General features: G+C 63.5%; 38 protein-coding genes and 5 pseudogenes (1 of these 43 running past the window's edge). 28 read left to right on the plus strand and 15 right to left on the minus strand.

The window, feature by feature from the left end:
• From BMZ21_RS26205 to treZ, 7 genes are all read left to right on the plus strand, one after another.
• The coding region (locus BMZ21_RS26205) for an alpha/beta fold hydrolase (protein WP_143079731.1) at positions 1-420 on the plus strand (420 nt) is incomplete at its 5' end.
• 60 nt (positions 421-480) lie between these two features.
• The gene (locus tag BMZ21_RS26210; protein ID WP_091841806.1) at positions 481-2,097 is read left to right on the plus strand and encodes a GMC family oxidoreductase; all 1,617 of its coding nucleotides are present in this window, start codon (positions 481-483) and stop codon (positions 2,095-2,097) included.
• 604 nt (positions 2,098-2,701) lie between these two features.
• Positions 2,702-3,328, plus strand: a complete 627-nt coding sequence (locus BMZ21_RS30090) for a hypothetical protein (RefSeq protein ID WP_143079811.1) — start codon at positions 2,702-2,704, stop codon at positions 3,326-3,328.
• 930 nt (positions 3,329-4,258) lie between these two features.
• Positions 4,259-7,468: an alpha-1,4-glucan--maltose-1-phosphate maltosyltransferase gene (locus tag BMZ21_RS26220; protein ID WP_091841810.1), complete on the plus strand. Its 3,210-nt coding sequence runs from the start codon at positions 4,259-4,261 to the stop codon at positions 7,466-7,468.
• 14 nt (positions 7,469-7,482) lie between these two features.
• Entirely contained in the window at positions 7,483-10,746 is a 3,264-nt protein-coding gene (gene treS, locus BMZ21_RS26225; RefSeq protein WP_208862382.1) for a maltose alpha-D-glucosyltransferase, read from the plus strand.
• Complete coding sequence (gene glgB, locus BMZ21_RS26230; RefSeq protein WP_208862379.1) at positions 10,739-12,934, plus strand: 1,4-alpha-glucan branching protein GlgB; 2,196 nt, start codon at positions 10,739-10,741, stop codon at positions 12,932-12,934. The genes treS and glgB overlap by 8 nt, the downstream gene beginning before the upstream one ends.
• Positions 12,935-12,965: 31 nt before the next feature.
• Entirely contained in the window at positions 12,966-14,723 is a 1,758-nt protein-coding gene (gene treZ / locus BMZ21_RS26235; RefSeq protein WP_091841818.1) for a malto-oligosyltrehalose trehalohydrolase, read from the plus strand.
• 5 nt (positions 14,724-14,728) lie between these two features.
• Here the strand turns inward: treZ and treY are convergent, their stop codons facing one another.
• Positions 14,729-17,287 carry a malto-oligosyltrehalose synthase gene (gene treY / locus BMZ21_RS26240; RefSeq protein WP_244544036.1) on the minus strand — a complete coding sequence of 853 codons (2,559 nt, stop codon included), beginning with the start codon at positions 17,285-17,287 and terminating at the stop codon, positions 14,729-14,731.
• Between treY and BMZ21_RS30670 the strand changes: the two genes are divergently transcribed.
• Entirely contained in the window at positions 17,258-17,665 is a 408-nt protein-coding gene (locus BMZ21_RS30670; protein WP_208862380.1) for a hypothetical protein, read from the plus strand. The two genes, treY and BMZ21_RS30670, sit on opposite strands and share 30 nt — an antisense overlap.
• Positions 17,666-17,673: 8 nt before the next feature.
• Here BMZ21_RS30670 and malQ read toward each other — a convergent pair whose 3' ends face one another.
• Positions 17,674-19,722, minus strand: a complete 2,049-nt coding sequence (gene malQ / locus BMZ21_RS26250) for a 4-alpha-glucanotransferase (RefSeq protein ID WP_091841827.1) — start codon at positions 19,720-19,722, stop codon at positions 17,674-17,676.
• 201 nt (positions 19,723-19,923) lie between these two features.
• Here malQ and BMZ21_RS31170 point away from each other — a divergent pair, with 201 nt between their 5' ends.
• Entirely contained in the window at positions 19,924-20,151 is a 228-nt protein-coding gene (locus BMZ21_RS31170; RefSeq protein WP_091841828.1) for a DUF2934 domain-containing protein, read from the plus strand.
• A 74-nt stretch (positions 20,152-20,225) separates the two neighbouring features.
• Here the strand turns inward: BMZ21_RS31170 and glgA are convergent, their stop codons facing one another.
• Entirely contained in the window at positions 20,226-21,812 is a 1,587-nt protein-coding gene (gene glgA, locus BMZ21_RS26260; protein ID WP_244544021.1) for a glycogen synthase GlgA, read from the minus strand.
• Between the two features lie 141 nt (positions 21,813-21,953).
• On the opposite strand from glgA, the gene glgX (BMZ21_RS26265) reads away from it, so the two are divergent.
• On the plus strand, positions 21,954-24,032 hold the full coding sequence (gene glgX, locus BMZ21_RS26265) for a glycogen debranching protein GlgX (protein ID WP_091841833.1): 2,079 nt from the start codon (positions 21,954-21,956) through the stop codon (positions 24,030-24,032).
• Here the strand turns inward: glgX (BMZ21_RS26265) and glgX (BMZ21_RS26270) are convergent.
• The 3 genes from glgX (BMZ21_RS26270) to BMZ21_RS26280 all read right to left on the minus strand — a co-directional run bounded on the left by glgX (BMZ21_RS26270) (position 23,995) and on the right by BMZ21_RS26280 (position 29,777).
• Entirely contained in the window at positions 23,995-25,998 is a 2,004-nt protein-coding gene (gene glgX / locus BMZ21_RS26270; RefSeq protein ID WP_167561761.1) for a glycogen debranching protein GlgX, read from the minus strand. The genes glgX (BMZ21_RS26265) and glgX (BMZ21_RS26270) overlap by 38 nt on opposite strands.
• Positions 25,999-26,030: 32 nt before the next feature.
• Positions 26,031-28,499: a glycogen/starch/alpha-glucan phosphorylase gene (locus tag BMZ21_RS26275; protein ID WP_091841836.1), complete on the minus strand. Its 2,469-nt coding sequence runs from the start codon at positions 28,497-28,499 to the stop codon at positions 26,031-26,033.
• Between the two features lie 201 nt (positions 28,500-28,700).
• Complete coding sequence (locus BMZ21_RS26280; protein ID WP_091841838.1) at positions 28,701-29,777, minus strand: 5-(carboxyamino)imidazole ribonucleotide synthase; 1,077 nt, start codon at positions 29,775-29,777, stop codon at positions 28,701-28,703.
• A 134-nt stretch (positions 29,778-29,911) separates the two neighbouring features.
• On the opposite strand from BMZ21_RS26280, the gene BMZ21_RS30095 reads away from it, so the two are divergent.
• The 3 genes from BMZ21_RS30095 (at position 29,912) to BMZ21_RS26295 (ending at position 31,535) form a co-directional block, all read left to right on the plus strand.
• Positions 29,912-30,445 (plus strand): hypothetical protein, encoded by a 534-nt coding sequence (locus tag BMZ21_RS30095; protein ID WP_143079813.1) that lies wholly within the window; start codon positions 29,912-29,914, stop codon positions 30,443-30,445.
• Between the two features lie 20 nt (positions 30,446-30,465).
• Positions 30,466-31,032 (plus strand): Clp protease/crotonase-like domain-containing protein, encoded by a 567-nt coding sequence (locus BMZ21_RS26290; RefSeq protein ID WP_091841982.1) that lies wholly within the window; start codon positions 30,466-30,468, stop codon positions 31,030-31,032.
• Positions 31,033-31,247: 215 nt separating this feature from the next.
• Positions 31,248-31,535 (plus strand): DUF6894 family protein, encoded by a 288-nt coding sequence (locus tag BMZ21_RS26295; RefSeq protein ID WP_091841843.1) that lies wholly within the window; start codon positions 31,248-31,250, stop codon positions 31,533-31,535.
• Between the two features lie 838 nt (positions 31,536-32,373).
• Here BMZ21_RS26295 and BMZ21_RS26300 read toward each other — a convergent pair.
• The 5 genes from BMZ21_RS26300 to BMZ21_RS26325 form a co-directional block, all read right to left on the minus strand.
• Positions 32,374-33,543: a sugar ABC transporter substrate-binding protein gene (locus tag BMZ21_RS26300; protein ID WP_244544022.1), complete on the minus strand. Its 1,170-nt coding sequence runs from the start codon at positions 33,541-33,543 to the stop codon at positions 32,374-32,376.
• Positions 33,543-34,880 carry a sensor histidine kinase gene (locus BMZ21_RS26305; protein WP_091841846.1) on the minus strand — a complete coding sequence of 446 codons (1,338 nt, stop codon included), beginning with the start codon at positions 34,878-34,880 and terminating at the stop codon, positions 33,543-33,545. The genes BMZ21_RS26300 and BMZ21_RS26305 overlap by 1 nt, the downstream gene beginning before the upstream one ends.
• A gap of 311 nt (positions 34,881-35,191) precedes the next feature.
• Positions 35,192-35,773, minus strand: a complete 582-nt coding sequence (locus tag BMZ21_RS26310; RefSeq protein WP_091841848.1) for a hypothetical protein — start codon at positions 35,771-35,773, stop codon at positions 35,192-35,194.
• A 399-nt stretch (positions 35,774-36,172) separates the two neighbouring features.
• A complete protein-coding gene (locus BMZ21_RS26320; protein ID WP_244544023.1) occupies positions 36,173-37,333 on the minus strand; it encodes an alpha/beta hydrolase in 1,161 nt (386 codons plus the stop codon).
• A gap of 160 nt (positions 37,334-37,493) precedes the next feature.
• Complete coding sequence (locus BMZ21_RS26325) at positions 37,494-39,302, minus strand: tetratricopeptide repeat protein (RefSeq protein ID WP_091841853.1); 1,809 nt, start codon at positions 39,300-39,302, stop codon at positions 37,494-37,496.
• Between the two features lie 139 nt (positions 39,303-39,441).
• On the opposite strand from BMZ21_RS26325, the gene BMZ21_RS26330 reads away from it, so the two are divergent.
• From BMZ21_RS26330 to BMZ21_RS26355, 6 genes are all read left to right on the plus strand, one after another.
• Positions 39,442-39,684 (plus strand): hypothetical protein, encoded by a 243-nt coding sequence (locus tag BMZ21_RS26330; RefSeq protein ID WP_091841855.1) that lies wholly within the window; start codon positions 39,442-39,444, stop codon positions 39,682-39,684.
• Positions 39,685-39,849: 165 nt separating this feature from the next.
• Positions 39,850-40,293 (plus strand): hypothetical protein, encoded by a 444-nt coding sequence (locus BMZ21_RS26335; protein WP_091841857.1) that lies wholly within the window; start codon positions 39,850-39,852, stop codon positions 40,291-40,293.
• Between the two features lie 36 nt (positions 40,294-40,329).
• On the plus strand, positions 40,330-40,782 hold the full coding sequence (locus tag BMZ21_RS26340) for a hypothetical protein (protein ID WP_091841859.1): 453 nt from the start codon (positions 40,330-40,332) through the stop codon (positions 40,780-40,782).
• Entirely contained in the window at positions 40,775-42,007 is a 1,233-nt protein-coding gene (locus BMZ21_RS26345) for an HlyD family secretion protein (protein WP_091841861.1), read from the plus strand. The genes BMZ21_RS26340 and BMZ21_RS26345 overlap by 8 nt, the downstream gene beginning before the upstream one ends.
• Complete coding sequence (locus BMZ21_RS26350; protein WP_091841863.1) at positions 41,913-43,508, plus strand: FAD-dependent oxidoreductase; 1,596 nt, start codon at positions 41,913-41,915, stop codon at positions 43,506-43,508. The genes BMZ21_RS26345 and BMZ21_RS26350 overlap by 95 nt, the downstream gene beginning before the upstream one ends.
• A gap of 73 nt (positions 43,509-43,581) precedes the next feature.
• Entirely contained in the window at positions 43,582-44,073 is a 492-nt protein-coding gene (locus tag BMZ21_RS26355; protein ID WP_091841865.1) for a DUF427 domain-containing protein, read from the plus strand.
• A gap of 380 nt (positions 44,074-44,453) precedes the next feature.
• On the opposite strand, the gene copM is transcribed toward BMZ21_RS26355, so the two are convergent.
• The 4 genes from copM to BMZ21_RS26375 form a co-directional block, all read right to left on the minus strand.
• The gene (gene copM / locus BMZ21_RS26360; RefSeq protein ID WP_342029054.1) at positions 44,454-44,798 is read right to left on the minus strand and encodes a CopM family metallochaperone; all 345 of its coding nucleotides are present in this window, start codon (positions 44,796-44,798) and stop codon (positions 44,454-44,456) included.
• 132 nt (positions 44,799-44,930) lie between these two features.
• Positions 44,931-45,305: a hypothetical protein gene (locus BMZ21_RS26365; protein WP_091841869.1), complete on the minus strand. Its 375-nt coding sequence runs from the start codon at positions 45,303-45,305 to the stop codon at positions 44,931-44,933.
• 22 nt (positions 45,306-45,327) lie between these two features.
• On the minus strand, positions 45,328-48,453 hold the full coding sequence (locus tag BMZ21_RS26370) for an efflux RND transporter permease subunit (protein ID WP_091841872.1): 3,126 nt from the start codon (positions 48,451-48,453) through the stop codon (positions 45,328-45,330).
• A 12-nt stretch (positions 48,454-48,465) separates the two neighbouring features.
• Positions 48,466-50,172: an efflux RND transporter periplasmic adaptor subunit gene (locus BMZ21_RS26375; RefSeq protein WP_091841875.1), complete on the minus strand. Its 1,707-nt coding sequence runs from the start codon at positions 50,170-50,172 to the stop codon at positions 48,466-48,468.
• Positions 50,173-51,384: 1,212 nt separating this feature from the next.
• Here BMZ21_RS26375 and BMZ21_RS26380 point away from each other — a divergent pair.
• From BMZ21_RS26380 to BMZ21_RS26420, 9 genes and pseudogenes are all read left to right on the plus strand, one after another.
• Positions 51,385-52,191 (plus strand): GAF domain-containing protein, encoded by an 807-nt coding sequence (locus tag BMZ21_RS26380; RefSeq protein WP_244544024.1) that lies wholly within the window; start codon positions 51,385-51,387, stop codon positions 52,189-52,191.
• Positions 52,192-52,457: 266 nt separating this feature from the next.
• Positions 52,458-52,637: pseudogene (locus BMZ21_RS26385) on the plus strand (ArsR family transcriptional regulator); the annotation flags it as partial.
• A pseudogene (locus BMZ21_RS26390) lies at positions 52,603-53,036 on the plus strand (YeeE/YedE family protein). The pseudogenes BMZ21_RS26385 and BMZ21_RS26390, both read left to right, overlap by 35 nt.
• Positions 53,033-53,487 (plus strand): annotated as a pseudogene (locus BMZ21_RS26395) (DUF6691 family protein). The pseudogenes BMZ21_RS26390 and BMZ21_RS26395 overlap by 4 nt, the downstream one beginning before the upstream one ends.
• 156 nt (positions 53,488-53,643) lie before the next feature.
• Positions 53,644-53,979, plus strand: a complete 336-nt coding sequence (locus tag BMZ21_RS26400) for a helix-turn-helix domain-containing protein (RefSeq protein WP_091841881.1) — start codon at positions 53,644-53,646, stop codon at positions 53,977-53,979.
• Positions 53,972-55,219 (plus strand): type II toxin-antitoxin system HipA family toxin, encoded by a 1,248-nt coding sequence (locus BMZ21_RS26405; protein ID WP_091841884.1) that lies wholly within the window; start codon positions 53,972-53,974, stop codon positions 55,217-55,219. Before BMZ21_RS26400 ends, BMZ21_RS26405 begins: the two co-directional genes overlap by 8 nt.
• A gap of 79 nt (positions 55,220-55,298) precedes the next feature.
• Positions 55,299-55,429 (plus strand): annotated as a pseudogene (locus BMZ21_RS31175) (IS91 family transposase); the annotation flags it as partial.
• A gap of 1,041 nt (positions 55,430-56,470) precedes the next feature.
• Positions 56,471-57,105 (plus strand): annotated as a pseudogene (locus BMZ21_RS26415) (IS5 family transposase); the annotation flags it as partial.
• A 93-nt stretch (positions 57,106-57,198) separates the two neighbouring features.
• Positions 57,199-57,671: the 5' portion of a DUF1697 domain-containing protein gene (locus BMZ21_RS26420; RefSeq protein ID WP_091841890.1), read on the plus strand. Its footprint extends 46 nt past the window's final position; only the first 473 of its 519 coding nucleotides appear in the window; its start codon is at positions 57,199-57,201; its stop codon lies off the right edge, out of view.

Below are 57,671 nucleotides of genomic sequence, written 5' to 3' on the forward strand. Positions count from 1 at the left end.
CCGGATGCCGGCGAGACGACGGCCCAGCAATACGAAGGCTTCGCCCCGGCGACCGAGTTCGTGCTCGACAAGACGCAGGACGGCTTCGCCTTCGTCGACCGCGCCAAGTTCAAGGCCGGCTTCGCTCACGATGTCTCCGATGCGGATGTCGCCTTCATGCGGGACTCGCAGGTGCCCATCAACCTGTCCGCCTTCGGCACCAAGCTGAAGAACGCCGCCTGGCGGACCAAGCCGAGCTGGGCTGTGATCGCCAGCGAGGACAAGGCCTTCGACCAGGCGATGCTCGACCACATGGCCAAGCGCATCGGCGCCAAGGTCACGAAGGTCTCGGCCAGTCATGCACTCTTCATGACCCAGCCGAAGGTCGTGGCCGATGTGATCGACCAGGCCGCTCGGCAGGCGGCGTCTGCCGCAAAGTAACCGGCCAGCCGCCTTCAGCTGCTCTCAGGGCAGCCCCAAGAAATCAAAAAGGACCGAACGATGACTGACAATGACGCTCCCGGCGATGCTGCGGGCTCCGAACGACGCGCGCGCGAAAATCAGGCTGAACGCCGCGCCCGTCTCCAGTCGACCTACGACTTCGTCATCTGCGGAGCCGGCTCGGCAGGATCGGTAATCGCGCGTCGCCTGGCCGACAACCCAGCCTGCAGCGTTCTGCTAGTCGAGGCCGGACCGGATGACGAGGCAGATTCTGTCCTCAATCCCGCGCTGTGGCCCACCAATCTCGGCTCAAAGCGTGACTGGGGATTCCAGGCTGAGCCAAACCCGCATCTCGACGGCCGAGCTCTCTCGATTTCGATGGGCAAGGGCCTCGGCGGCGGCTCCAGCGTGAACGTCATGGTCTGGGCCCGCGGCCACCGCAGTGATTGGGAGCACTTTGCGGCAGAGACGGGTGACGCCGGCTGGAGCTACCGCTCGGTGCTCGACATCTATCGTCGGATTGAGAACTGGCAGGGCAAGCCGGATCCGAAATACCGGGGCACCACCGGGCCGGTCTGGGTTCAGCCCGCGAAGGATCCAAGCCCCATTGCCAGCGCCTTGCTCGATGCGGCGGAGGGCCTCGGTATTCCTCGCTTCGAGCACCCCAATGGCGCGATGATGGAGGGCGAGGGAGGCGTCGCCTACTCGGACATGCTGGTTCGCGAGGGCAAGCGGCACTCCCTCTACCGGGCATATGTCCGGCCGATTGCCGATCGCCCGAACCTGACAATCCTCACCGAAACCATCGTACGCCGCGTCCTGTTCGACGGGCGTCGTGCCTCCGGCGTGGAGATCGAGCGGGCCGGCACGATCTCGACTATCAAGGCGAACATAGAGGTCGTAATCTCGACTGGCGCGATCAACACGCCCAAGCTGCTGATGTTGTCCGGCGTGGGCGATCGTGACGAACTGCAACGGCTGGGCATACCGGTCGTCCAACATCTTCCCGGTGTCGGCCGCAATCTGCAGGACCACGTCTCGTTCGGATGCACTTGGGAATACCGTGAGCCGATTGCTCCGCGCAACAGTGGCAGTGAGGCGAAACTCTATTGGAAAAGCCGTCCCGACCTCGCCGAACCAGATCTCCTATTCTGCCAGGTGGAATTTCCCGTCCCAAGTGAGCGCACGGCAACGCTGGGGGTGCCGGCCCATGGCTGGACGATGTTCGCCGGACTTGCTCGGCCTTTCAGCCGAGGAAAGATACAACTGAAGTCTGCCGATCCCAGGGTCACGCCCATCGTCGATGCCAACATGCTGTCGGATCCGCGGGACCTGGAGGCGGCTCGTGCATGTGTGAAGCTCAGCCGGGAAATCGGTCGCAGCCATGCCTTCCAACCTTTCGTGATTGGCGAGCGCATCCCCGGAAACGACAAGGCAGTCGACGACCCGTTCATTCGGGACGCAGCGGTGACGTATTGGCATCAATGCGGCACTGCTAAGATGGGGTCAGATGACATGTCGGTGGTGGACGCCAAGCTGGCGGTTCACGGGTTAACAGGCCTTCGGATCGCCGATGGTTCAGTGCTGCCGCGCGTCACGACTGGTAACACCATGGCCCCTTGTGCCGTTATCGGCGAGCGGGCTTCCGACATCTTGCGGCGGCAGTACGAGCTGTAGGCCGGACTTCCTAACCAAACCATGCTGAAGCGCGCTGGCCGCGCTTCAGCCATCACCGCATGGCGCTTGGGAGGCACATCTCTGGGCAGTTCCGTTCGATGGACCGGCCGCGATGCGCCGATTGTGTCAAAAAGGATCCGTGGCAATACTTCGTGTGAAATCGTCCGGCCGAAGCGTAAAATTCGTGTCTGCGCTGACAGCCAGGTCCGTCGTAGAGGGCTTTTCCCGAAGAATTGAAGAACCACTTTCCCCGAGCGCTGGGTGTGCCTCATCCCTGGCCGCATGCGCCTGCGCCAGGACGACACGGCCTCGCTTAACATCCTCGCCCGTCGCGCGTGTATGCATTCGGAGACCCTGCCGTGCCCCAAGTTCCGGGTAATGCTAAGAGGCTTTTGCGTCGATCGACTTTTCAACTTGGCCGGGGAGCAACTGACTTGAAGAATATTGCCTTTGATAAGTTGGACTGCTGAGACCTGCCGGATTAATTCGAGAAGCGGGCTCTGTGGTTGCTAATGAGCTGTCGGATCGATCGCCACTCGGCATCCTCGGCGGATTGCTTCATCAACGTCCAATCATCTATCCTGCTGCCGAAGAGGGGAGGCAGATGAGCGAGTATGATTGGCGCGGCTATATCGACGTAACGGATATCCCGCTGGCGCGCCTGGTGGTCGAAGCGTTCCGGCTCTCGTTGCCCGTTGGCCGAGGCTATGAAGCCCCATTCATGCGAGCGCTTTCGGAGGAAGAAGCATTACAATCAGTCCAATATCACACTAATTGTGCCAGCGTCGACTATATTTACGGCCGCGCGGTTAAGCTGTTGGTTAGATTTGATCACAATACAGGCCGAGCGTACCTACCAGTGGAGTGGCCCTATCATAACTCTGAACAGCTTAGCCGACTGCTTGAACGTGCTGGGCTGCATGACGTTCAACCAGATCTCCTTTATGCCTCCAAGCACTCTCTGGAGAGGGTGAAAGATGAAGAGGATAGCGCACGCAAGCGCGATCTGATTGTTCTTGTTGAACTGGCCGAACGTATGGGTCGAAGCCGTTTTGATCGCGTCCTTGTAGATGCAACTTCGGCTTGGGGCATCGCTGCGATGCCTCATTTACTCTCAGCGGTGCGTCAGGGCTGGGCGCGTACAACCGATTACAAGCTGTTCTCGCTAACAGATGCCGGTCGAACTGTTTGCGCCCAGGCTATCAAGAAAGCGGGCGGCGCCGCCGATTGATCGATCTCAAGATAGGCGGCTGCGGCGCTGGACTCAGCACAAATCGCCGGTACGAGTGACCCCCGCGGTGATGTCTGAGATCGGGCCCACGGGCCGTCGTTGCATCGACTGCTCGCCGGTGGCCCGCAGTTTCAACGTTCGGAAGATGAACGCGAGCACGCGGCTTGAGCCGTTCGCCTACTGGCCGGAGCCCGCGACCGGTTTGGTTCCCGGCTCCCTGGTTGTATCGCCAATGGCAATCGGATCGGCGCACACGATCGCGCCAGCCCGAAGGACCCGATTCGAAACGTGTGTTTTGTATTCTTCCCATGTCCCGATCGGCGCTTGGCACGCTCCGCAACACACGGTCGCCGAAGCGTACAACGAGCTGGGCAGCGAGACGGCAGGCGAGCCACAGAACTGACATTCAAAATCTCGGTGCACGCTCATGCAGACCTCCCTCGCGACGCTTTATACGCGCGATCATGGGATGGGTTCCCACTCGGACTACAGAGCGCAGAACGCGCCACAGATGCTGGCGCTAAAGCGGTGCCGATCCAAATTCCCAAGCACGCGCAGCCATCACGCTCTGGAGGCTTCGCCGGAAGTCAGCTTCTGCAATCCTACTTCGTCGGAGTGGGAGCGGCGTTACCGCCTTCGTTCGCCTCTATGGGCTGATTGCCTTGCCCGCAGGAGTTGTCGAGCACATCTCGGCCTTGGCGACGATGATGCCGGCCGACGCCTACGACCTCATCCGCGAGCAGGCCTTGAAACTGACGGCCAAAGGCAATGGCAAGCTGCTGCTCGCGATTAGAGCGGCTGCCAGCTGCCCGACCGGGGATAAGGAACACGGCCAGCGTAGTTCCGCGCCCCAAGCTGACGATGCGAGGCCAGAAACAAGACGTCTTCGTTTGGAACTCCCTTCGGACCTGCCGGTTCTTCTGAGGTGGCATGATCGAGGATGATGTGCAAAGCGGCTCAGCTGGAACTCCGCGGATATATTATCTGCATCCGACGCTCGGTGGCGGACCTGAGACCTGGGATGGCCATCTCCTACGCGCTCAGCGATTGGGGTTTTCTCATATCCTTTTGGCGTGGCCCTTCTCTGCATCGGACGATCTTTTTCTGACCCATGACATTGATTCAATCGCCGGGCAGCCGGCGTCCGGCGTGCTTGACAGGCTGAACAGCCAATGTCGGGCACACGGCCTGCAGCTCTGGATCGATGTTGCCATTGATCGGGCTGACGGTACGGGCCCCTTCGTCGCACAGCACGAGGACTGGTGGCACGAGGCCGCCGCGGCCAATCTCGATCCTCGCACGATCCATCGCCAGCATGAGCAAACCGTCCGATTTGTCGATGAAGCTGTGCGCCGGGAACTGACTTTGTTTTGGCAGGATCGCTTGCTGCGATGGCAGCGGGCAGGGATCAGCGGTATCCGCTGCCATAACGCGGCCGAGCTCGATCTCGAGTTCTGGCAGGACATCCTCCAGCCGGCGCAGGACGCGCAGGGGTCCTTTGCTGCCTTTGGGTGGATGCCAGGGCGGCCGCGGCCAGACCTGGTCGAGGCTAGCAAGGCTTTCCAATACCTGCCCTCGTCTGTGGCGTGGTGGACGGGCGGTGAACACTGGCTGATGCAAGAGTACAACGATCTTGCGGGAAGCGCGCCATTGATCGGCTTTCCGGAGGACCCGTTCGGCGGACGCATCACCGAGCCGGCCGCCATCAATCTCGATCGTCGGCACAGCCTTGCGGTGAGTGCGGCTGCACTGCTGGCCGACGGGTGGCTCATGCCGATGGGGTTCGAATTCGAAATGGAAGCGCCCTTCATCGAAGCCCGTCGAGAGGATTTTGAGGAAGCCTCCTCGCACAGGACGGACGAACTGCAAGAGCAGATCAGGGCGCTCAACCGGGCTGTCGCGACAAATTCGGCCGCTGCCATCCGGTCTATGCGAGGGCTGGAACTCCGCAGCGATTTCGCTGCGATTGTGCGTGTCGAGGATGAGCGCCCGGCTCGGCTCGTTTTACTCAATCGAGATCCGATCAACGCGTGCGAGCCCGATATGGATCGGCTGGCGGCAAAGGTCGAGGCGAGGCCACAGGGGACGAATGTCGACCGTCGTTTGCCTTCGGCTACGGGCAGTCAAATCGCGCTCTCAAAGACCCGGCCGGTACAGAACGAGACCGTCCTGCCACCGCAGGAGTGGATGGGTCTCCATGCCGACAGGTTGGCTATCGAGGCCGTGACACCAGCGGTCGACAATGGCCGCTTTGCGGCCAAGCGTACGGTTGGTGACGTCGTCGCGGTCGAGGCCGACATCTTCAGCGATGGTCATGACGTGCTTGCGGCCGAGCTGCGCTGGCGCGCCGTCGATGAGAGCGAATGGTCGCGCGCGCCGATGCGCTTGCTGGTCAACGATCGCTGGCGCGGCGAATTTCCGCTGCTGCGGACGGGCCGCCATGTCTTTGCGATCATGGCCTGGTGGAGCGAATTTGGCACATTCCGGCGCGATCTTGGCAAGAAGCACGCGGCCGGCGTGCCGATCGCGCTGGAGCTCCGGGAAGGGCGGCTGATCCTCGAAAAATTTGCCGCAACCGCACCAGCTGCCGACAGGCCGGTCATCGAGCGGCACCTGCAGCAGCTCGTCGGAGCAGACAGCGATCAGGTCGCCAACCTGCTCTCGGACGAGCTCGGGCTCGCAATGGAGCGCGCCGATCCACGGCAACATACCATCAGCTCCGAGATATACCCGGTCGATGCCGATCGCGAGGCCGCCTCGTTTTCAAGCTGGTACGAACTCTTTCCGCGCTCGATCACCGACGATCCCGCGCACCATGGCACGTTTCGAAATGTCATCGGCCGCCTCCCGGCGATCAAGGCGATGGGCTTCGACGTGCTCTATTTCCCGCCGATCCACCCGATAGGCACGACCAATCGCAAGGGCCGAAACAATACGCTGACACCAGCGCCTGATGATCCCGGCAGCCCCTATGCCATCGGCTCGCCGGAAGGCGGCCACGACGCCATCCATCCGGAACTCGGCACGCCAGAGGATTTCCGCGCTCTGGTCGAGGCGGCGGCAAAGCACGGGCTCGAGCTAGCGCTTGACTTCGCGATCCAATGTTCGCCCGACCACCCCTGGCTCCGCGAGCATCCTGACTGGTTCCAATGGCGGCCGGATGGCTCGATGCGTTATGCCGAGAACCCGCCGAAGAAGTATCAGGATATCGTCAATGTCGACTTCTATGGGCCTGGCGCGATTCCCGGCCTCTGGCTGGCCCTGCGCGACGTTGTCCAGCATTGGGTCGATCAGGGCGTTCGCATCTTCCGGGTCGATAATCCGCACACCAAGCCATTCCCGTTCTGGGAATGGCTGATCTCCGATATCCGTTCACGCGATCCGGGCGTCATTTTCCTGTCGGAAGCGTTTACACGACCCAAGGTGATGTATCGCCTCGGCAAAGTCGGCTTCACCCAGTCTTATACTTACTTCACCTGGCGCAACAGCAAAGCTGAGCTGACGGAATATCTGACGCAGCTCAACGAAGCGCCGGTGCGGGACCTGTTTCGGCCGCACTTCTTCGTCAACACCCCCGACATCAATCCGGCTTTTTTGCAGAGCTCAGGGCGGCCGGGCTTTCTGATCCGCGCGGCGCTGGCTGCGACATTGTCCGGCCTGTGGGGGGTCTATTCCGGCTTCGAGCTTTGCGAGGCCGCGGCGATCCCTGGCAAGGAGGAATATCTCGACAGTGAAAAATACGAGATCAAGCCGCGGGATTGGCAGGCGCCGGGCAACATCATCGCGGAGATTACCCGGCTCAACCAGTTGCGGCGCAGCCATCCGGCGCTGCAAAGCCATCTCGGCCTGACCTTCTACAATGCGGCGGACGACAACATTCTGTACTTCGGCAAGCGCGTGGGCAGCGCATCCGAGATCATCCTAGTCGCGATCAATCTCGACCCGTTCGGCGTGCATGGCGCCTCGATCGAGGTTCCGCTCTGGGAATTCGGACTGCCGGATCACGGCACCGTCGCCGTTGACAACCTGATGCGCGGCGCCCGCTTCGACTGGCATGGCAAATGGCAGACGATCCGGCTCGATCCGCAGGACACGCCCTTTGCGATCTGGCGCATCACGCCCGGGAGCAGGTTTCAATGATGGATGCGAGCCTTATTCAGACCGTCGCGGCGGACGCGGCCGATCCGCAATGGTACAAGGATGCGGTGGTCTACCAGCTCCATGTGAAGTCGTTCTTCGACGCGAACGGCGACGGTATCGGCGATTTTCCGGGGCTGATGGCCAAGCTGGACTACATCGTCGAGCTCGGCGCAACCGCCATCTGGCTGCTACCGTTCTACCCTTCGCCCCGCCTCGACGACGGTTACGACATCTCCGAGTACAAGGCCGTCCACCCCGACTATGGCACGGCCGCAGATGTCAGGCGTTTCATTCGCGCGGCCCATGAGCGGGGGCTGCGCGTCATCACCGAACTCGTCATCAACCACACCTCGGACCAGCACCCCTGGTTTCAGCGGGCGCGGCGGGCCAGGCCGGGCTCGGCGCACCGGAACTTTTATGTCTGGTCCGACGACGACAAGCTCTACTCCGGCACGCGCATCATCTTCCTCGACACCGAGCGCTCGAACTGGACCTGGGATCCGGTGGCGAAGGCCTATTTCTGGCACCGCTTCTATTCGCATCAGCCAGACCTCAACTTCGACAACCCTGCCGTTCTCAAAGCGGTCCTGGGGGTGATGAAGTTCTGGCTCGAACTCGGCGTCGACGGCCTTCGTCTCGATGCAGTCCCCTACCTGATCGAGCGCGACGGGACTTCGAACGAGAATCTGCCGGAGACGCACGACATCTTGCGGAAGATCAGGGCCGAGCTCGACGCCACCTTTCCCAACCGCATGCTGCTGGCCGAGGCCAATATGTGGCCGGAAGACACCCAGGCCTATTTTGGCGCCGGCGACGAATGCCACATGGCGTTCCATTTCCCGCTGATGCCGCGGATGTACATGGCGATCGCGCAGGATGATCGCTTTCCGATAACCGACATCATGCGGCAGACACCGGATATTCCGGAGAATTGCCAATGGGCGATCTTCCTGCGCAACCATGACGAGTTGACGCTCGAAATGGTCACGGACAAGGAGCGCGACTATCTCTGGAACTTCTACGCGTCGGACAGGCGCGCACGCATCAATCTCGGAATCCGGCGAAGGCTGGCGCCGCTGCTCGAACGCGACAGGCGCCGGGTCGAGCTGATGACCAATCTACTGTTGTCGATGCCGGGTACGCCAGTGATCTATTACGGCGACGAGCTCGGCATGGGCGACAACATCTTCCTTGGCGATCGCGACGGCGTGCGCACGCCGATGCAGTGGTCGCCGGACCGCAATGGCGGCTTTTCGGTGGCCGATCCCGCCAGCCTCGTGCTGCCGCCGATCATGGACCCGCTCTATGGCTTCAGCGCCGTGAATGTCGAGGCGCAGACCCGCGATCGCCATTCCCTGCTGAACTGGACCAGGCGCATCCTGGCCGTCCGCAAGGAACACAAGGCTTTCGGCCGCGGGACGCTGCGCTTCCTCTATCCGAAGAATCGCAAGGCTTTCGCGTATCTGCGAGAGCATGACGGCGAAACGATACTTTGCGTCTCGAACCTCTCGCGCTCGGCGCAGGCTTTCGAGCTCGACCTGTCGGAGTTTGCCGGCCGCCATCCCGTCGAGATGCTCGGCAATTCGGTCTTTCCTGCCATCGGTCAGCTCACCTATCTGCTGACACTGCCGCCCTACAGCTTCTACTGGTTTCTCCTGGTGGAAGGTGCGCAGGCTCCGTCTTGGCATGCGCAGGCGCCGGAGCCGATGCCCGACTACACGACCTTCGTGCTGCGCGGCGGCCCTGACGAGATGATCACGCCGCAGCACCGGCGCGAATTCGAGACCAATATCCTGCCGCCCTACCTCGCCAAGCGACGCTGGTTCGCGGCCAAGGACCAGAAGCTCGACAGCGCGCGCGTGGCGCTGACGGCGCGCATTGGCCCCAATCGGGAGATGGCGCTCGTTGCGGTCGAGGCGACGCATGGCGGCGGCGGCGAGCGCTATCTTCTGCCGCTCGGCATCAGCTGGGATGAGGAGGTCACCACAGCGCTGCAGCAGCAACTCGCTCTTGCGCGCGTGCGCCGCGGTCGGCGTACCGGATTTCTCACTGATGCCTTCGCATTGCCGGGCTTCATCCACGAACTGCTTCGCCTCCTCAAGGCGGGCGCGGAAGTCAGGAGTGCGTCGGGAGTGGTGTCATTCAAGCCGACAGCGGCGTTTGGCGCCATCGAGATCGTGCCGGAGGATCCAGTGCGGTGGCTTTCGGCCGAACAGTCGAACTCCTCCGTCGTCGTCGATCACAAGGTGATGCTGAAACTGTTCCGGAGGCTCGCGCCTGGCCGCCATCCAGAGGCGGAGATGATGCGCGCGCTGACCGAGCGCGGCTTTGCCAACGCGCCGGCTCAGCTGGGCGAGATTGTCCACGTGCCGGAGGAGGGCGAGGAGGAGGTGCTAGGCGTCGTCCAGGCGTTCATCCCGGGCGAGGGTGATGCCTGGGATTGGGCGGCGTCCTATTTGGGCCGGGTTCTCGACGAACTCTCGCGCGAGGGGGCCGATCTCGCCGACCTGCTTTCGACCTTTGAGAGCTTTGCCGCTATCCTCGGGCGCCGCCTCGGCGAGATGCATGTCGCTCTGTCGCAGCCGACCGACGACGACGCTTTCGCACCGGTTTCGGCCGACGACGCACAGGTCGAGCGCTGGGTGAAGCGGATCGAGGGTCGCGTCCTGACGGCTTGCGAAAATCTCGGCCGGCAGCGTCATCAGTTCGGCGAGGACGAACGGGTCCTGGCCGACAGCGTCCTGTCGCGCCAGAATGCCTTGGTCGCTCTGGTGAAGCGGCTGTGCAAGGCCGGGCGAGGAAGCCTGCTTCATCGTATCCACGGCGACTTTCATCTCGGCCAGACCCTGGTTTCGAGCGGCGACGTCATGATCATCGATTTCGAGGGCGAGCCTTCGCAGCCGCTGGCGGAGCGCCGGGCCAAGGACAGCGGCTGGCGCGATGTCGCCGGCATTCTGCGCTCGTTCGATTATGCGCTCGAGGCAGCACGCCGCAGCCCTGCCGCGGCAAGCCACGACGGCGCATATGCCACCCTTGCGGCCGCGTTCAGGGAGAGAATGCCTCAGGCGCTGTTGCAAGCCTATTCAGAGGCGACCGCCGAACGGCGCGGCGATGGGTCCAAGGATGATAGAGCATTGCTCGATCTGTTCATGGTCGAGAAGGCCGCCTACGAGATCAATTACGAGGTTAGCAACCGGCCCGACTGGCTCGGCGTCCCCTTGCGGGGGTTGACCGACCTCATCGATCGATTGCTGAGCGGGAAAGCTGCGAATGAGTGATCGGAAACTAGAGCGGATGCCGCCGCTGGATCCGGAGATCGCGGCAGCCCTGGCGCGCGGGCAATTTGGTGATCCCTTCGCTGTGCTCGGCCCGCACCCGGGCCCTGACGGAAGGTTCGTGCGCGTGTTCGCGCCCGGCGCCCAGTCCGTCGCGGTGATGCAAGGCGAACAGCGCGAGCGGATCGAACTGGCCAGGCGCGATGCGCCCGGGCTCTTCGAGGGTCCGATCGGGGAAGGCGCCTACCTGCTCGCAATCTCCTGGCCGGGCGGCGAGCAAATCACTGAGGACCCTTATGCCTTCGCCCCTGTGCTAGGAGATTTAGATCTCCATCTGATCGGCGAGGGCCGGCATCAGCGGCTCGCGGATGTGCTCGGCTCCAATCTTGCGATGGTGGACGCCGTGCCCGGCGTGCGCTTCGCTGTCTGGGCTCCCAATGCCAGCCGAGTGTCGGTCATCGGCGGTTTCAACAGCTGGGACGGGCGACGCCATGTCATGCGGCGGCGCGGCGGCAGCGGCATCTGGGAGCTTTTCATACCGCGGCTCGGCAGCGGCGAACTCTACAAATACGAGATCGTCGACCGACACGGCCAAGTCTTGCCGCATAAGGCAGACCCGGTAGCGCGAACGGCCGAGCGCCAGCCGGGCACGGCTTCCGTCGTGCCGCGGCCACCCTCCCATGTCTGGCGCGATGACGCATGGATGAGATCGCGCGCCGCCCGCCATAAGGCGACGTCCCCGATCTCGATCTACGAGTTACACGCTAGCTCATGGGCGCATGCTTCGGACGGAACGACGCTAGACTGGCGCGGTCTGGCGGCTCGACTGGTTCCCTATGCCAAGGAGATGGGCTTCACTCATATCGAGCTCTTGCCCGTGGCAGAGCATCCGTTCACAGGGTCTTGGGGCTATCAGCCGCTCGGCCTCTACGCTCCGACCCGGCGTTTCGGCGATCCGGAGGACTTCGCGATCTTCGTCGACGCCTGCCACCAAGAGGGCATCGGCGTGATCGTCGACTGGGTGCCGGCGCATTTCCCTTCCGACGCGCATGGCCTGGCGCGCTTCGACGGAACCGCGCTCTACGAGCACGAGGATCCCAGCGAGGGGTTCCACAAGGACTGGAACACGCTGATCTACAATTTCGGTCGCCGCGAGGTCGCAGGCTTCCTGATCGGCAGCGCGCTGCACTGGCTCGAGCATTTTCATGTCGACGGCCTGCGGGTCGATGCCGTGGCCTCGATGCTCTACCGCGACTACAGCCGCAATCCCGGCGAATGGCGGCCGAACATCCACGGCGGACGCGAAAATCTCGAGGCCATCGACTTCCTGCGCCATCTCAATGAGGTGGTGGTGGAGCGGCATCCCGGCGCCATCATGATCGCTGAGGAATCGACGGCCTGGCCCGGTGTCACGCGTCCGACCGGCGAGGGCGGCCTCGGCTTCCACTACAAGTGGAACATGGGCTGGATGCACGATACGCTGCACTATCAGGCACGCGATCCGATCCATCGCAGGCACCATCATCATGAGATGACCTTCGGCCTGGTGTATGCCTTCGCCGAGCACTTCGTCCTGCCGCTTTCGCACGACGAGGTGGTGCACGGCAAAGGCTCGCTGCTCGGCAAGATGCCAGGCGACCGCTGGACCAAGCTGGCCGGGCTGCGCGCCTACTTCTCGTTCATGTGGACACACCCGGGCAAGAAGCTGCTGTTCATGGGTGGCGAGATCGCCCAGGAGCGCGAGTGGGACCACGACGGCGAAATCGATTGGGACCTGCTCCAGGATCCCGGCCATGCGGGCATGCAGCGCCTGATCAGGGATCTCAACCGCATTTACCGCGAGCATGCGGCGCTGCACGCCACCGACTCCGACCCGAATGGCTTCCGATGGGTGGTGCAGGACGATCGCGACAACAGTGTCTTCGCTTTTGTCCGCCAGAAGCCTGGCTCTCCGACGGTGCTCGTGGTGGCGAACCTGACACCTGTGCCGCGATCGGGCTACCGACTGGGCGTGCCGGGGGCGGGCACATGGCGCGAGGCGCTCAACAGCGACTCGGCCTTCTACGGCGGCTCCGGAGTGGGGAATGGCGGCGGTGTCCGGGCGATCGATGCAGCCAGTCACGGCTATCCAGCCAGCGTCGATCTCGTATTGCCGCCGCTCGCGACGCTGGTCTTCGTCGCCGAGACCTGAGCCGGTGCGCCCATGAAACGAGAGGCTAGCCATGCTCGATGCCAGTCGTGACATCGCTGCCGCATCCCCAAGCGCGATACCTCGCTTCGGGGCGTGGCGAGAGAAGAACGAAACCGTTTTCCGGATCTGGGCGCCGGCCATCGCAAAACTCTCAATCGAGATCGATGGATCTGCCGGGGTGGCAATGGCTCCGCTCGCCAATGGCTGGCATGAATACCGCGCAGATCTCCCCTTCGGAACGCGCTATCGCTATCTGCTGCCTGACGGCACCGCCATACCTGATCCGGCCTCGCGCCGGCAGGAGGGCGGCGTCCATGGCGAAAGCGTGTTGGTCTCGCCGGACGATCATGTCTGGCGCTGCCCCGACTGGCGCGGCCGGCCCTGGCGGGAGACGATCCTCTACGAGCTGCATGTCGGCCTGCTCGGCGGCTTCGTCGGGGTCGAGCGCGAACTGCCGCGGCTGGCGGAATTGGGCATCACGGCGATCGAACTGATGCCGATCGCCGATTTTCCCGGCAGCCGGAACTGGGGCTATGACGGCGTGCTGCAATTCGCGCCCGCTGCGGCCTACGGCAGCGCGGCAGAGCTCAAAAGCCTGATCGACCGGGCTCATGAGCTCGGCCTCAGCGTTTTTCTCGATGTTGTGTTCAACCATTTCGGTCCTGATGGCTGCTATCTGCACACCCATTCGCCGGAGTTCTTCAAAGCCGGAAGCCAGACGCCCTGGGGGGCTGGCATCGACTTCGATCGGCCCGAGGTTCGCGCCTTCTATCGGGCTTGCGCGGTTCAATGGCTCGACGAGTTCCGCTTCGACGGGCTGAGGTTTGATGCGGTCCACGCCATTCCCTCCGCCGAGTTCCTGCTCGAGCTCGAGCAGGACATTCGCGCGGCACTGCCGCGCGAGCGGCATATTCATCTCGTCGTCGAGAACGAGGACAATGACGCCGATCTACTCGGCGCCTATGACGCGCAATGGAACGACGATTTTCATCACGCCGTCCATGTCCTGCTGACCGGCGAGACGCGAACCTATTATGCGAGCTTCGCGCCGGCGCCTTTGCGCCATCTCGCCCGGATCCTCGAGAGCGGCTTTGCCTTCCAGGGCGAGGTGACGCCGAGCCGGGGGCGGCCGCGCGGGAAGCCGAGCGGCCATCTCGCGCCGAGCCGCTTCGTCAATTGCCTGCAGAACCACGACCAGATCGGGAACCGACTTTTCGGCGAGCGACTGCTCGCTCTGGCGGAGCCTGCCAAGGTCAAGGTCGCAGCAGCGCTGCTGCTGCTCAATCCGCAGATACCGATGCTGTTCATGGGCGAGGAGCACGGCAGCCGCACGCCTTTCTATTACTTCACCGACCACAACGAAGAGTTGGCCCAGGCGGTCCGCGAAGGGCGCAAGCGCGAATTCGCGCATGAGGACCATGGCGGCGACCCGCTTGCGCTCGATCCGAACGCAGCCGACACCTTTGAAGCCTCGCGACCGCAGCCGGGCGACGATGCGTATGATTGGCTCGCACTTTATCGCGAACTGATCGGAGTCCGGCGCCGCCTGATTGTACCCGATCTCGACAATTGCCGCAGCACGGGCGCCGAGCCGCTGGGCGCGCAGGCGCTTAAGGCGATCTGGCGCCTGGGCAGGTGCTCGCTCGTTCTGTTCGCGAATTTCGGCGAGGAGGCTGTCAAAGCACCATCGTCCGCCGGCCGAGCGATCTTCTCGCTTGGCACTGCCGTCCTCGAAGCCGATGCGGTGCAACTCGAGGGTCCGTCGTTCCTGGCTCTTCTGTCCGACTGACGACGCTATCGTTCGGCGATCGCGACGCGGCAGGGCAAATCACCGCCGGCCTCCCCTGGCGCCAAGGCATGACCGGATACTGAGCCGCCGATGAGCGGCGTCCATTCGCCGCCGACCGCCGGCAGTTCGATCATCGTGTCCTGCCACCACGCAGACGGAAGCGTCAGCGCGGGCGAGATCATCGAGGCGCATCGGAGCGGGATAACGACGAGAAGAGCGGCAGACTGCGTCTCGCGCACGAAGGCGACGACATCATTCTGTCGCGTGCCCGTGACCGAGAGCGGACGATAAGGCGCCCCGATAAAGAGATCCGGCTTCGCACGCCTCGCCTGGAGGAGCCGATGCAGCACCTGCTGCTTGAGCCGGCCGTCGCGCCAGCGATGGCGGAGCATGCTCTCGTCAGCTTCGGATGCCAGCGCCTGTATGCGCGCCGCAAAGTCGACCGGCCGGCGATTGTCCGGGTCGACCATGCTCAGATCCCAGAACTCGGTGCCCTGATAGGTATCGGGCACGCCCGGCGCCGTGCATTGCAGGATCAACTGCACGATGCCGTTGAGCGCAGCGGCCGGCGCGATAGTGCCGACATGATCCTCGATCGAACGAAGGAACGTCGCGCTGCGCGAGGGATCGAGCGCCCCACGCAGGAATAGCTCCGCAACCTGCTCATAACTCTCGTTGGGAGAGAGCCATCCGGTCTTCAGCTTTGCTTCGCGCAAGGCCTTGCGCCACCAAGCGCTGAGCCGATCCGCGAATTCGCCGGCCACGGCGGATCCATCAAGTGGCCAGCTGCCAACGAGCATCTGGTAGAGCTGGTATTCATCGCCCCGATCGAGCTCAGCCGGGCGGATGGCATCGTTGAGGGCGAACCAGCCCTCCACCGTTTCTCGCCAGCGCTGCGCATCCTCGCTGATCACGGCGAGGCGCGCGCGGACATCGGCGCCGCGCTTGTGGTCGTGGGTGGCGAGGGCAAGCATTGAGCGCGGCTGGGCCGTGACCCGCTCCCGCATCAGGTCGTGGAATTCCGTGACAGACAGCGCCAGCCGCGCCGCGTCGAAGCCGACGTCGTTGCGCGAGAGCAGGCGCCCATACCGATAGAAGGCGGTATCCTCGACGCTGCGTGCAGCCAATGGCGAGGTCAACTGGTTGAAACGTTGCACGGCCGCAGCGCGAAGGTCGGCCGGAAGCTCGGACTCGCGGCCGGTCATCGCCGCGCCGATGAAGTCGAGGGCGAGATGTTCCGCCTGCGGCTGCGCCCGCGTCGTTTCGAGCGCGTCCTGGAAGAACGGCCCGGGATCTTCGATCCCATCCGCGCCGATCAGATAGGTGCGGTAACTGTGCATGTTGCAGACCAGCGCCGCCGTCGCCCGCCGCATGGCGCCGCGCGGAATGTCGACGTCGCGGCCCGCGGCCGCCGCCAGCGCCATGAGCCTGTCGACGACATATTCAAGCTGCCCCTCGAAGCCGTGTTCGAGGACCTCGCGCCGGGCACTCTGCTCCTCGTCGGAGAAGGCGGCCGGCCGGCCGCTGACCTCGGACCAGAGCGAAGCCAGGGCCGGTTCGGCGCGGCCGTCATGGAGCAGGGCCGCGACCTGGTCCATGAAATCATAGCCGGTGGTGCCGTCAACGCCCCAATCGGCGGGGAGATGCTCGCCGGGCGCCAGGATCTTCTCGACGATTAGCCAGGCAGGGCCTGGCGTCGCCCAGCTCGGACGCCGTGGCGACAAGGTTTCCAGCCGCGCGCGCAGTTTCGCGCAATAGCCCGCAGGATCGGACAGCCCGTCGACATGGTCGATCCGAAGGCCGTCGATCAACCCTTCTTCGTAGAATGCGAAAGCGAGGCGATGAGCCGCCTCGAACGCGTCCGGTTCTTCGATGCGGATACCAGCAAGCTGTGTGACCTCGAAGAAGCGACGCCAGTTCAGTCGGTCGGAGGCGTTGCGCCAGTAGTCGAGATGGTAATGCTGGCGCTCGATCAGGGCACGGAGACTTTCACCGTCCCACTCGGCTTCGGCGCCTCCGGCCGCCCGGATTTCGGCATCGTCTTCCTCGCGTACCGGAAACAGATGCTCGCTATAACGCAAGGCAAAGCCCTGCCGGGACGGGTCGTCGACCAGCGCGATCTTGCCCTGATCGAGTGCATCGCCAAAGGGCTCGCCAAGGAACGGCAGATGGATCCGCCCGGCGAGGACCGGATCGCCCTCATCGAAATCGACGTCAAACCAGGTCGCAAAGACGCTGCCTCGCCCCCGCTTGAGCAGGTCCAGCCACATGGCATTATCATCGCCGCCCACCGCCACATGGTTCGGCACGATATCGAGGATTATGCCGATGCCTTCGCAGCGGAACGCCTCGGCCATCGCGCGAAAACCCTTGGCGCCGCCAAGCTCGGGATTGATCTCGTCGTAGCTAATGACGTCGTAGCCGTGCAGCGAACCGGAACGCGCCGCAAGAATGGGCGACGAATAGACATGGCTGATGCCGAGCTGCCGCAGATAGCCGGCAAGATCGCAAGCCTTCGAAAACGGAAAGTCGCGGTGAAACTGGAGGCGGTAGGTCGAGACCACCGCGTTGAGTTGGTGCAAGGTGATTCTCCCGGCTCGAGCGGCGTCGATGCCCGCGCCTCGTCAACGTTCGAGATCAGCGGCGGTTCGGCCGCTTCCGCAGCGGTCAAAAAATCAGCGGCGGCGGGCGGAACCGCATGCGCATGGCCGCGTTCGCGCATCGGAGGTGCTCCGATGGATATTGCGCCGATCAGGTCGCCCCTCGACATGCAGCGGGTTGAGATGCGGATCGCAGCCCTGGCCGCAGTCGAGAGAGGTGTTGTCGAAGAGCTCGAATATGACGCTTTGCAGGACGCCATCGAGCACTATCGCTGCATCACAGACTGGCCTTCCGCACAGGTAAAGGCAGAGTGGAGCGGACGGGCTGCCATCGAAGTCTAATCGCATCGTCAACCGCCTTTACCAAGCTGACCAAGCCTGCGCGCAACCACCGGATCCTCGAGCAGGTCGGTTGCATTCCCGGCCAGCCGATGTCGCCAGTTCGGCTTCTCAACCGTCGTTCCGGGAACATTCGGCTGCGTCCGAATTCCGAGCGCGTCTTCGACCGGCAGGATCTTCAACGCACAGGGTGTCGCTGCGACATAGCGCACCGCCGCATCCACGACGGGGCCTGTATCGTCAGGCGCCGGCCGATCGCCTTCCGCGATGCCGGCATCACGGAAGGCGCCCCAGAGGATGCCGCGATCCCAGTCGCGAACCGCCTGATGATCGATCTCGCCGTCTGACGGATCGATATCCGAGCCCGCCCACCAACCCGCGGTCGGCACCAAGTCGTGCGTGCTGGTCATCGCGACCGCCTGTGCGTCCCAGTCCTTCGGCGGCACATAGCCATTCTGCGTCCGCTCGAAGCGGAGAACCCGCATCCCGCCGATGCCCTGATCGCTCAGCTGCTCGCGGAAGCCGTAAGGCAAGGTGCCCAGGTCCTCGCCGATCACGATGGCCCGGTGCCGCCAGGACTCGAGCGCGATCAGACGGAACAGCGTCTCGGACGGGAAGCTGACATAGGCGCCCTCGAGCGCGCCGGCGCCTTCCGGGATGAGCCAGAGCCGGCTCATGCCCATCACATGGTCGATGCGGATGCCGCCAACATGGCGCAGGCTCGCCCGCAACGTCTCGATGAAGGGTGCATAGCCGCTCGCCGCCAGCCCAAGCGGGGAGAAGGTGGTCAGCCCCCAGTTCTGGCCATCGATCGCGTAGTAGTCAGGCGGCGCGCCGATCGTAAGGCCGATCAGCACATCGCTTGGCCGGCTCCAGGCATGGCTGCCGGCGCCATCCATGCCGATGGCGAGATCGGCGATGAGGCCGACCTTCATGCCGGCCTCGCGGCAGGCTTGCTGCGCGCTCGCATAGGAGCGGGCGGACAGCCATTGCAGGAAAATCTGGTGATCGATCTCTTCGGCATGGCCGGCAGCGAAAGCGGCGACCTCGGCGCTCGCTGCGTCGCGATAATGCGCCGGCCAGTCGCGCCAGTGCAGGGCCGTCGGGTCGCGTTCGCGCTGAGCGGCATGGAGCAGTTCGAAAACCGCATGGTCCCGCAGCAGGGGCGACGCATCGGCCAGGAAGCGCTCGAAATCCTGGCGTGCCTCGATCGTGTCGGACGAGTTCCTCAGGCTCAGGAACAGCGCCTTCAACAGACGCTGACGCAGGGGCGTCGCCTGCAGCCAATCGATTTCCGACAGGCCCGACAGACGCGCCATCTCCTCGCCCAATCCGCTGCGCGCAACGACGTCGCGGATGTAGGCCTCGGGCAGTGCTGCCGCCGGATCGGCATGGAGCGGGTTGTAGAACAGCCGCGTCGAGGGAGAATAGGGGCTGAACTGCTCGGGCAGCGCGCCATAGAGCGCGTGCACCGGGCTGATCGCAAGGGCATCGGCACCCTTGCCAGCCGCCGCCCGAGCGAGCGCGGCGACCCCGGCAAAATTGCCGATGCCACCATCGAGCCCACTGCGAAGGGAATAGATCTGGGCAGCGAGACCCCAGCCGGCGTGGCCGCCAGCCAGGTCCCCGTACGTCACACAACGGCCCGGGGCAACCGCCACGGTCACATCACCGTCCGCCAGATGAACGATATGGTAGCCTGGCTCCTCGAACGGCGGCAGAATCGTTTCCTCACCACCGCCTGCCTGAGGCGACACCGTGCGCCGCCCGCCCTTTTCGAGTGTCACTTCAATCTCGCCGGTTCCCTTTCGCGCAAACGGCAGCGTGATCGGCAGCCCGACGCGCGAGACGATGAAACGCGACCCGGATCCGGCCTCTCGCATCGAGACGATCTGGAGCGAATCGGCGATGGCCGCACCTGTGTCCGCCGGAAGCCCGATCGCCAGGAGAATGGCGCGCAGACTTGCTGGTGAAACTTGGTGGATGGCGCCGGCCTGATCCGTCCAATCGGAAGCTACCCCTGCTCGGATCGCGAGTTCACGAAGGCTTTCGTCTGTCATCGGTCGCTAAGCCGCCTCGAGTGAGATATGATGAAAAGCCTGTGAGCAACGCCAAATCGCCGCACCGGACCATGCCTGTCGCAACGCAGCAAAGGTACCCGCCGTTCCCCGCTGACGCGATCGAGCCTCAACGCACCTTTGCGGAACTTGGGAGGTCTGTGGCGGTTGTTCGAAGCGTCTGATGCAGCCGGGAGATAGCTTATGAGTCGGGACAAACTCGTGAGGGATACAGCCTATGCCATCTGGGAGGCTGAGGGTCGTCCCGATGGCCGCGACTTCGAGCATTGGCGCCTGGCAGAAGAACGTGTCTCGCGCGGCGAGGCGGAGCAGGGCAAGTCCAAGACTGGGGCTGCTGCGAAGGGACGGAGCAAGAAGGTGTCGGTTAACAAGCCTGCCGCGACGAAAGAACGGTCGAAGAAGGCTGTGTAGTTGAGACTAGGCGGGCCTCCGAGCCCGCAATTCTGTTTTGGTTTCGCCCCGGCGCGCCGCCTGCGAAAAGTGCTTTAGCCTCCGAGCGCCCGGGCATACACCGAAGCGTAGTTGAAGCTCGGACGCCGCCAGTCGAAACGCTTGGACATCGCCTGGTCGCGCATCATCCTGAAGGCTCGTTTCGAGCGGAAGGCATCGAGAGCGCGGCGCACCGCTGCCGATAGACCCGCCCCGCTCAACGATGAGAACAGGAAGCCCGAAACGCCGTCCTCGATCGTGTCGACGAGGCCACCCGTGCGATAGGCGATCGGAAGCGCACCAGCCCGCTGCGCATACATCTGGCTCAGGCCGCAAGGTTCGAACCGGGACGGCATCAGCAGAAAATCGCTGGCAGCGAACAGCCGCCGTGCCTCGGCATCGTCAAAGCCGATCCGCGCTGCGACTGCATGGGGATGGCGCTTTGCCAGATGCGCGACAGCCTCTTCCAGACGCGATTCACCCTGACCCGTGACGACGAGCTGGCCGCCTGCGGCAACGATCGTCGCGGCCGCCTCGATCGACAGATCGATGCCCTTTTGATGGACGAGGCGAGAGATGATCGAAAAGAGCGGGCCTTTCGATTCCGGCAGTGCGAATGCTTTGCGGATCGCAGTCGCATTCCGGCGCTTCCACTGCCGGACCATCTGCTCGGTCGTCGCCCCGCCTCCGATCAGCGTATCCCAGCTGGCGTCGATGCCGTTGACAATGCCGGTCAGATGACCTGCCTCCATCCGGCTTCTGAGCAGCCCGTCGAGACCGCAGCCATGCTCGGGGGTGGTGATCTCTCTCGCATAGGTCTGGCTCACGGTGGTGACGTGAGAGCCGTAGAATATGCCGGCCTTGAGGAATGAAAGCATGCCGTGGAACTCGGCGCCGTCGACGCTGAATGCCTGGTCAGGGATGGCAAGAGCGGCCATCCGTCGAGGCTCGAACAGACCTTGATAGGCGAGATTGTGGATCGTCAGGATCGTCGGCGTCGACACGTCTTTCCAGCGCAGATAGCCGGCGGTGAGCCCGGACGGCCAGTCGTTGATGTGCAGGATGTCGGGTTTCCAGTTGGGATCGGCCTCGCCAGCCGCAATCTCCGCTGCAGCAAGTGAGAGGCGGGCGAACCGGATGTCGTTATCGGCGAATTCGCTGCCGCCGAACGGCCCGTAAGGAGAACCGGAGCGATCATAAAGCTCGTCACAGAGCACGGTGTAGATCGTCAGACCATCGGACGTCGCAAAGCGGCCAAGCGACCAGGGCGGCAGTTCCGCAGTGCCCGGCATCTGGCGCACGACCTCCATCACCGGCCTTGCGCTGCGGACCTGGCGGAAGCCTGGAATCAGGACGCGGACGTCGCAATGGGAGCGCATCTGCCGCGGCAGAGCGGCAGAGACCTCACCCAGGCCTCCGGCCTTGATAAAGTCGCTCATCTCGGACGTCACGAAAAGCAGCTTGGTTGTGCCTGGAAGCGGAGATGGGATGTCCTGCGGGTCGTCCTTGACCGCCTGGGCGTAGTGAAGTGCATGCGCCGATGTCGAGGACGCGGTCCTCGTTTCAGCAAGCTTCAGACTATCGGCCATTACAGGGTTCCCAGACTGCCAACCCGCAACCGGCACGCCGGTCGCTGGTTCCATGATGCAGTGCAAAATTCTCATGCAATCTTGGGGCCGATCTGGAACTGCCGGCCTCCTGCCACGTTCCCCTTGGCGCGACATCGCGTAAGGCGGATTGTCGAGAATTGGCCGTTTGCGCCAGCATCCAAGGACAATCACGACATGTCGCAAGATCAGATCGAGGTCAGGCCCGGCTCCCCAGTCGAGCTCGGGGCGAACTTCGATGGCGAGGGTACCAATTTTGCGCTGTTCTCGGCCTATGCCGATCGTGTCGAGCTATGCCTGTTTGATGACAGCGGCAAGACAGAGACGGCGCGCATAACGCTTCCGGAGTATACGGACGAAATCTTTCATGGCTATTTGCCGGGAATTCGGCCCGGGCAGCGCTATGGCTACCGCGTGCATGGCCGGTTTGCACCGGAAGAGGGGCACCGCTTCAATTCTCACAAGCTCCTGCTCGACCCATACGCTCGCGAATTCGCAGGCAGCATCGACTGGAATGAGGCCCATTACGGCTATGATCTAAACGCCGGCGACGATCGCGATCTCAGCTTCAGCGAACTCGACAGCGCGCCTTTCATGCCCAAATGCGTCGTCTGCGACTGGAAGGCCGATCCGAAGCCTCCGGTCAAGCCGCTCGTTCCCTGGGACCGAACCGTCTTCTATGAAACGCATGTCCGCGGCTTCACCCAGCTCCATCCGGCCGTGCCGGAAGCCGAACGCGGCACCTTCGACGGGCTGCGTCATGACCAGGTGATCGACTACATCCGCAGCCTCGGCGTCACCTCGGTCGAGCTGCTGCCGATTCACGCCTATCTCGACGACCATCACCTGATCTCGAAGGGCCTCTCGAATTATTGGGGCTACAACAGCATCGGCTTCTTCGCGCCGATGCCTCGCTATGAGGGCAGGACGGGCCTGGCCTCCTTCCGCGAGATGGTGAGGGCCTTCCACGATGCCGGTCTCGAGGTGATCCTCGACGTGGTTTACAACCATACCGCGGAAGGCAACGAGCTCGGGCCGACGCTCTCGTTCAAGGGCATCGACAACTTCTCCTACTATCGGACGATGCCAGAGGAACCGCGCTACTACATCAACGACACCGGTACCGGGAACACCGTCAACACCAGCCATCCGCGCGTGCTGCAACTGGTGATGGATTCCCTGCGCTACTGGGTCGAGGTTATGGAGGTCGACGGCTTCCGCTTCGACCTCGGCACCATTCTCGGCCGCGAGCCGCATGGGTTCGATCCGCGCGGCGGCTTCTTCGACGCGATCGGCCAGGATCCGGTGCTTCGTAAGGTCAAACTCATCGGCGAACCCTGGGACATTGGTCCGGGCGGGTATCAGGTCGGGGGTTTCCCGCCGGGCTGGGCCGAATGGAACGACAAGTACCGGGACACGATCCGCGCCTATTGGAAGGGCGAGGAAGGTATCATCCGCGACCTCGCGGCGCGGATCACCGGGTCGGGCGACGTTTACGACCAACGCGGACGGCGGCCCTGGGCGACCGTGAACTTCATCACCGCCCACGACGGCTTCACGCTGAACGATCTGGTTTCGTACAACGACAAGCACAACGAGGCGAATGGCGAGGACAACAAGGATGGCCACGGCCATAACCTGTCCTTCAACCACGGCGCCGAGGGACCAACCGATGATCCCGGCATCCTCAGCGTCCGCCAGCGCCAGAAGCGCAACATGCTTGCGACACTACTCCTGTCGCATGGGACGCCGATGCTGCTCGCCGGCGACGAACATGGGCATTCCAACCATGGCAACAACAATGTCTACGCCCAGGACAACGAGACGGCCTGGATGCGCTGGGAAGAGATCGGTGCCAGGGACCAGAAGCTCAGCGACTTCGTGCGGCGTGTCCTGCAATTGCGGGCCGAGCATCCGATCTTCCGCCGCGCCTCGTTTCGCGACGGCTGCCTGCTGCGCTGGATTAACCCGGCCGGCGGCGAGCAGCAGGAGGAGCATTGGGACGACCCCGGTGTCCTCGCAATCGGGCTGTTAATGCATATGCCGGATGTCGAGTCGGGCGGCGACGAGGCGCTCATGCTGTTCAACGCATTCGATGGCGAGGTCGTCTTCAAGATCCCGCCGCGCGTAAAAAGCGGGTCCTGGTCGGTGGTGCTGGACACCGAGACCGGCCCGAATTCGGACGAAGGGCGCAAGGGCCTCAAGGCCGATCAGGAGATCACGCTTTCACCGCGCTCGCTGATCGTCCTGATGTAGTCGCCGATATGGCCCGGTGTGAGCCGGGCAGCCACAAGCTTACGCTGCGCGCCGGCAGATCATCGGCCGCGTCCGCCGAGCTGAGCAGTCGAACCCAGCCTTGCTCGGCCTGCGCGAGCCGCGCGCCGACCCGGGTCCGGTTGATCGCGACGAGCACGTTGTCCGCCCGATCGCGCAGCAGCAGGCAAACCAGGTCCAGACTCTGCCAGTCCTCGTCCGCTATGGGCGAACCGTCCGGCTTGAGCCATCGCGCATTGGGCGGATCGCCGGTGCCGCTGAGGAATCCGTTACGGGACAGCAAGGGCAATTCTCGGCGAAGTCGCGAGAGATCAGCGGTGAAGGCGATCAGGCTGTCGTCGGCATTGGCCCAGTCGAGCCAGGTGGTCTCGTTGTCCTGGGCATAGGCATTATTGTTGCCGTGCTGCGTGCGACCGAGTTCATCTCCGGCAGTCAGCATCGGGATTCCGCGTGACGCGAACAGCGTTGCGAGCAGGGCTCGGACATCGCGGGCGCGATGCGCTGTGACCTCCGGCTCGTCCGTCCGGCCTTCCAGGCCGTTGTTCCAGCTGTGGCTGTCGTTGTCGCCGTCGCGATTGCTCTCGCCATTGGCCTCGTTGTGCTTGGCGGCGTAGCTGACGAGGTCGCCGAGCGTGAAGCCGTCATGGGCCGCGACGAAGTTGATGCTGGCATGAGGCCCCCGGTGCTGCGCAGCGAACAGGTCGGACGAGCCGGAAAGCCGCGTCGCGAGCGCGCCGGCCATGCCGGCATCGCCGCGCCAGAAGCGGCGGACGTCGTCGCGGAAACGCCCGTTCCATTCGGCGAAAGGAAAAGGGAATTCGCCGAGCCGGTAGCCGCCCGGACCAATATCCCAGGGTTCCGCGATCAAAACGGCTTGCGAGAGCGCCGGATCCTGCAGGATCGCCGCAAGGAGCGGCGCGTCAGGCGTAAAGCCGGCCGCCGTCCTGCCCATCACCGTCGCCAGATCGAACCGGAACCCGGCGACGCCCAGGCTCAGCCAGCACCGAAGGGCATCCATCGCCAGCCGCACCACCGGCGCACGATCGAGCGCCAGCGTATGGCCGCAGCCAGTGTCGTTGACGAGACGTCCGGGATCGTCCTGCGCATGGCGATAGTAGACGGCATTGTCGAGGCCGCGCAGCGAGATCGTCGCGCCCAGTTCGTCACTCTCGGCAGTGTGGTTCAGGACGATGTCAAGGAGGACGCCGATGCCAGCCTGCGCATAGGCGGTGCAGAGCTTGCGCAGGTCATCAACCCCGCCCGGAGCGAGCCGCGGATCGAGCGCAAAGAAGTTGACGGGGTTGTAGCCCCAGCCATTGCGCAGCCCCATTGGCGGCAGATGGCGCTCGTCCATCCATGCCGCGATCGGCATGAGCTCGACATGGCTGACGCCGAGACGGCGCAGATGATCGATGATGCGAGGTTCGCTCAGCGCGGCGAGCGTTCCGCGTAGCGTCTCCGGTACCGCCGGGTGGCGCATGCTGAACGCCTTCGCAGCGATCTCGTAGATGAAGCTCGGCTGTGCCGACTCGACGAAGAGCGGTGCGTTCTGCGCAACAACGATGCAGCGCGGCACGAAATCGGCCGTCTCCTCGCCATGCTGCGCGAGCCGCGAGTCCCAGTGGAATGGTCGGTCGATTGCCCTGGCGTAGGGATCGACCAGCAGCTTCGCCGGATCGAAGCGATGGCCGCGATGCGGCTGCCAGGGCCCTTCGGCCCGCAAGCCATAGCGTAGGCCGGGGCCGGCGCCAGGAAGCAGACCGTGATGGAGGTCACCGCTGCGGCAGGGCAGCGGCAATCGCGCGGTCTCGACCTCGCCGCTGTCGTCGAAGAGCGAAACCAGCACGCGCTCGCCATTTTGCGAGAACACGGCAAAGGCGACCCCATCTGCCGTCGCAGTCGCCCCGAGCTGCGGCGGTAGCCGGCAGTGGATCAGCTCTGCCGTCACCGCTGCATCGCCAGATCGCGCGGGCGCAAGGGTCAGGCCTGCGTCGGCTGGCCGAACGGCACGTGCCAGATGCGCTCGGCGTATTCGCCGATTGCCCGGTCCGCGCTGAACCAGGCGCAATGGGCCGTATTGGCGACCGACATATGCCACCATCGCGCGGGATCGGCCCAGAGCGCATCGACCCGTCGCTGCGCCTGGTGATAGCTCTCAAAATCGCGCAGCACCATGAACCAGTCGTTCAGGCGCAGACCTTCGACAAGATCGGCATAGCGGTCACGCTCGCCCGGCGAATAGGCGCCGCCGGCGACAGCGTCGAGGACACCTTCAAGATGTGGTGTCGCGCGAATGATTTCGGCGCTCGGTCGCGGATTGCGCTTGGCTATCTCGACCTCGTCCGCGGTCATGCCGAAGATCACGATATTATCGGCGCCGACGCGCTCGCCGATCTCGATGTTGGCACCGTCGAGGGTTCCGATCGTGACCGCGCCGTTCAGTGCGAACTTCATGTTGCCGGTACCGGAAGCCTCCATGCCGGCGGTGGAGATCTGTTCGGAGAGATCGGCTGCCGGGATGATCAGCTCGGCGAGGCTGACATTGTAGTTCGGCAGGAACACGACCTTGAGCCGGTCACGCGTGGTGATGTCATTGTTCACCACGGCGGCGACGTCGTTGATGAGGTTGATGATCGATTTGGCGGTGGTGTAGTTCGAGGCGGCCTTGCCGGCGAAGACCTTCACACGCGGGGGCCAGTCGCGATAGGGCTCGGCCCGGATGGCGTTATAGAGCGCGATCGTCTCGAGGATGTTGAGCAGCTGGCGCTTGTACTCGTGGATGCGCTTGATCTGCACATCGAAGAGCGCCTGCGGATCGACGACGACGCCGCAGTCCTGCTTGATGATCTTCGCGAGCCTGAGCTTGTTGTCGCGGCGGATGGCGGCGAGCCGCTCGTGCATCGCGCCATCGTCGGCATGAGCGCCGAACTGCCGGATCAGGCCGATGTCATCCGCAAGCCTGTCGCCGCAGATGTCCTGCAACAATCGCGACAGGCCGGGATTGGCGTTGAGCAGCCAGCGCCGCGGCGTGATGCCATTGGTGACGTTCGTGATCCGCTCCGGGAAGGTGCGGTGCAATTGGGCGAACACCGTCTCCTTCATCAGGTTGGAGTGAAGGGCCGAGACGCCATTGACCGTGTGGGAGCCGACGAAGGCGAGATGCGCCATGCGCACGCGCCGGCCGTGATGCTCGTCGATCAGCGACAGGCTTGCCAGGTCGGCGTCGGGCGAACGGCGGCGCACCGCGTCGAGGAAGCGCGCATTGATGCCGAAGATGATCTGCATATGCCGCGGCAGCAGGCGTTCGACCAACGCGACCGGCCAGGTCTCCAGCGCTTCCGGCAGTAGGGTGTGGTTGGTGTAGGAGATCGTCGCATTGGTGATCTCCCAGGCCTTCTCCCAATTGAACTTATGCTCGTCGAGAAGGAGCCGCATGAGCTCCGCGACAGCGAGCGAGGGGTGCGTATCGTTGAGCTGGATCGCCGCTTTCTCGGGCAGATTTTCGAGGCTGCCGAACTGCCGATGGTGACGATGGACCAGGTCCTGCAGCGAGGCCGAGGTGAAGAAGAACTCCTGCCGGAGGCGCAATTCCTGCCCGGCCGGCGTCGAGTCGTTGGGATAGAGGACGTTCGAGATCGCTTCGGCGCGATTGCGCTCTGCGACGGCGCCGACAAGATCGCCCTTGTTGAACGCGTCGAGGGAGAGCGGATGCATGGCGCGGGCGCGCCAGAGCCGCAAAGTTGTCGAATCGCGGCCGCGCCAACCTACCACCGGGGTGTCGTAAGCGACCGCAAACACCGTTTCCTCAGGTGTCCAGATAACCTGATCTGGCCCGCTTGCCGGGACCGAACCGCCGAAGCCGATGCGATAGGACGCCTCGCGCCGCTCGAACTCCCAGGGATTGCGGAATGACAGCCAGTCCTCCGGCCGCTCTATCTGCCGGCCGTTCTCGATGCCCTGCTTGAACAGGCCATGATCGTAACGGATGCCGTAGCCGAGCGCCGGGACGCCGGTGGAGGCCATAGCCTCCATATAGCAGGCGGCCAGACGGCCGAGGCCACCATTGCCGAGAGCAGCATCGGGTTCAATGGTCTCGATGTCCGGCAGGTCGACGCCGAGCTCACGCATAGCCCGCGTCATCGGCTCGGTCATCCCAAGATTGTTGAGCGTGTCGGCGAGCGAGCGGCCGATTAAGAACTCGAGCGAGAGGTAGTAGACCCGCTTGCGGCCTGTGGCGTAGCTCTCCCTCGTGCTTGCCTGCCAGACATCGATCGCATGGTCGCGGGTCGCGAGGATTCCCGCGGTCAGCCAGTCATGCGCTTGTGCGGCGGCAGGAGCCTTGCCTAGCGAATAGGTGAGTTTGCGCAGGATCTCGGATTTCAAACGATCGACTTGATCGTCCGGCTCGAAATGGACGGCTGCGGTCCGCTTGTCGGATAGATCGTTCAACCGCGATGTTCCTCTGCCTTTGAGAAGGTGTCGGCCAATGGCGCTGGTTGCCGGGCGTGAGTCTAGGAGATGAGGATGCGATCGCCAAGGGTGCGTGTGGCCCAGCTAGGGCATTTGTACTGACGTGCGCCGGAATGCCCGAGGGGCGATCTCCGTGATTGTGTCGACGCTGCGCATCGGCCGCGCCGCGACAGTAAGCGATTATCGCACCCGCGTGACATGACCCATCTTTCGCCCAGGGCGGGTTTCGCGTTTGCCATAGAGGTGCAAATGCGTGTTCGGTTCTCCAAGAAAATCGAGCCAGCGCTGGGTCGCATCGCCGACAATGTTCTCCATTTCGATGGTTCCTCGCCGCGCGACGGATCCTAGCGGCAGACCGCAAATGGCCCGCACATGCTGCTGGAATTGAGATGTGTTCGCTCCGTCGATCGTCCAATGAGCCGAATTGTGGACGCGCGGCGCGATCTCGTTGATGATGATACGTTCACCGGAACCGTCGCTGGTAACGAACATTTCGACTGCAATGACACCAACATATTGCAAGGCGTCGGCAATTTTTCTCGCAGCAGAAATCGCGATCTCTGCTGTTTTATTCTGAATATTCGCAGGTACATACGTGAACTGTAGGATGTGGTCGCGATGTACATTCTCGCAGATATCGAATGCGCAGAACTCTCCTACAGCGTTGCGCGCGGCCACAACCGAGATTTCGCGAGTAAATGGAATATAGGCTTCCAGAATCGCGGGAGCCCCAGACATTTCGTCAAAGGCTCGATTAAGGCCGTCGTTGGCCTCGATCTTGATTTGGCCCTTGCCGTCGTAGCCAAAACGTCTGGTCTTCAAAATGCAAGGCGAACCTAAAATTTGAACGCCGTGCGAGAGATCTTCTATGGTGTCAATGGCGTGGAAGGAGGCAACCGGCAAATTCAGGCCAGCAATGAATTCTTTCTCCAGCAGGCGATCCTGGGTGGTTTCCAACGCATCGGAATTTGGATGGAGCGGACGTCGACTTGCCAGTAATGCGGCTGTCTTGGCAGGAACATTTTCGAATTCATAGGTGATGATGTCGACGCTGTCTGCGAACGCCGCGAGAGCGACCTCGTCATCGTACTCGGCCTGCGTAACCTGAGCTGCAACGTCGCCCGCGGGGCAGTGCGGTTCCGGCGTGAAAATGTGGCTGGAGATTGCAAGCTCGGCGGCTGAAAGCGCGATCATGCGCGCCAATTGACCGCCACCCACGATGCCTAACCTGCTTCCAGGACCAAAGACATTCGGCATCGACTTCACTGCAAGCTCCTGCGTGACTGACTGGCTCGGATGATTCAGCCTTCGCATCTGCTCCAGGCTGACCCGAACAGCGTGTAGCTAACGCTCCGCGGTTGCGCCAGGCAAACCAGTATGAAGCCCACCGCTTGGTGTACGGACTGGTCCAACGAAAAGCCACCCTGCTTACGGACGTAGACCGGATGTTCCGGTTTCGCGATCGTTATCCCTATAAGGCGATCAATGAAGCTGCGTATTGCGACCGGAACAAGAAATCATGCGATAGCGAGACCCGCCGGAGCGAGATCTCAACGAGATCGCGGATCTGGCCGCCCGGCTTTGTAAATCCTATCGCGCTTGCCAGCCGAGTTGCCTTCACTTCTTCGCCAAGGTCATGCTGGACGCCAATTTCCATCATTGAGCGAGAGGCTACGAGGGATCCGCGCTTCAATTGCAGTCCGTTGGTAGGCGAGCTGCTTGCTCATCTTGCTTTCTGTGGGCGCACCCGCTGCCAGCTCTCGGACGACACGCAGAGCGATGCAGAGAAATGGCGGGCGATCGCAGGCGTACTTCCATTCGACGCCCGCCTAGAACTTGGTCAACTGCTCAAATTGTTTCCCATGCGGAACTCGCTCGATGCTCGCCCGTTGCAGCGCAGCATTCTGCAGCAGGGGCTTCTATGACCACCGACCAAGACCAAACCATGCTTCGTCCGCTCGTCAGCGCGGATTTCGCCAACCCCGCCGTCCTCCTCGCCGGGGAGGTGGACTATTCGATGTACGCATTCTTCAGGGACAGGCTGATGGCCGCCCCTTCTTCCGGTCTAGTCGTGATCGAGCTCAGCACTCTCGGCGGCGATCCCGAGGTCGCACGCATGATGGGCGAGGACATCCGTTTCAACAGCGAGATGTCACCGGAGCGCAGACTCGTCTTCCTCGGGAAGGCGGCGATCTATTCGGCAGGGGCAACCTTCATGAGCTTCTTCGCTCGCCAGAACCGTTACCTCACCCGCGGCACTCGTCTGATGATCCATGAGCGCAAGCTCGCGGCACAGGTCACCTTGGACGGGCCGCTCACCACCGTGGTCGCCAGCCTGAAGGCGAAGCTTCACGAAATCGAGCATTCGGTGAAGATCCAGAACGAAGGCTTCCAGAACCTGATTTCTGGCTCTTCGGTGACGATGGAAGAGTTGCTGCCGAAGGCAACCGAGAACTGGTACATCGAGGCGAACGACGCCGTCTCGATGGGGCTCGTCGAGGGCGTGATCTAATGCTCCCTCCATGCTGCCGGGATCGCCGTTCTCTCTAGGGTGTTCCTACGGGATGATCGAAGGCAAGTCGCCCTCAAGCCCGGCTGATCTGACGCGAAAGACCCATCGTGGGTTCGCGGAGGGCCTCTCGCTAGAAAAGAGAATCAAGCGGGCGAGGAACTGCTTTTGCCTCTTGCCGTTCGATAGAATGGAAGCGGGATCGGGGACGCAGCGAGATGCCTACCTACAACGTGCGCATGGACGTCGGCGAGGGGCCGGACCAGGGTGAGCTGATAGACTTTGCCGATGCAGATGCTGCCTGCCACGACGCGCAAGTGGCTATGGCAGAGGCAGCTAAGGAGACGGTGCCTGGAACCGATAAGGCTCATTTGGCAGTCGAGATCGATGACATGGATGGCGCCACGGTCTTTCGGGGCGAGATGGACTTCACGGGTCGAAAAGGGTGCGTTGCGGACCCGATCGATGAAGCTGCCGCACAGTCGCCGATCGGACCCCGCGAGTGAATGAGCAAGCCCATAGCCTTGGTCGTCGAGGAAGAACCGATCCTTATCTTCAACGCCGTCTACGCGGTTTGAGGTATTGGAGGCGCGGAACGCCGCCGGGCGGTCGGGATGCTTGAGAACCGCGACGACATCTGAGCCATCTCTACCAACGTAAACATGCCGGGATCCATAGCCGGCATGCGGCGGTCTCTAATCGTTGGCCCCCCGTCGTCATCTTCGCCTCGGGGCGCCTCAAGCCGAGAGCCGGCGACCTGACGGAGAACGTCCCCCTCATCGTCGAGCCATACAACGACCGACCGATGCACGCAGTTTTTGCGATCGTCGAGTAATCAATCGAATCGCCGATCGCCTCTCTGGTTCACTCGGCCTCAGACCGCGGCGGCCTCGTTAGGTTTCCCATGAACAAACCCCTTACTGACTGGAGCGACGTCGCCCGAGGCAGGAGTCGCTAATGCGGCCGCGGCGCTGCGAAGCCCGAAAGCAGCAATAGCCCGAGCCTTTCGCCAGCACGCTGGTGGCGCTCCGCGCGCGGCAGACGCGCAGCGCCAATACCAGCCTTTACCTCATCGCCCAACAGCGGACGTCAGCTTTGGCCTTGGAGGCTGTCGCGCGAGTACAACCCAGGTTTTCGGCGGAACTGGCCTGCATGTGCGCCTGAACATCCAGACATTGCCGATCGTTGACGTCACTGGTGACAGCGCGAGCGAATGGGCGGTGCAAGGCATGCCGAACAGCGTTATCGTTCCCAAGCCTTCGCGTGTGCTCAGATCGCCGCCGAAATGGGCGATATAATAAACGCAGCCGCTGGCCACGGAGGTTTCACAGGCGTCGCCGCAGCTTACTTCATTTCCGACGACCAGCCGAAATCGACGAACTCGCTGCGGGAATCGTAGCAGATATTACCATAGGACCGCAGATAAGCGTCGCGCCGGCTGGGATCCTGATAGACTGCAGCGGGATCTGCGAGATCGGCTTCGAAACCTAAGAGACTTTCCCGCGTCAAGGCTGTCGGCAGAATGTCGAGGCCCTGCGGTACGGATTTGCCCTCCAGCCAGTCGGCCGCGTGCTGCGCGAGCGCATAGCCGAAGATCGGTGACGCCAGGCTTATGCTGGCCTTGTAAGGCCCACCCTTGCGCATCTCGGCCAGTGCCTCCGGTTCGCCATCGATCCCGCCAATGAACTGTTCGTCACGGGCAAGCCTGGCCTCGCGCAGAGCCGCGAGCGCACCGAGAACGACGGTGTCCGCACCGAGGACGACGTCGATGCGTGAATGCGCCAGCAGAATGGTCCGCATCGTTGCCTCGCCGCCGGCCTTGTCGACCGTCCGGGGCGAGATATCGGCGATGATCCGCACGCCGGGGACTGCTTTCAGCGAAGCGCGGATGGCCACGAAGCGCTGCGCCAGAAACTGGTTGGTATCGTGCGTCAGCAGCACGACGCGAGCCTCGCCGCCCAACTTGGTTTTAATGTAGGCCGCAGCGGCGTCGCCCAGCGCCTTGCCTGTCGCCAGTTGGGGCGCATTCAGGATCGTCGTTGCCGGGGGGGGTACGATCGATCCGACATAGCCGCCTTGGGCGATGAATCGCCGGACGACCGGCGCCAACGTCGCGACGTCGATGGGAGCGGTGATGAGTGCGCCGGTGCGATCCGAGATTGCGCGCTGGACATGCTCGACCATCGTCGCAGGGTTGTTGTCGGCAAGCGCGATTTCGAAAGCGAGCCCGCGCTGCTGAGCTGCCAAGGTCATCCCCCGCGCCGCGCCCTGGACGAACTCTCGGTTGTTGTCCTGAGCGAAGACCAGAATCTTCCTCAATCCAGGAGGCGCCGCGCAGCGCGCTGCATTACGATCGAAGCTTCCGAAGACGCGCGGCGCTGTGATCCCGCGCGGCGCCTCCTGCGCCCAGCTGCGGGAGGGGAGGGCCATACCCAGCCCGATCGCTCCAAGCACCGTCCGGCGCGACACATTCATGGAGGCTTCTCGTTCCTTCATCCGCAGCTTCGGTTTCATCAGGCAGGCTCGAGTGACATCACCAGGCGGGCTTCCGTACCGGGGTTTCGGTTCGAATAATCGACTTCCGCCTTGAGCGAGCGCGCAATCGTCGTCACGATCTTGGAGCCGACACCGGTACCGCGCGCCGGCGTGCCCACCGACATGCCGATGCCATCGTCCTGGACTGCCACGAGGAGCTTATCGTCCTGCCTGCGAGCAAGCACACGAACCTCGCCCGGCTTGCCCTCATACGCGTACTTGACCGCATTGGTCACCCATTCGGTGACAACGATGCCCAGGCTGATGATGGCGTTGGTCGGAACGCGGACCGGCTCGATATCATGCTTTATCGTTGCGCCGAACCCGCCCGACGTCAGCGTCTGCTCCAACTGGTCCAGCAAGGCGGTCATATAAGTGTCCATCGCAACCGAAGTCACGTCTCCAGACGTGTAGAGATGCTTGTGGATTTCGGCGACGGCCTGGATGCGGGCGCTCGTCTCGTCGAGAGCCTCCTTAGCCACCTTGTCCGGAATGGCCTGCCGCTGCAGGCGGATCAGTGCGCTTACGAACGACAGATTGTTGGCGACCCGGTGGTTGACTTCGGTCAGCAGCACTTCTGCCCGGTCGCGAGCGCGGACGAGATCGTCGGTCCGCTCGGCAACCCTGATTTCCAGGCTGGCATTGGCTTTGGAAAGGTCGTCGCGGGCCTGAACAATCTCGCGCGTGTAGCGCGTGTAGGTGATCAGGACTCCGACCATGACGCCTAGGATCATGAGGCTCGCCAGAACGGTCCCGACGCGCAGCGCGAAGATGTTGGCCGTCTGGGTGCGAAGCCGGTCGGTCAGATTGTCTTCCGCCTCGATCACGATCGCCGAGAGGAAAACCTGGATTTCGTCCATCAGGGCCTTGCCCTGATTGTTGCTGATCGTGGCAGCCGCGCTTGCGATACCGCCCGCATCGCTTTCGCTCACGGACTTGTCCAGTTCGGTGATCCGCTGTTCGACCAGCAGTTTCAGCCGCGGCAGCATCGCCTGGAAGCGGGCGCTCGAGGCGAGGTCCAGCGTCAGCTGCGCGGTTTCGTCCTGTGCGACTAGCTTGGCGTTCTCATAGGGCGCCAGATAGATCTGGTTGCTGGTGAGGATGTAGCCCCTCTGACTCGATTCAGCTGCGAGAAGCGCTTCGCGGATGCTGACGGCGCGGTTGCGCAGCAAGCGTTGCGCGTCGACCATTCCTGCGTCGACCTGCGCTCTCTGGCTCAACCACACGGTCGCGCCGACGAGGCCCAGCAAGGCCACGGCGCCGATCATCAGGAAGATTAAGGTGGAGGTGATGAGGTATCGTCGTGAAATCGGCATTCCAGCGCGCCTTCGTTCCTAGCGCGGCAATCCCAAATGGGATGCGATGGGTCAGCCGTCCACACATCGATAGCGCAGCGGAAATTTAGCCGCAATGCCTGCAAGAGCGACGAATTTCCGTCAGCAATCTATGGAAACCCACGAGATGGGAGTTGTGCGCCAGGAGCTGACACTGGCACATTGCCGGAAAGCGGACATGCTGAGCTGTTGGTGTCGGCGTTCTTGCTACAACTAGGCGCGATGCTCGTCTCCTTCCGGATTAGAGCTCGCGCCTACCGCATCTATCCACACCGCGCGGCGATTCTGCGGGTTCAGTATTTTTGGAAGTGAAACGCTTGTGCGAAGGTCAGTTCAACCATGTCGCCGCGTCTCAGGCGCCTGAGATCGTTCTGGATGACGGGATCCGACACTATGTGGGTTCGCGCTCCGGCTGGTCCGACATAGTTCACGACACTCGTGGCCGGATCGAAGCTCTCGAACCTCGCCGTCACCGTCAGCGAGCGCACGACGAACTTTTCAGGCAGGTTCTGGAAGGACGGGTCGCTGGCCGCCTCCGTATAGATGATCGCGGGCTTGGCACCCTTGCGAGCGCGTCGAGCACCAAGGATCACGCCTTCGACGCGTTGAACCTCGACCCTATCACCGGGGCCGATGTTCTGCAGGTTGCCGAATACTTCCGGCACCGCGACCGGCCATGTTTGGCGGCCCTGACGGATGACCACGATGCGCTCAGCGGGGTCTACGGCGGCGACCTCGACATCAAGCCGCTCGACTTCCACCGGCCCGATACCGGCAACGATGACCGTTCGGCTGGTGACCGTCGGGTTGGTAGCACAACCCGCCACGCCCAGCGCAAGCGAAACTGCGACGATCACGCTCATGTTCTTCAACATCGACGTCTCCATTTGTGGCTTCTAGGAAGAATTGTCGATCGCCCCAGAAGAGGCGAGATCGAAAGCCGGTGGTTAGCGCCTGCCAGCTCGGTTTACCGGTCCGCCACGGTTCATCGGCGTGCCGGGACGTATTCCGACGCCGGCAGCGCCTAAACCTGGCGTTGCGACGGCGCGGCGAGCGACGGGGGCTCCGACCCGCGCGACGCAGCCTTTCGGAATGCCGACCGTCTTGCAGTAGACAACAGCCTCGGCGGGTTGGATCGAGGCTTGGATCATGAACCCGCTCAGCAGTGCCAAGGCCGAAAGGACAGAAAATTTCGTCGTCATGAGTGTCGCCTCCGCTGGTTTTGAGTGAGGGTATCGAATAGGTCTCCATTCGCTCCGCGTCGGCTCGCGCGGCTATTGCGCGATGATCCTCAGTGGGAGACCGAGGATTTTGATCGGTAGCGAAACGACCGCGCTCAGGGAGTCTCCTACTGCCTCCTGAGCGGCGCCGGGCTTCCTATCGACGCCCTGTGCCAATGCGCGCTCCAATTGCGGTGCGATTGCTGCGAGCTGAGCGAACTTGCCGTGATTAGACGAGTCCGTTGCCGCAACGTCCGACAGATCGATGACGACCGCGCCGAGTTCGGCAAGCTCCGCCGCGTTGCTCCCGGCACCGAGACGCTCCTGGCCTCCGGCGATGAAGCGCGAGGCGCTAAGCGCCTTATCGTCTTTCGACAGGACGATGAAGAAAGGCTTCCTGGGCTTGCCGAAGCGCCGCATCTGCGACTTGAAGACATCGAGGTCGATATCCGGCGCCGCGAGCACGAGGTTACCGAGCTTGCTGATCTGCGCCAGCCCGCCGGAGATCTTGATCTGCCGAAGGGCCTCAACGGTGACCCAGTTGCCCATCGAATGGGCCAGGATATTCACCTCGTCGGCATCGCTCGCGAAGATCAGGCGGATGGTCCGTTCAAGGTCGTCGCGTGCCGTCGTCGCGCTGTTGTTGTCATAGACGTACTGCGTCAGCTCACCGCGCGACGCCCAGGTAAACAGAACCGGCACGGCGGGCGACTTGGCATCGTGAACGACCTGGGCAAAGCGATAGAGGCCCTCGGCGAACATCGTGTTGTAGCCGTGGATGAACAGCATCACCTTGCGGTTGCCGCGGGGATGCGCCGCGAGTTGCGCATTGAGCGATCGGACGAACGCCCTCTCCCCGTCGAGATAACCGGCCCGGCGAACGACGAAATCGGTCTGGGCGTTGCCCGGCGCCGTCGAGGCCCATTCGATTTCGCCCGACTTGTGCCCGCGGGGCACCGATACCTCGATTCTGGCGAAATCGAGGGGAGTTGCGCGCTCGCCGCCGAAGAAGGTGCCCGGCCGCTCATCCCGCTTGCGGGTCGTCGCAACCAGGATCGTGTGGGCCGTCCCCTCTGCGTTAATCGCTGCGACCGGGACGAGGAAGCCGGTTTCCGGCCGGGTGCCGCAACCGGCGCCGAGTACCGCCACGACAAGCGCTGCGATGAGCCAGGTTCGAATTCTGACGTACGCCGCTGTGGCCATGCGCACTGCCATCTCCCCCGCTCTAGCCGAAAAGGCCGCCACCGCGCCGGGCAGCTGGCCTGTCGGAAGTTTGCTCTGGCCGCCTCGAAACACGGGATCAGCTTGTCCCCGTTTAGCAGAGGCGGAATTACCTAGCCTGTAGCATCCTGTATGTTCGGGGTGGTCGTGGCGCTCAGTGCTGCGGGGGAACGCCCCCAAAAGAGGTTTCCGCCGCCGTCTTGGCCGGCAATGGAAAGCCGGCCTTCCGCGCGCCCTCGGCCAGATGGATGGCATCTTCCGGCCGGTAGTTGCGCTTGGTCACCTCATGCTCCCAGTTCTCGAAGAATTTTGGGAGCAAGCGGAGGAACTCGCCTTTCGCCGCCGCCGCCTGTGGCTTCATGTCGAGCTGGGCGTAGATGATGGCGGCAACGAAATGGTAGAGCGGGAACTTGTTCAGGCTTGCTTGCCGGATTAGCGCTTCGGCGCGCCGATACTCGCGCTGCATATAAGCGTGATGGGCTAGGACCCCATGATAATAGTCCGAATGCGCGGGATTGCGGGCGAGGGCCTGCTCCAGCAGCGCCGTGCCGCGGGCCCAGGCGCCGACTTGCCCCATGCGCGTACCGAGCTCGGCGAGCAGCTCGGTGTCATTCGGATTCAAGGCCACGGCCCGCTCGCCGATTTCGAGCGCTTCCGCCGGTTGCTGGGTGAAGAACAGCGCCATCATGAGTGCCTGTAGCGCCCGCACATTTGCGGGATCGAGACGGATTGCGCGGCGCGCCGCGTCTGTCGAGCGCTGAATGGCCGCTGGCGAGCCTGGCCTCGGGTTGAAGCCGAAGCGGTCTTCGTCGAGATACAAGATCGATAGCATCGCCCAGCCGATTGCGTAGCCGGGATTGGCGGCAGCGGCCTTTTCGAGGCAGCCGCGGACGGCACCATGGCTCTCGGCGGAGAGTGTAGTTCGATAGGAGTAGAACCTCAGGGAGCAGGCATAGGCCTCGAGATTGTCTGGCGCCTTCGCGCCGGTCCGTAGTTCGTCGGCCTGGAAGATAATGCCGTAGGGTTGCGCAATGGCGGTGGCGACTTTCTGCGCCACATCGTTCTGGATCGTGAGGAGATCGCGCACGCGCAGGTCGTTGTCATAACTCTGGGACCACAGCACTGCCCCAGTCCTGGCATCGAGCAGCCGGCCAGTGACGCGCAGCTGACTGGTCGCGGCGCGAACGCTTCCCTCCAGAACATATCTGGCACCAAGCGTGCGATAGATCTGCGCGGCATCGGCGCCGGGCGGGATGTTCCGAGAGGTTTCGCGCCCGAGGACCAACAGTTCCTTGAAGCGCGCGACCTGGCTCATCACCTCCTCAGTCAGCCCTTCGGCATAGATCTTCGCCTCCGGGATATCGCCGAGATTGACGAACGGCGTGATGGCAAGAGTCGATACCGCCGGGGCTTCGATCGTCGGCTTGGGACCGTCGCGTGAGCCGCTCAACAGGGCGATACCGATGAACAAAATGGCAGACAGGACGACGCCGGCTCCGAGCCAAGCTATACGTCGCTGCGGCGGCGGCAAGGAAGCCGTGTCTGGCGCAGGCGACACTGGGGCTAACGGCGCGGCCTGCCGGGCCGCACGCAACTCGAAAAGCGGCACATAACCGCCCTTTGGAATGGAGATGGTGACGGAATCCGCCGACCCGGCAGTCAAATAGTAGCGCTCCAGCGCGCGCCGCAGTCGCCCGGCCTCGATCCGTACAACCGGGTCGTTCTGGGCATCGAAAGCGGAATCGCGGTCGAAGACCTCCGTTCCCACGGTATAGGCCTTGATGCGTGCCGCGCGTCCCGCCAGCGTTTCCTCGACAATATAGCGCAGGAACTTCTTGGCCCGGCCCGGGATGTTGAATTCGGGACTCGCGGTAAGCCGATCGAGCTCGGCCCGCACTTCGCTTGCCGAAGGCAACGCGCGCGCCTGTCCCGCGTCCTCGGCAATGCTGCGGCGGTCGAGCATGGGACCCCCCCCCGATCCGTTGCAACATTGCGCCAGCGTATCCTACCGTAAACTACTCCCGAGTTGCCGGCTACAGCGCAATGCTCCCGATCGAGAGGCGGCGCATCCGCATCGTCTCGAGCAGCTGTCCGGTTTTATCATGTATCGAAACCTGCTGGTCGCCGTCGCCCATTTTCCGGATCGAGGACATGCCATCGAGCAACTTGCTAGGACGAACGAGGAATTCTGTACGCTTTGTACCGATCTCGCCGAGGCCAAAGCAGCACTTCTGCATTGGGAGCAATCGTCCTCTCCCGTCAAGGACGATCGCATCCTCGAATACCGCAGCCTGATGAACGAACTCGCGGCCGAGGTCGAGGCGACGCTGGATCGCTATCGATAGGGCCTGCCAGCGAAAGTTCGGTCCTCTATGCCTTCCACGACTTGGACGCGCCGCCTTCAAACCTGAACCGGTGGCGGATCCGAAAAGCCGTTTGTCCGAACTACCGAACCAAGCTCGGGCTCAGCAGGCCCGACACGCGCAAAGAACAACCGCCCGGAGAACACCATGATTGTCAGGATCGCCGCCCTCGTTCTGAGCTTTCTGCTGGTTGGCGGAGGCGCCTACGCACAGGCCCGCCCCAGCGGCCCGCCAAGCGCCACTGTTCGCATCAAGCAGCTCCAGGTCGCCTTTATCGGCTCCGGGGCGATCGGCGGCGGCACGCTCCGCTTCCGCAACCGCAGCTATGACATCACCGTCGGCGGACTCGGCATCGGCGGCATCGGCGCGTCGCGGCTGACGGCGACCGGTTCGGTTTATGGCCTGAACCAGGTCGAGGATATCGCGGGCGCCTATGTCCAGATCCGCGAGGGATGGGCGATCGGCGGCCAGGGCCGCGGCACGCTCTGGCTGCGCAATGCCAAGGGCGTGATGATGCGCCTCGCGACGCAAAGGAGAGGCCTGCAGCTTTCGTTGGGCGCCGACGGGGTCCTGATCGGATTTAAGCAGTAGGTCTGCCAGTAGATTCCCAAAGCCAGGGATGTCCCCATGAACGCCGCCGTGAACCCCGCCGCCCCTCACCACCTGCCGAGCTTCATTACCGCACCGGGGGGAACGGACTACCTTATGGTGGTCGCGGGGATCGTCCTTCTCGGAGCTGTGCTGGGCATCGGCCTGCTCTTCCTACGCCTGCACACCTTGCCCGAGCGGATGGCGCATAAGACGCACAAGATCCAGTTCGAGATCGTCGCCGTTCTCGGGCTGCTCGCGCTCTTCACACATGTCCATGCCTTCTGGGTCGCCGGCCTGCTGCTCGCTCTGATCGACCTGCCCGACATTCCAGGGATGTTCGGACGGATGGCCGGCTCCCTTGAGAAAATCGCCGATATCGCGCCGGGCCGGGGTGGCGACGCGGCATCGGACGCGGAGGCCGCCCTGCGCGGGCCGGGGGGGAACGCGCGGGACGCGAGCGCCGGCATCGAGGAGAAGAACCATGCTTGAGCTTCTCGTCTGCGCGCTCTTCACCATCGTTCCGGATTACCTCTACCGCCGATACGGCCAGGGCAAGCGGTTGGGCAAGGAGATCACGTTCTATTCGGTCTGGTTCGAATTGCGCTGGGGCATCGTCACCTGCGTGATGCTGACCGTCGGCCTGATCACGGTGATCTTCTACAACCATCCGTCGACGAACAGCGCCACGGTGTTCTTCCGGAGCGTGCCGATCGTGCCGGAGATCAATGGCCGCGTCGCGCAGGTCCATGTCGGTTACAGCGCGAAGGTCGAAAAGGGCGCGCCGATCTTCACGCTCGACAGCAAGAGCCAGGAGGCGGCCGTCGAGGCCGCTCGGCGCAAGATCGCCGAGGTCGAGGCGACGCTGGTTGTCGCGAAGGCCGATATCCTCGCTTTCGACGGCAAGATCCAGGAGGCGAGGAGCGCGCTGCAGCAGGCACTCGACGAACTGCAGACCAAGCGCGAGCTCAGGCAGCGCAACGAAAATGTCGTCGCCACCCGCGAAATCGAGCGGCTCGAGAACATCGTGGCGGGGCGCGAGGCCGCTGCTGCGTCTGCGACGGCTTCGCAGGCGGCAGCCCAGACCAAGATCGCGACGCTGCTGCCGGCCGAGCGCGCCAGCGCCGAGGCGGCATTGGCGCAGGCCGAGGTGGAATTGGGCAAGACCGTGGTACGGGCCGGCTTCACCGGGCATGTCGAGCAGTTCACTCTGCGGGCCGGCGATATCGTCAATCCCTTCATGCGCCCGGCCGGGACCATCATTCCGGCAGAGGCGGGCCGGGTCGGATTGCAGGCCGGCTTCGGCCAGATCGAGGCGCAGGTCATCAAGGTCGGCATGGTCGCCGAAGCTACCTGCATCTCGAAGCCGTGGACGGTGATCCCGATGGTGGTGACGGGTGTGCAGGACTTCATCGCCGCCGGCCAACTCCGCAGCGGCGAGCAGCTGATCGACGCGCAGCAGGTGGTGCGCCCGGGGACGATCCTGGCCTATCTCGAGCCGCTCCACCCGGGCGGGATGGACGGCGTCACGCCGGGCTCGAGCTGTATCGCCAATGCCTATACCAGCAACCACGACGTGATCGTGGCGAAGGACACCGGCACCTTCCGGCGCATCATCCTGCATGCGGTGGACGCGGTCGGGCTGGTGCATGCCTTGCTTCTGCGCATCCAGGCGCAGGTGCTGCCGATCAAGACCCTCGTCCTCAGCGGGCACTAAAGGCGAGCGGCCGAAGCCGCTGGTGACGAAAGAGTCTCAACAGGGGGGGGGCAGATGGGCAGTGATCGACTCGCGTCGCCGCGCCGTGCCCGTGGCGGACCACGAACCTGGCTCGATCATTGGCGAGACGGCCGGGTTGTCCGGCAAGCCGGCGCTGGTCGACGGCGTCGCGGTCGAGGACAGCGAGGCGATCGTGCTCGCCCCGTCCGATCTACGCGCGCTGCTCGTCGCCGACGCGATGCTGGGCGAGAGGATCACGAGGGCGTTGATCCTGCGCCGTGTCGAGCTGATCGCCAGTGGCGCGGGCGGGCCGCTCCTGATCGCTCCGGCGGATCATCCGGGCCGGGTTGCGCTGGCCAACTTCCTCAGCCGCAACGGCCTGCCGTTCCGCGCGCTTGATCCCAACATAGATCAGGATGCTGAGGATCTGCTGACAACGATCCACCCCACAGCGGTGGACTTTCCCCTCGCGCTGCTTGCCGACGGCACGGTGCTCAGGGCGCCATCCGAGACCGCGCTCGCGCAGGCGCTCGGCATGATCGGACAGGCCGACCCCTCCCGGATCTACGACGTCGCGATCGTCGGCGCGGGACCCGCCGGGCTCGCGGCCTCCGTCTATGCGGCGTCGGAGGGTCTGTCGGTCGTGGTGCTGGACCGGCGCAGCTTCGGCGGCCAGGCCGGCGCGAGCGCGCGGATCGAGAACTATTTCGGCTTCCCGACCGGGATCACCGGGCAGGCCCTGACGGCGCGCGGTTTCGTACAGGCGCAGAAATTTGGCGTCGAGATCGCAATTCCGACCACTGTCACCGCGCTCACATGCGGCGGCGCGGGCGGCGTTCACCGGCTCGATGCCGAGGATGGTCGCCGCTATTGCGCGCGGGCCGTCATCGTCGCGTCGCGGGCACGCTATCGCCGCCCGCCGATCGGCCGGCTCGCAGAATTCGACGGCCGTGGCGTCTGGTACTGGGCCTCGCCGATCGAGGCGCAGTTCTGCAGTCGGCAGGAGATCGTGCTCGTCGGTGGCGGCAATTCGGCTGGCCAGGCGGCCGTGTTCCTGGCGCAGCATGCCGCCAAGGTCAGGATGATGGTGCGCGGGCCCGGCCTCGCCGAAACGATGTCGCGCTATCTGATTGACCGTATCGCTGCTGACCCGCGGATCGAGCTCATGCCGCACACCGAGATCGTGAGCATCGATGGCGACCAGACCGGCCTGCGCGGCCTGACCTGGCGCGATCGGGTGACGGGCGAAGAGACGAGCGCGCCGATCCGCAACCTGTTTCTCTTCATCGGCGCGGATCCGGCCTCGGACTGGCTCGCGAGTTGCGGCGTAGCACTCGACGACAAGGGCTTCGTCGCGACCGACGGCTCGCTCGAGACCGACCATCCCGGCATCTTTGCGATCGGGGACGTGCGCGCCGGTTCGGTCAAACGCGTCGGCGGTGCGATCGGGGAGGGCGCGGCCGTCATCGCGCGGATCCATACCTATCTGGCGCGGCGATGAGAATCTGCTCCAGCCGCGCCCGCCGATCGCCGAACGCGGGACTTGAAGAAGCGAAACCTCACGAGGCGGAGCCATGAATGTCACCCCCGAGCCTGCCGAACCAAACCAGGAGAGCGTCTGGTCCTATCCACGCCCCGCCATCGCAGAGCCATGTGCGCGTCACATCGTGATCAGGCATCGCGGCGAGACGATTGCCGACACCAAAGCTTCAGTCAGGGTCATAGAGACCAGCCATCCGCCGACCTATTATCTGTCGCCGAATTGCGTAAAGGCGAGCCTGCTGGCGTCGCCGCATCGGTCGATCTGCGAGTGGAAAGGACAGGCGAGCTATGTCGACCTCGTGCTCGCGGACGATACCCTCAGACAGGTTGGCTGGCGCTATCCGTCACCTACGCCGGCCTTCGCAATGCTGGCGGGCTTCATCGCGTTCTATGTCGAGCCGTTCGACGAATGCCTGCTCGACGGGGAGCAGGTGACGCCGCAAGCCGGAGGTTTCTATGGCGGCTGGATCACGTCTCATGTTGCCGGGCCGTTCAAAGGGGTGCCCGGCAGCCGCTCCTGGTGAGGCATCGTGCCCGACAGTTTTGAATGAGCCGCTGGTTAACGCCACAGGTCGTGGACTCGGCCACGACCTTGCTTCGACAACGGTCCAAGCAGAAGACGTGCTCTTGACCGCCATAGGCTTCCCGATACCGTGTGGCTTCGGGGGCGATCATCATGCCTCAGACCAGATCCTTCACGCCGAGGACCGGCGAAGGGCCATGATCGTGAGCCATTACTCATGATGGTGCTGGTGCTTGTGATGCGGCATTTAACGGTCTCCAGCTCTCTGGACGGGGCGCCTTGGCCGAGCCTGGCCTTATCAGCCCGGTCTGTTTCCGGTGTGAACGCATTTTCGCGAGGCGCTGGCTGTGCGAGGACGACCGGCAGCCCCTCGCCTTGCAATCACTTCGGTGGGTTCTTGCTCAGCCACTCGCGCATCTCGGCGATCTCGCGCTCCTGATCCTTAATGATTTGCACAGCGAGCGCCTTCGTCGTTTCGTCCTTGGCATGGGCAAGGGCGACCTTGGCCATGTCGATCGCGCCTTGATGGTGCGGGATCATCTTGGCGCGGAAGTCGATGTCCGCATTACCGGTATAGGGCACGGCCATGTCCTGCATCATCTTCATGTCGGCGCTTTTGAAGTCCTTGGTCGATGCCGCGTCGCCGGGCGAAGGCATCATCGTCTTCATCATGGTCTGCATGGATTCCATGTTCATCATGCCCATACCCATGCCCATCTGGCCCATCGGCGCGGTGTCGGGAGCAGGGGCTGCGCCATGCCCCTGATGGGAGGATTGCGCGAGAGCGGGTCCGGCGAGGGCGAGGAGCCCCAGAGCAATCGAGATCGAACGTGTCATGTGTCGGTTCCTTCTTCCGAGTCAGTTGTTGGTGAAGCGCGCCTGTAGCGCATGGCCATCGGCCAGTGTGGCCGAGATCACGATACGGGCGCCCGCTCCCAGCGGTTGTGCGAGCGTGCCGACGAGCTTGTTGGGATCGACGGCCGACAGCGCCACCGTCGCGGTCTTGCCTGCGTCCTGGACGATTGCACGCGCCGCCTTGGTTCCCGCCGAGGCGAGCGGCTTATCGGCCGCGTCGGTGAGGTAGAGGACGAACTCGGTCCCCTTCGACACCATCTCGACATGGTGTCCGGCAACGTCGACCACGGGCCCGCCATTGGGGCCCGTCGAGACCTCGTGAGCCGAGGCCGTCGAGACAAACGAGGCGATGGCCCCGGCAATCATCAATCTGAGCATGTTGAATGTCTCCTTTGCTGCTTCAAAAGGCCTCAGCCGGCGCCACACCGCCGGCCGCCGGCGCATGGCTGGCCGCGATGCGCTCCAGCGGCTTGCGCCCGAAGGCGAGGAAGAGAAGTGGTGTCAGCACCGTGTCGATCAGGGTCGCCGAGATCAGGCCGCCGAAGATGGTCACGGCGACCGGGTGCAGGATCTCGCGGCCGGGCTCGTCGGCGCCGTAGAGCAGCGGGATCAGTGCAAGCCCCGCCGACAGCGCCGTCATCAACACCGGCGTCAGGCGCTCGAGGCTGCCGCGGATGACGAGGTTGCGCCCGAAGCGCTCGCCCTCGTAGAGCACGAGGTTGATGTAGTGCGAGACCTTGAGGATGCCGTTTCGGGCCGAGATGCCGGCGAGCGTAATGAAACCGACCATCGACGCCACCGAAAGCGGTTGCCCGGCGATATGCAGGGCAACAACGCTGCCAATCAGCGCGAGCGGTATGTTGCCCATGATGATCAGCGCCAGCACCGCCGACTGGTAGCGCGTGAACAGCACCACGAAGATCAGCGCCAGCGACACCAGGCTGAGCAGCCCGATCCGCAGCGTTGCCTCCTCCTGCGCCTGAAACGTGCCCTCCATGCGGGTGACATAGCCCTGCGGCAGCGGCGTTTCGGCGACGATCCGGCGGATGTCGGCGACGATCGCCGCCATGTCGCGCCTTCCGTCGCCATTGCCGTAGACCGCGATACGGCGCTGCCCGTTCTCGCGCTGGATCTGGTTGGGGCCGTCGGTTTCGATGACCGAGGCGATCAGGCGCAAGGGTATGTGACCGCCAGGCGTCGCAATCAGCAGGTCCTCGAGCCCGGTCGTCGAGCGGTCCTGGTCCGACAGCCGCAGCACGACGTCGTAGCGGCGGTTGCCGTCGACGATCTGGGAGACGGTGCGGCCGTTAGAGAGCGTCTCCAGCGCCTGCGTGATGCTGGCTGGCGTCAGCCCGTAGAGCGCTGCCTTCTCGTGGTCGACATCGATGCGCAATTGCGGAATGCGGACCTGCCGCTCGATCTGGAGGTCGACGAGCCCGGGGACGGAGGCAAGGCGCTCACGCAGCGTCTCCGCAAGGCTGCGGATCGTGTCGAGATCGTCGCCATAGACCTTGAGCGCGATCTGGGCGCGCACGCCTGAGAGCATGTGGTCGAGCCGGTGGCTGATCGGCTGGCCGATATTGACCGAAACCGGCAGGATGCTCAGCGCTGCGCGGATATCGGCATATACCGCTTCCTTCGACCGCTCCGAGCGATGCAGATCAATGTCGACCTCCGAGGAATGGACGCCCTCGGCGTGCTCGTCGAGCTCGGCGCGCCCCGTGCGGCGGCCGATCGACTTCACCTCCGGCACCTTGAGCGCGATCTGTTCGGCGATGAGGCCTAGGCGATGGCTCTCGGCCAACGAGATGCCCGGGTTGTATTGCAGCGAGACCACCAGCGTGCCCTCGTTGAATGGCGGCAGGAACGTCCGCGGCAGCAGCGTCGCGCCATAGACGGCCAGCGCCACGCCGATGCCGACGCATGTGACGATCAGAGCGCGGGTTTCGAAAGCCCAGCGCAGCAGTGCGGCATTGCCTCGCTTTAGATGGCGGACGACGAATGAGTCGCGCTCGTGACCGCTCTTCGCGCCAGACAGGAGATAATACGCCATCACTGGCGTCAGCGTGATCGAGACGATCAGCGAGGCCAGGATCGAGACGATGTAGGCGATGCCGAGCGGCGCGAAGAGCCTCCCCTCGATGCCCGACAGAGTAAAGAGCGGGATGAAAACGAGGATGATGATCGCGGTAGCATAGACGATGCCGGAACGGACCTCCTGTGAGGCCGCCGCGATGACCGGGAGCACGGGCCTGGGCGCGGCGCTTTCCCGGTTCTGCTTCAGCCGCCGCAGGATGTTCTCCACATCCACGACGGCATCGTCGACCAGTTCGCCGATCGCGATGGCGAGCCCGCCCAGAGTCATCGTGTTGATGGTCATTCCGAAGGCCTGGAAGACCAGCACCGTCGTCAGGATCGAGACCGGGATCGCCGTCAGCGAGATCAGGGTTGCGCGGACATTCATCAGGAAGAGCAGCAGGATGAAGGCGACGACGCCTGCCGCCTCCAGCAGCACGCGCTCGACATTGGCGATCGAGGTCTCGATGAAGCTCGCCTGCCGGAACTGGACGTTGGTGGCCGAGATGCCGGCGGGCAACGTCTTCTGCAGTTCAGCCAGCGCCGCCTCGACCCTTCGCGTCAGCGCGACGGTGTCGGCTTCCGGCTGCTTCTGGATGCCGATGATCACGGCCGGCTTGCCCTGATAGCCGGCGTCGCCGCGCTTGACGCGCGCGGCGAACTCGACTCGCGCGAGCTGGTGCAGCAGGATCGGCTGGCCGTTGCGCTTGATCACGGCGGTGTTGCGCAGATCCTCCAGCCGCTGCGTTAGCCCGACGTTGCGGATCAGGTATTCGCGCCCCTGCTGATCGATGAAGCCGCCACCGGTGTTAGTGCCGAAGCGGGTGATCGCCGCCTGGATCTGCTCATGCGTGACGTCCAGCGCCTGCATCGCTGCTATATCTGGCGTGATCCGGTACTGGCGCACCTCGCCTCCCATCGGGATGACCTGCGAGACGCCGGCGATGTTCAGAATCTGCGGCCGGACGACAAAGTCGGCGATCTCGCGGACCTCCATCGGCGAGGCCCGCTCGGCTGTCACCGCGACCAGCATAATCTCGCCCATGATCGAGGAGACCGGCCCCATCTGCGGGTTGACGCCGCGCGGCAGCTGCTCGCGCACCAGCGACAGCCGCTCCGCGACGAGCTGGCGCGACCGGTAGATGTCGGTCCCCCAGTCGAACTCGAAATAGGTGATCGAAAGGCCGACACCTGAGACCGAGCGCACGCGCAGCACGCCGGGCATGCCGTTCATCGCCGTCTCGAGCGGATAGGTGACGAGCTGCTCGACCTCCTGCGGGGCGAGCCCCTCGGCCTCCGTCATCAAGGTGACGGTCGGGCGGTTCAGGTCAGGGAAGACATCGACGGGGACGCGCGGCAGGACGTAGCTGCCATAGGCTACAAGGACGAGCGCGGCAGCGATGACGAAGAGCCGGTTGCGCAGGCTGGCCGAGACGAGAAGGTTGAACATCGCGCGCTCGCCTTAGCGAATCTGGTTGAGGTGCTCGGCGCCGCGCACGACGATCCGTTCGCCCGGCGCGACGCCGGCCCGGATCACCAGCCTCGTCGCATCGAACGGTTCCGTGCGGACGGGCCGGGGCTCGAAGCGCTCGGGATCGGTATGGCGCCAGACCAGGGCCTCGCCATTGCCGCCGCGCACGACGGCGTCGCGTGGCAGGATGATGCCGCTGACGCTGGCGCCGTTGTGGGCCGTCACCCGCACGGGCTGGCCGATCGCGACGGTGGCGGGCGCATCCTCGACGGCGAAGTGCACCAGCGTCGCCTGCTGCTGCAGCGCCCGGCCGACGCCCCGGAAGAACAGTTTGAGCGGCTTGCCACCGGGCAGCAGGGCCGAGGCGCCGTCGAGCTGCGAGAGATCGACATCGCCATAGGACAGGGCCTCGACCCACAGGCCTGCGGGATCGACGATCTGGAACAAAATGTCCTGCGAGCCGACGACCTGGCCCGCTACGACCCGAACCGCCGAGACCACGCCATCGAGCGGCGCGCGCAGCACTTCGGGCTCGATCCGGATGCGCCCGACGATCTCGCGCCGCCGCATGAGCCCAGCGAGTTCGATCTCGGCGTCCACGACCTGGCTTTGCGGCGCGATGGCGCGCTCCGCAAGGCTGCGCGAGCGCTTCAGTTTCGCCTCCACCATGGCGATCTGCTGCTCGATCTCGCCGACGCGCTCGGCAATGGTTGTGCGGTCGGCCTGCGGCACCGCCTGCTCGACGGAAGCAAGGACATCGCCGCGCCGGACGAGCTGCCCAAGCCTCGGCAGGCCGCTCTCGGGCGCGACGATGCGGCCGCCGGTGATGCTCTGGACCTGTCCCGAGCGGTTAGGATCGGCGATGACGCGGCCGATCAACGCCACGGTCTTGCGCGCCTCCTCGGTCGTCGTGACTTGGGTGCGCACGTCGAGCAACCTTTGCGTCGGCTTCGGCGCGAAGACCGAGCCGTCCGGGAGACGGCGGGGGGTGTCGCCGGCCGGCGGCGCGGCCTTCGCCGCCTCGCCATGGTCGTGGCCCTCATGGGCGCTGGCTATGCCGATCCCGGCGATCAGCAGCAAGACCACGAGCCCGATCGTCGGGACGGCCGGCCGGGCGCTGCGCAGCCCAACCCCAAGCAGCAAGCCGAACGCCAGGGCCCCGCCACTGGCGAGATACAGCACCGGTAGCTGCTTTCCTGCTACGGGAAGGGTAGCCGCCTGCAGCTTTGGCCGTGCGGCACTAGCCGCATCCGAAGCCGATGCCGCTGGCGTTGCGGGACGCTCCAGCGTTCCGATCAGTAGGTCGTCGCCTTGCGGATGGGTGATCGCAAAGACCAGTTCCAGCGGACCCGTCCCGACCAACTGATCCGACGATACGAGGTAGGTCATGTCCGGGGTCGGTGTCGCCGCGACCTCCGCCCCGGTGCCGATCGTGACGACGACGCCGGCGTCGGTGACGGGGGCGTTGCCGGCATAGCGGTCCAGGAACAGCGTCAGCCGGCCCCCGCGCAGGATGCCAACGAGCTCATAGGCGTCGGAATGCAGCGCCACCCGCGGCGAGTCTGCCGTCGCAACAGTCGCGGGCGGGGCGCCATGGTCGTGGTCCTCATGGGCCGCGAGCGGGGCTGCGGACAGGATGAAAGCCAGCGACAAAGGCGCGACGAGGCAGTGTGCGAGGCTGCGGACGAACGAAGACATGAAACGAACCCATCAACACCGGCATGAATGTCCCGGCGGCGCGGCGGAAAGCCGGCCGTCGATCAGGCGATGTCGGAGGTTCGTGGCGGCCTGGCAGGCAGATTAGGAGTGCCCGAATGTGGATGCGTCTCTGGCGGCAAGTAGCGCCGGAACCGATGAGAGCTTCGCACGGGCAGTGAGGTCGCGCTCAGCTCGATGGCCGCGACCGCGCACATCGTGCCGCAGCAGACTCGCCCCCTAACTCCACTGTGCTGCGAGCTGTCCACCGGAGTGGACACATCCGGCTGGACCTTCCGGCAGACGCTTACCTCATCGATCGCCAGCGAGGCGACTACAGGCAGTTCAGCCACAGCTCGGTTTGAGTTCGATGTTGTTGGGAAAGCAAGCTTGGAGGATGCCCCATGCCCGGGATGCGCAGAGGCCGGCATTGCCCACACGAACGCCAGCAAAGCGGCCAGCGCGGCCGCCTGCAGAGTCCGGGTCAATGCATCGAACAACCTCACGTCGTTCAGCCATTTCGTTGTGATGGCACCTGAGATGAACCTTCCCAAGTGGGAAGGTCAAGCTATCACTGATATCAGGCGATTGGCGACCGACGCTCTCGCCATGAAAGGCTGACGGTACCAGCAATCGCGCTTCCCGCGGGGATTCTCATAGCTTGACCCGATATCCAACATCCGCGCTCAATGCTCACATCCCATCGCTGCTCGCGGGCAATCAGCGCGACGGCGGTCGGCCGCGCTGCTGCCGTTACAGGTCCGTCTGCCTGGATTAATGTCGCCAGTCTTGAGGCGCGCGTTGCGATGAGCGCAGTCGACAGTTTGCAAGATGCGGTTCGACCTAAGCAATTCTGAGATGAACGCAAAATTTATATGAAATTTCAACGTTATCTCGCGCAGTATCCGAGCGATGTTTTCTGCAATGTGCGGCGACATCATCGTTGGCGCCAGACTCCAATTGGAAATGTGCGCCAGCATGTTGCCCCGGCGGGCTCAAACTGCTGCTGAGGTGGCTTCACACGCTGCTGCGAGAGCAGCTTTCAGCCCCGCTGGGGCTTCCTTTCATCGGGAAGAACCGTCTGGCCCAAGCCGCCGCTCGCAAAATGCCTCACCAATAATGTGGTCGCCGCACCGTCGGCATGATTAACCGCAGCGGCAGCAATGTCGGGTCAGCTTTTGCCTAATCATAACCATTTGATGCTGAGCTAGTGCCGTGCAGATAATATTCCCTCTTCCGAACTCCGGATCCGCCGCCGCGCGTGAGCAAGCGCGTCTCGACGCGCTTGCTCGTTATAAGGTGCTCGACACCGCCGCAGAGGAATCGTTAGATCGGCTGACCCGGCTAGTGAAGACCATCTTCAGCGTCTCGATCTCGACTGTCACCTTCCTTGATGGGCACCGGCAGTGGTTCAAATCTAAGCAGGGCATGACAGTCTGTGAAACCGGTCGGGAACCGGCGTTCTGCAACCTCACAATCCAGCACCCGGCAAGCCTGATCATCCAGGATGCCGCATCGGACGAGCGCTTCGCAGATAACCCGTTCGTCATTGGCCCGCCCCATGTGCGGTTCTATGCCGGTTTCCCACTGCGCTCACCGGATGGCCATGCGATCGGCACATTATGTGCAATCGATCCGCAGCCGAGGCGGTTCAGCCAGCAAGACGACGAGATGCTGTCCCTTTTGGGCTCGCTGGCAATGGATTTGCTCGAACTCAGGAAACGAGCTTTAACGAACGAGACCGCGTTTGACGCCGGTAATGTCTCCTTCCCTTCTCCTGCTGAGGACTTCATTCGCGGTCGCAGCGTTCTGAAGGCGGGTCGCGTCGTTTTCAACAACAGCCGGACGACGATCAGTTGCACGGTCCGTCAGCTTTCACCTGAAAGTGCGGTCATCCATGTTCTTAGTACGGCGAAGATTCCCGACAGGCTCGTCCTCTTGATCGATACTGACGTCACATCCCGGCTCTGTACAGTTACAGCCAGAGCAGATCAGCACCTTGCGCTCTCGTTCGAAAGCTAATTTAGCTCAATTTCAAAGCACCTAGGCAATATTGCCCTTTGCGCCATAAGCTCACCTTGAGCTCTGACCCAATAGTCGACGTTAATAGCGGCGGTGTCGGGGTTTGCCCATCCAGGGCGGGTGACAAAGCCGCCCGACCACGACCGGTCAATTCGTCGCGTTCTTGCTGAGTCCGTTGCAAATCTCTGCGATCTCGCGCTTCCGATCCTTGATGATCTGCGCGGCGAGAGCCGTCGTCGTCTCGTTTTTGGCATGAGCTAGCGCGATCGGTCGGCCAGATTGAGAACGAGCTCGGCATCCACCAGCCGACGCTCTCGCAGCAACTCACCGTGCTGCGCGAGGCCGGTATCGTCGAGACCCGACGCGAAGCCAAGCAGATCTTCTATCGCCTGATAGAGCAGAAGGTTCCCCATCACGTGGCGGCACTGCACGCCATATTCTGCGCAGAGTACCCCACGCCATGCCCCATTTTGGCCTTCGCTCCTCGGAGGCAATGCTGATTGGCCTCTCGGCGTCCCTGCTCCTGCTCCTCAACGGCCGCGTCGCCGGCATCAGGGGTATTCTCGGCAGGCTGGCGCACGGCACGCAACTGCCTGCCAACGCCGCCTTCGTCATCGGGTTGATCCTCGGCCCGCTGGCCGGCCGTGACCATCACGACGTCGCTCCCGGTCATCACACGGGCCGGGCTGCTCGTGGGCTTTGGCACACGCATGGCGTCAGGATGCACCAGCGGCCACGGCATCGTCGGTCTTGCCCGGCTGTCGCCGCGCTCGATCGCGGCTGTGGTCACCTTCCTTAGCGCAGGGATCATAACCGTCACGCTAATGAGGCTCGTCTCGCCATGAAGCGATGGATGCAAATCCTGACCGCGCTTGCCTTGGGCGCCATCTTCGGCCTCGGCCTGTCGCTGTCTGGCATGCTTGATCCCATGCTCGTGCGCGGCTTCCTTGATGTCACCGGCACGTGGGACCCGAGCCTGGCTTTCGTGCTCGGCGGGGCCGTCCTCATTGCCTCTGCCGGGATGGTCGTGCGCCGGCGGCTCCGGCGGCCGGCGTTCGACGACGCCTTCCACCTGCCGGCAATCACGCCCATCGACACCCGCCTGGTTCTGGGCTCTGCTATCTTCGGGATCGGCTGGGGCATGGCAGGTCTTTGCCCCGGCCCGGCCCTGGCCTCGCTCTCGCTGGGGCTCGCCCCGGTCGCGATCTTCGACATTGCGATGCTCGTGGCATGACGGTTCATGACCGATCTATCGCAGGCCGAGCCTTCGCGCCACGCATCGGAACGACGCCGTGACGGCGCAGATCCCTATCTCGATAGGCTCGGGAAGCCTTGTTGGCTTCATGCTTGGCCTCGCGGTGACAGCAGCAGCTCCATGCTTTCGATCAGGCTGGTGGCGGATTGTAATCTTCGTGCTACATATCTGGCCAATCTGCAGTGCGAAGGTAGCAAATGCCTACTCCACATATCCCTCCAGCGGCCGTGCGCCGCACCCTGCGGAAGCTCGGCGCGGATATCCACGACGCCCGCCGCCGCCGCAAGCTGCCTATGGCGGTCGTGGCGGAGCGTGCTTTCACATCGCGCTCGACCCTCCAGAGGGTCGAGGCCGGCGATGCCAATGTGAGCATCGGCATCTATGCCGGCGTCCTCCAGGCCCTCAGTTTACTCGAAGCGCTGGGCCAAATCGCCGATATCAGCAATGACAGCGTCGGACAGGCGCTGGCTAGTGCCGATCTGCCCAAACACGTTCATCTCAAGCGGCCAACCGGATCGTCCCGCGATGGCTAACTTCGAGGTGCACGTCGAGCTGCAAGGTCGCACCCGTCCGATCGGATTGGCGCGGAGCAATCGCGTCCGCGGCGCAGAGACTATTCTCTTCGAGTATGACGATGCCTGGCTTTCGGATCCGGATCGCTTCTCGCTGGAGCCGGCGCTTGCATTGACGCGCGGCGCGTTCGCTCCTCCTTCTGGACTTGCAACCTTCGGCTCAATCGGCGACTCCGCACCAGATTCGTGGGGCCGCCGCCTTATGCAGCGCGCCGAGCGCCGCTTCGCCGACCGCGAGGGCCGCGCAGTCCGCATGCTCGCAGAAAGCAACTATCTGCTCGGGGTCGCAGACGAGACGAGGCTAGGTGCATTACGGTTTCGGTGGGTCGGCGAAGAGGCCTTCCAGGCGCCGATCAGCGCCGGCGTACCGGCCCTGATCGAGCTGGGCCGTCTGCTTCAGATCACCGAGCGGATTCTCCGGGACGAGGAAACGGACGAAGACCTTCAATTGATCTTCGCGCCCGGCTCCTCCCTGGGCGGTGCGCGGCCGAAGGCTTCGCTCATCGACCCACATGGCCATCTCTCCATCGCCAAGTTTCCTAAGGAGACCGACGACTACAGCGTGGAAACCTGGGAGGAGATCGCGCTGCGGTTGGCCGGTCAAGCCGGCATCGTCACCCCAAAACACGAACTTGTCGAAGTGGCCGGCAAGTCAGTGATGCTGTCGCGACGCTTCGATCGCAATGGCACGATCCGCATCCCGTTCCTGTCGGCAATGGCGATGATGGGCGCCAGGGACGGCGAGCGTGGCAGCTACCCCGAGATCGTCGACACCCTGGCCAGGCATGGCGCGCAGGGAAAGACGGACGCCCACGCACTCTATCGGCGTGTCGCCTTCAATGTGCTGATCTCCAACGTCGACGATCACCTGCGCAACCACGGTTTTCTCTGGCTCGGCAAGGCGGGGTGGTCCCTCGCGCCCGCCTATGACCTCAATCCGGTGCCCACCGATCTCAAGGCGCGCGTGCTGACGACGAATATCAACCTCGATGAGGGCACCTGCTCGCTCGATCTGCTCGAACAGGCATCGGAATACTTCGCACTGACGCTGGCGCAGGCCCGAGCGATCATCAAAGAGGTCGCGACCGTGACCGCGACATGGCGCAAGACCGCGAAGGCCGTCGGCGCTCGGTCGGTCGAGATTACTCGCATGGCCAGCGCCTTCGAGCACGACGATCTCACGCGGGCGCTGGCGCTATGACTCGGACTTTTCTTTGATAGCCTCGATCCGCCAGCCGCACGTCCGGGTTCTGGCTCCCCGTCAATCTGGACGTCTCCGGGATCCTCGGCATCTCGGGGCTCGGATCGGCTTCGCTTCGGGGCCGCACAGATGGGGATCGACGGCGACCATCCCAATCTCCACATCATTGCGCCCGGCGGCGCCACGTCGAAGGGCAGGCCGTGGGCATCGACGAGCCATTCCAGCACCGGCCCGATCTGCTCGGTCAGGCGCGCCACAACCGCCGGATCGGGCTCCCCCTCGGCCTCGGCCATGATGTCGGAAGCGATCACGCTCAAATCAAAGCGGGCCGCGTCGATTTAGAAAAAAGGCCGGGCGTCCCAAAGGGAGCCGGCCAAGGGGAAGCCAAGGCGATATGCCAAAGCCTCACGGGGAACGGAAGTCACCAGCTACCAGCGGGAGAGCCCGGAGCGGTCAGCGGACCGTTCGCCCGATATAGGGAATTCCTTAGCGTCCGCAATCCGCTATTTTGATGACCGACTCATGCTTAACGCGCGCGGCAACGCTTGTGCCAGTCCAATCTCGATCGAACCGAACTGCACTCGTTACGATGCCCTGCTGGTCGCCCTGCGCCGGGCCGCGGTAACGGGGGTATCGCGGGCAAGGCAAATGTGGCGCACCGCCGGGGTAATTCCAGTAAAGGAAACGGCTTCCTATTCTTAGAGCGCTGCATATTAACGCAAGTTGTGAACGCAGGCATGACGCGTTCCTATTATGAGACTGCGCGGGATGGACAGACGACCTCTGCTTGCTGTAGGGAATGCATTCAAAGATACATTTTTATGCAGTTAGCGATGACAATGCCGAAATGCTCAAGAAATAAATATCGCTCAGATAAATCTGCTGATAGTCCCTCAATCGTTATTGATATTGCGACACATCGGGTGCTGCGTAGGATTTTAGGTCTATCGCAGGAGGATATTACGCAAATCGATCTTCATCTCGCTGTCGAGGCTGGCCTGCTAAAAAGGCCCTCCAGCCAGATGGCCCTGACCGCGGATGATCGTTAACATCGTCGAGTCGTGCCTTCGGGCGACGGGTTTGTTGCGGCACGGCGACGGCACGACGTAGCTCGGTCATTTCCAATCCCTAGGTTATAAACTCAATCAGCGTCTTGAGATCGCTGCATTTGGTTGATTCCGTAGCCTTTATCGATGAAGGCGCGGCATGGCGAGATCGCTGTTTTGACTGTCGGACGAGGCATGGGCGCGGATCGAGCCACGCCTTCCGACGAACCAGCCCGGCGCGCGTCGTGTCGATGATCGACGGGTGATCTCGGGCATCATCCACATGCTCAGATGCGGCGGACGTTGGCAGGATTGCCCGCCGGAGTACGGGCCGGCGACCACCTCTAAGACCGCTGGAATCGCTGGAGCCGGCGCGGGCTGTGGCATCGGCTGTTCGCGTCGCTGTCAGCGCAAGGACAACTCGACGAGTTGGCATGCTCGACTCAACCTATGTGAAGGCGCATCGCTCGGCGCATGGTGGAAAAGGGGGGCGAAGGCGCAGGCGATCGGCGTCTCGCGCGGCGGCCAGACCACCAAAATCCACGCCGTCTGCGATCTTCTCGGCCGTCCCGTCGCGCTGACGCTCACGCCGGGCAACACCTCCGATATCAAGGCGGCGGAGCTTCTCAAGGAGCACGTCACCGGCTTCCGCCGCCTCGTGGCGGATCGCGGGTATGACGCCAATCAGTACCGGGGCTTCCTGAAGCAAGCCGGCACGATCCCGTCATCCCTGGCCGCATTTACCGCAAGCGGCGCATCCGCCAAGACGAACAACGCTACAAGGGTCGCTGGCTGATCGAGGCGATGTTCTGCCGCCTTAAGGACTTCCGCCGCGTGGCGACCCGCTACGACAAGCTGGCTCCCAACTTCGCCTCAGCCGTTGCGCTCGCCGCCGTCTTGGCTTTCTGGTGTTGATCGACCGGAAGGACAGCCATGACAGACTTCATCGCCCTGCTGCGCGCCGTCAACGTCGGCGGGACCGGCAAGCTGCCCATGAGCGACCTGAGGGACCTTTGCCAAAAGGCAGGCCTCGGATTGGTCCGGACCTACATCGCCTCCGGCAACGTCGTCTTTGCGAGCGACGCTACGGAAGCTGAGGTCAAGGCGCTACTTGAAGAGCAGCTTCGCGCTTACGCCGGAAAGCCGATCGGCGTGCTCGTTCGGACAGCGAAGGAGTTGGCCGCCGTATCGGCCGGTAATCCCTTCCCGACGGCCTCGCCCAACCGCACGGTGGTGATCTTCCTCGACCAGCCTCCGCATCCTGGCACGTTGGCGGGCATCACAGGGCAGGACGGTGAAGAGGTGAGCGTCGGGGTTCGCGAGATCTACGTCCACTACGGCGACAAAATGGGTCGCTCCAAGCTCAGCATTCCTCACGCCGCGGCAGGAACGGCGCGGAACATGAA

Origin of the sequence: Allobosea lupini (genome assembly GCF_900109525.1) — a bacterium.
Classification (GTDB): domain Bacteria; phylum Pseudomonadota; class Alphaproteobacteria; order Rhizobiales; family Beijerinckiaceae; genus Allobosea; species Allobosea lupini.

What these genes read in the sequence shown, in the direction of transcription:
- BMZ21_RS26210 (WP_091841806.1), top strand. Translation starts at nt 481, where the DNA reads ATGACTGACAATGACGCTCCCGGCGATGCTGCGGGCTCCGAACGACGC.
- BMZ21_RS30090 (WP_143079811.1), top strand. Translation starts at nt 2,702, where the DNA reads ATGAGCGAGTATGATTGGCGCGGCTATATCGACGTAACGGATATCCCG.
- BMZ21_RS26220 (WP_091841810.1), top strand. Translation starts at nt 4,259, where the DNA reads ATGATCGAGGATGATGTGCAAAGCGGCTCAGCTGGAACTCCGCGGATA.
- glgB (WP_208862379.1), top strand. Translation starts at nt 10,739, where the DNA reads ATGAGTGATCGGAAACTAGAGCGGATGCCGCCGCTGGATCCGGAGATC.
- treZ (WP_091841818.1), top strand. Translation starts at nt 12,966, where the DNA reads ATGCTCGATGCCAGTCGTGACATCGCTGCCGCATCCCCAAGCGCGATA.
- malQ (WP_091841827.1), bottom strand. Translation starts at nt 19,722, where the DNA reads ATGACAGACGAAAGCCTTCGTGAACTCGCGATCCGAGCAGGGGTAGCT.
- BMZ21_RS31170 (WP_091841828.1), top strand. Translation starts at nt 19,924, where the DNA reads ATGAGTCGGGACAAACTCGTGAGGGATACAGCCTATGCCATCTGGGAG.
- glgA (WP_244544021.1), bottom strand. Translation starts at nt 21,812, where the DNA reads ATGGAACCAGCGACCGGCGTGCCGGTTGCGGGTTGGCAGTCTGGGAAC.
- glgX (WP_091841833.1), top strand. Translation starts at nt 21,954, where the DNA reads ATGTCGCAAGATCAGATCGAGGTCAGGCCCGGCTCCCCAGTCGAGCTC.
- BMZ21_RS26280 (WP_091841838.1), bottom strand. Translation starts at nt 29,777, where the DNA reads ATGCCGAATGTCTTTGGTCCTGGAAGCAGGTTAGGCATCGTGGGTGGC.
- BMZ21_RS26290 (WP_091841982.1), top strand. Translation starts at nt 30,466, where the DNA reads ATGCTTCGTCCGCTCGTCAGCGCGGATTTCGCCAACCCCGCCGTCCTC.
- BMZ21_RS26295 (WP_091841843.1), top strand. Translation starts at nt 31,248, where the DNA reads ATGCCTACCTACAACGTGCGCATGGACGTCGGCGAGGGGCCGGACCAG.
- BMZ21_RS26300 (WP_244544022.1), bottom strand. Translation starts at nt 33,543, where the DNA reads ATGAAACCGAAGCTGCGGATGAAGGAACGAGAAGCCTCCATGAATGTG.
- BMZ21_RS26305 (WP_091841846.1), bottom strand. Translation starts at nt 34,880, where the DNA reads ATGCCGATTTCACGACGATACCTCATCACCTCCACCTTAATCTTCCTG.
- BMZ21_RS26310 (WP_091841848.1), bottom strand. Translation starts at nt 35,773, where the DNA reads ATGTTGAAGAACATGAGCGTGATCGTCGCAGTTTCGCTTGCGCTGGGC.
- BMZ21_RS26320 (WP_244544023.1), bottom strand. Translation starts at nt 37,333, where the DNA reads ATGGCAGTGCGCATGGCCACAGCGGCGTACGTCAGAATTCGAACCTGG.
- BMZ21_RS26325 (WP_091841853.1), bottom strand. Translation starts at nt 39,302, where the DNA reads ATGCTCGACCGCCGCAGCATTGCCGAGGACGCGGGACAGGCGCGCGCG.
- BMZ21_RS26330 (WP_091841855.1), top strand. Translation starts at nt 39,442, where the DNA reads ATGTATCGAAACCTGCTGGTCGCCGTCGCCCATTTTCCGGATCGAGGA.
- BMZ21_RS26335 (WP_091841857.1), top strand. Translation starts at nt 39,850, where the DNA reads ATGATTGTCAGGATCGCCGCCCTCGTTCTGAGCTTTCTGCTGGTTGGC.
- BMZ21_RS26340 (WP_091841859.1), top strand. Translation starts at nt 40,330, where the DNA reads ATGAACGCCGCCGTGAACCCCGCCGCCCCTCACCACCTGCCGAGCTTC.
- BMZ21_RS26345 (WP_091841861.1), top strand. Translation starts at nt 40,775, where the DNA reads ATGCTTGAGCTTCTCGTCTGCGCGCTCTTCACCATCGTTCCGGATTAC.
- BMZ21_RS26350 (WP_091841863.1), top strand. Translation starts at nt 41,913, where the DNA reads ATGCGGTGGACGCGGTCGGGCTGGTGCATGCCTTGCTTCTGCGCATCC.
- BMZ21_RS26355 (WP_091841865.1), top strand. Translation starts at nt 43,582, where the DNA reads ATGAATGTCACCCCCGAGCCTGCCGAACCAAACCAGGAGAGCGTCTGG.
- copM (WP_342029054.1), bottom strand. Translation starts at nt 44,798, where the DNA reads ATGGGCCAGATGGGCATGGGTATGGGCATGATGAACATGGAATCCATG.
- BMZ21_RS26365 (WP_091841869.1), bottom strand. Translation starts at nt 45,305, where the DNA reads ATGCTCAGATTGATGATTGCCGGGGCCATCGCCTCGTTTGTCTCGACG.
- BMZ21_RS26370 (WP_091841872.1), bottom strand. Translation starts at nt 48,453, where the DNA reads ATGTTCAACCTTCTCGTCTCGGCCAGCCTGCGCAACCGGCTCTTCGTC.
- BMZ21_RS26375 (WP_091841875.1), bottom strand. Translation starts at nt 50,172, where the DNA reads ATGTCTTCGTTCGTCCGCAGCCTCGCACACTGCCTCGTCGCGCCTTTG.
- BMZ21_RS26400 (WP_091841881.1), top strand. Translation starts at nt 53,644, where the DNA reads ATGCCTACTCCACATATCCCTCCAGCGGCCGTGCGCCGCACCCTGCGG.
- BMZ21_RS26405 (WP_091841884.1), top strand. Translation starts at nt 53,972, where the DNA reads ATGGCTAACTTCGAGGTGCACGTCGAGCTGCAAGGTCGCACCCGTCCG.